Annotated in this window: 53 protein-coding genes and 1 riboswitch (1 of these 54 only partly in view); of the genes, 25 read left to right on the top strand and 28 right to left on the bottom strand. The window is 69.1% G+C overall.

Annotated features, from left to right (window positions below):
* Together LWF15_RS21110 and LWF15_RS21105 are read left to right on the top strand one after the other, a co-directional pair.
* Window positions 1-160 carry the 3' portion of a sensor histidine kinase gene (locus tag LWF15_RS21110; RefSeq protein WP_232812599.1) on the top strand. Its footprint begins 1,055 nt before the window's first position, so only the last 160 of its 1,215 coding nucleotides appear in the window; its start codon lies beyond the left edge, outside the window; the stop codon is at window positions 158-160.
* Window positions 145-795 (top strand): response regulator, encoded by a 651-nt coding sequence (locus LWF15_RS21105; RefSeq protein ID WP_232812598.1) that lies wholly within the window; start codon window positions 145-147, stop codon window positions 793-795. Before LWF15_RS21110 ends, LWF15_RS21105 begins: the two co-directional genes overlap by 16 nt.
* A gap of 20 nt (window positions 796-815) precedes the next feature.
* On the opposite strand, the gene LWF15_RS21100 is transcribed toward LWF15_RS21105, so the two are convergent.
* Complete coding sequence (locus tag LWF15_RS21100) at window positions 816-1,595, bottom strand: hypothetical protein (protein WP_232812597.1); 780 nt, start codon at window positions 1,593-1,595, stop codon at window positions 816-818.
* Between the two features lie 416 nt (window positions 1,596-2,011).
* On the opposite strand from LWF15_RS21100, the gene LWF15_RS21095 reads away from it, so the two are divergent.
* Window positions 2,012-2,269, top strand: coding sequence for a hypothetical protein (locus LWF15_RS21095; protein ID WP_232812596.1), 258 nt, complete (start codon window positions 2,012-2,014; stop codon window positions 2,267-2,269).
* Between the two features lie 29 nt (window positions 2,270-2,298).
* Here LWF15_RS21095 and LWF15_RS21090 read toward each other — a convergent pair whose 3' ends face one another.
* The 13 genes from LWF15_RS21090 to LWF15_RS21030 form a co-directional block, all read right to left on the bottom strand.
* On the bottom strand, window positions 2,299-4,158 hold the full coding sequence (locus tag LWF15_RS21090) for an ABC transporter ATP-binding protein (protein WP_269810561.1): 1,860 nt from the start codon (window positions 4,156-4,158) through the stop codon (window positions 2,299-2,301).
* A 78-nt stretch (window positions 4,159-4,236) separates the two neighbouring features.
* Entirely contained in the window at window positions 4,237-4,947 is a 711-nt protein-coding gene (locus LWF15_RS21085) for an SDR family oxidoreductase (RefSeq protein WP_232812595.1), read from the bottom strand.
* A 67-nt stretch (window positions 4,948-5,014) separates the two neighbouring features.
* Window positions 5,015-5,593, bottom strand: a complete 579-nt coding sequence (locus LWF15_RS21080) for a Uma2 family endonuclease (RefSeq protein ID WP_232812594.1) — start codon at window positions 5,591-5,593, stop codon at window positions 5,015-5,017.
* A gap of 251 nt (window positions 5,594-5,844) precedes the next feature.
* Window positions 5,845-7,077, bottom strand: coding sequence for a serine hydrolase domain-containing protein (locus tag LWF15_RS21075; protein ID WP_232812593.1), 1,233 nt, complete (start codon window positions 7,075-7,077; stop codon window positions 5,845-5,847).
* Window positions 7,078-7,184: 107 nt separating this feature from the next.
* Window positions 7,185-7,988 carry an ABC transporter ATP-binding protein gene (locus LWF15_RS21070; protein ID WP_232812592.1) on the bottom strand — a complete coding sequence of 268 codons (804 nt, stop codon included), beginning with the start codon at window positions 7,986-7,988 and terminating at the stop codon, window positions 7,185-7,187.
* A 27-nt stretch (window positions 7,989-8,015) separates the two neighbouring features.
* The gene (locus LWF15_RS21065; RefSeq protein WP_232812591.1) at window positions 8,016-8,792 is read right to left on the bottom strand and encodes an ABC transporter permease; all 777 of its coding nucleotides are present in this window, start codon (window positions 8,790-8,792) and stop codon (window positions 8,016-8,018) included.
* The gene (locus LWF15_RS21060) at window positions 8,789-9,604 is read right to left on the bottom strand and encodes an ABC transporter permease (RefSeq protein WP_232812590.1); all 816 of its coding nucleotides are present in this window, start codon (window positions 9,602-9,604) and stop codon (window positions 8,789-8,791) included. The genes LWF15_RS21065 and LWF15_RS21060 overlap by 4 nt, the downstream gene beginning before the upstream one ends.
* On the bottom strand, window positions 9,601-10,578 hold the full coding sequence (locus LWF15_RS21055; protein WP_232812589.1) for an ABC transporter substrate-binding protein: 978 nt from the start codon (window positions 10,576-10,578) through the stop codon (window positions 9,601-9,603). The genes LWF15_RS21060 and LWF15_RS21055 overlap by 4 nt, the downstream gene beginning before the upstream one ends.
* Before the next feature lie 153 nt (window positions 10,579-10,731).
* Window positions 10,732-11,640: an amidohydrolase family protein gene (locus tag LWF15_RS21050; protein WP_232812588.1), complete on the bottom strand. Its 909-nt coding sequence runs from the start codon at window positions 11,638-11,640 to the stop codon at window positions 10,732-10,734.
* Window positions 11,637-13,145, bottom strand: coding sequence for an acyl-CoA synthetase (locus LWF15_RS21045; RefSeq protein WP_232812587.1), 1,509 nt, complete (start codon window positions 13,143-13,145; stop codon window positions 11,637-11,639). The genes LWF15_RS21050 and LWF15_RS21045 overlap by 4 nt, the downstream gene beginning before the upstream one ends.
* 61 nt (window positions 13,146-13,206) lie before the next feature.
* On the bottom strand, window positions 13,207-14,100 hold the full coding sequence (locus LWF15_RS37715) for a 3-hydroxyacyl-CoA dehydrogenase NAD-binding domain-containing protein (protein ID WP_232812586.1): 894 nt from the start codon (window positions 14,098-14,100) through the stop codon (window positions 13,207-13,209).
* Window positions 14,101-14,132: 32 nt separating this feature from the next.
* Window positions 14,133-16,124 (bottom strand): acetoacetate--CoA ligase, encoded by a 1,992-nt coding sequence (locus LWF15_RS21035; protein WP_232812585.1) that lies wholly within the window; start codon window positions 16,122-16,124, stop codon window positions 14,133-14,135.
* Window positions 16,121-16,918 (bottom strand): crotonase/enoyl-CoA hydratase family protein, encoded by a 798-nt coding sequence (locus LWF15_RS21030; RefSeq protein WP_232812584.1) that lies wholly within the window; start codon window positions 16,916-16,918, stop codon window positions 16,121-16,123. The genes LWF15_RS21035 and LWF15_RS21030 overlap by 4 nt, the downstream gene beginning before the upstream one ends.
* Window positions 16,919-17,016: 98 nt before the next feature.
* On the opposite strand from LWF15_RS21030, the gene LWF15_RS21025 reads away from it, so the two are divergent.
* The gene (locus tag LWF15_RS21025) at window positions 17,017-17,484 is read left to right on the top strand and encodes a MarR family winged helix-turn-helix transcriptional regulator (protein ID WP_408623716.1); all 468 of its coding nucleotides are present in this window, start codon (window positions 17,017-17,019) and stop codon (window positions 17,482-17,484) included.
* A gap of 23 nt (window positions 17,485-17,507) precedes the next feature.
* On the opposite strand, the gene LWF15_RS21020 is transcribed toward LWF15_RS21025, so the two are convergent.
* Entirely contained in the window at window positions 17,508-19,049 is a 1,542-nt protein-coding gene (locus LWF15_RS21020) for a tannase/feruloyl esterase family alpha/beta hydrolase (RefSeq protein ID WP_232812582.1), read from the bottom strand.
* 390 nt (window positions 19,050-19,439) lie between these two features.
* On the opposite strand from LWF15_RS21020, the gene LWF15_RS21015 reads away from it, so the two are divergent.
* The 7 genes from LWF15_RS21015 to LWF15_RS20985 all read left to right on the top strand — a co-directional run bounded on the left by LWF15_RS21015 (window position 19,440) and on the right by LWF15_RS20985 (window position 26,095).
* Window positions 19,440-19,844: a hypothetical protein gene (locus LWF15_RS21015; RefSeq protein ID WP_232812581.1), complete on the top strand. Its 405-nt coding sequence runs from the start codon at window positions 19,440-19,442 to the stop codon at window positions 19,842-19,844.
* 93 nt (window positions 19,845-19,937) lie between these two features.
* Window positions 19,938-20,612 carry a DUF6766 family protein gene (locus tag LWF15_RS21010; RefSeq protein WP_232812580.1) on the top strand — a complete coding sequence of 225 codons (675 nt, stop codon included), beginning with the start codon at window positions 19,938-19,940 and terminating at the stop codon, window positions 20,610-20,612.
* A gap of 112 nt (window positions 20,613-20,724) precedes the next feature.
* A riboswitch (cobalamin riboswitch) is annotated at window positions 20,725-20,944 on the top strand.
* 133 nt (window positions 20,945-21,077) lie between these two features.
* A complete protein-coding gene (gene nrdH / locus LWF15_RS21005; protein ID WP_232812579.1) occupies window positions 21,078-21,311 on the top strand; it encodes a glutaredoxin-like protein NrdH in 234 nt (77 codons plus the stop codon).
* Between the two features lie 4 nt (window positions 21,312-21,315).
* On the top strand, window positions 21,316-21,723 hold the full coding sequence (gene nrdI, locus LWF15_RS21000) for a class Ib ribonucleoside-diphosphate reductase assembly flavoprotein NrdI (RefSeq protein WP_232812578.1): 408 nt from the start codon (window positions 21,316-21,318) through the stop codon (window positions 21,721-21,723).
* A gap of 62 nt (window positions 21,724-21,785) precedes the next feature.
* Window positions 21,786-23,867 carry a class 1b ribonucleoside-diphosphate reductase subunit alpha gene (gene nrdE, locus LWF15_RS20995; RefSeq protein WP_232812678.1) on the top strand — a complete coding sequence of 694 codons (2,082 nt, stop codon included), beginning with the start codon at window positions 21,786-21,788 and terminating at the stop codon, window positions 23,865-23,867.
* A gap of 34 nt (window positions 23,868-23,901) precedes the next feature.
* Window positions 23,902-24,867: a class 1b ribonucleoside-diphosphate reductase subunit beta gene (nrdF, locus tag LWF15_RS20990; RefSeq protein ID WP_408623714.1), complete on the top strand. Its 966-nt coding sequence runs from the start codon at window positions 23,902-23,904 to the stop codon at window positions 24,865-24,867.
* Between the two features lies 1 nt (window position 24,868).
* Window positions 24,869-26,095: an Nramp family divalent metal transporter gene (locus tag LWF15_RS20985; protein WP_232812577.1), complete on the top strand. Its 1,227-nt coding sequence runs from the start codon at window positions 24,869-24,871 to the stop codon at window positions 26,093-26,095.
* A gap of 15 nt (window positions 26,096-26,110) precedes the next feature.
* On the opposite strand, the gene LWF15_RS20980 is transcribed toward LWF15_RS20985, so the two are convergent.
* The gene (locus LWF15_RS20980) at window positions 26,111-26,971 is read right to left on the bottom strand and encodes an LLM class F420-dependent oxidoreductase (RefSeq protein ID WP_232812576.1); all 861 of its coding nucleotides are present in this window, start codon (window positions 26,969-26,971) and stop codon (window positions 26,111-26,113) included.
* Window positions 26,972-27,132: 161 nt separating this feature from the next.
* Here LWF15_RS20980 and LWF15_RS20975 point away from each other — a divergent pair, with 161 nt between their 5' ends.
* Window positions 27,133-27,693, top strand: a complete 561-nt coding sequence (locus LWF15_RS20975) for a hypothetical protein (protein ID WP_232812575.1) — start codon at window positions 27,133-27,135, stop codon at window positions 27,691-27,693.
* 12 nt (window positions 27,694-27,705) lie between these two features.
* On the opposite strand, the gene LWF15_RS20970 is transcribed toward LWF15_RS20975, so the two are convergent.
* Window positions 27,706-28,674, bottom strand: a complete 969-nt coding sequence (locus LWF15_RS20970; protein WP_232812574.1) for a helix-turn-helix domain-containing protein — start codon at window positions 28,672-28,674, stop codon at window positions 27,706-27,708.
* A 10-nt stretch (window positions 28,675-28,684) separates the two neighbouring features.
* Between LWF15_RS20970 and LWF15_RS20965 the strand changes: the two genes are divergently transcribed.
* The 4 genes from LWF15_RS20965 (at window position 28,685) to LWF15_RS20950 (ending at window position 32,144) form a co-directional block, all read left to right on the top strand.
* Entirely contained in the window at window positions 28,685-29,971 is a 1,287-nt protein-coding gene (locus LWF15_RS20965; RefSeq protein WP_232812573.1) for an APC family permease, read from the top strand.
* Window positions 29,972-30,062: 91 nt separating this feature from the next.
* Window positions 30,063-30,881, top strand: coding sequence for an alpha/beta hydrolase (locus LWF15_RS20960; RefSeq protein ID WP_232812572.1), 819 nt, complete (start codon window positions 30,063-30,065; stop codon window positions 30,879-30,881).
* 118 nt (window positions 30,882-30,999) lie between these two features.
* Window positions 31,000-31,905 carry an SDR family oxidoreductase gene (locus LWF15_RS20955; protein ID WP_232812571.1) on the top strand — a complete coding sequence of 302 codons (906 nt, stop codon included), beginning with the start codon at window positions 31,000-31,002 and terminating at the stop codon, window positions 31,903-31,905.
* 32 nt (window positions 31,906-31,937) lie between these two features.
* Window positions 31,938-32,144 carry a tautomerase family protein gene (locus LWF15_RS20950; RefSeq protein ID WP_232812570.1) on the top strand — a complete coding sequence of 69 codons (207 nt, stop codon included), beginning with the start codon at window positions 31,938-31,940 and terminating at the stop codon, window positions 32,142-32,144.
* A gap of 64 nt (window positions 32,145-32,208) precedes the next feature.
* On the opposite strand, the gene LWF15_RS20945 is transcribed toward LWF15_RS20950, so the two are convergent.
* Window positions 32,209-32,808, bottom strand: a complete 600-nt coding sequence (locus LWF15_RS20945; RefSeq protein ID WP_408623678.1) for a helix-turn-helix domain-containing protein — start codon at window positions 32,806-32,808, stop codon at window positions 32,209-32,211.
* 86 nt (window positions 32,809-32,894) lie between these two features.
* Here LWF15_RS20945 and LWF15_RS20940 point away from each other — a divergent pair, with 86 nt between their 5' ends.
* From LWF15_RS20940 to LWF15_RS20930, 3 genes are all read left to right on the top strand, one after another.
* Entirely contained in the window at window positions 32,895-34,310 is a 1,416-nt protein-coding gene (locus tag LWF15_RS20940) for an MFS transporter (RefSeq protein ID WP_232812568.1), read from the top strand.
* 109 nt (window positions 34,311-34,419) lie between these two features.
* Window positions 34,420-35,814 (top strand): FAD-binding oxidoreductase, encoded by a 1,395-nt coding sequence (locus tag LWF15_RS20935; RefSeq protein WP_232812567.1) that lies wholly within the window; start codon window positions 34,420-34,422, stop codon window positions 35,812-35,814.
* 13 nt (window positions 35,815-35,827) lie between these two features.
* Window positions 35,828-36,736 carry a pyridoxamine 5'-phosphate oxidase family protein gene (locus LWF15_RS20930; protein WP_232812566.1) on the top strand — a complete coding sequence of 303 codons (909 nt, stop codon included), beginning with the start codon at window positions 35,828-35,830 and terminating at the stop codon, window positions 36,734-36,736.
* 8 nt (window positions 36,737-36,744) lie between these two features.
* Here LWF15_RS20930 and LWF15_RS20925 read toward each other — a convergent pair whose 3' ends face one another.
* A complete protein-coding gene (locus tag LWF15_RS20925) occupies window positions 36,745-38,550 on the bottom strand; it encodes an AfsR/SARP family transcriptional regulator (protein ID WP_232812565.1) in 1,806 nt (601 codons plus the stop codon).
* Window positions 38,551-38,708: 158 nt separating this feature from the next.
* Window positions 38,709-39,506, bottom strand: coding sequence for a hypothetical protein (locus LWF15_RS20920; protein ID WP_232812564.1), 798 nt, complete (start codon window positions 39,504-39,506; stop codon window positions 38,709-38,711).
* A 235-nt stretch (window positions 39,507-39,741) separates the two neighbouring features.
* Between LWF15_RS20920 and LWF15_RS20915 the strand changes: the two genes are divergently transcribed.
* Window positions 39,742-40,599 (top strand): NAD-dependent epimerase/dehydratase family protein, encoded by an 858-nt coding sequence (locus LWF15_RS20915; RefSeq protein ID WP_232812563.1) that lies wholly within the window; start codon window positions 39,742-39,744, stop codon window positions 40,597-40,599.
* 4 nt (window positions 40,600-40,603) lie between these two features.
* On the opposite strand, the gene LWF15_RS20910 is transcribed toward LWF15_RS20915, so the two are convergent.
* The gene (locus LWF15_RS20910; protein WP_232812562.1) at window positions 40,604-41,551 is read right to left on the bottom strand and encodes an NAD-dependent epimerase/dehydratase family protein; all 948 of its coding nucleotides are present in this window, start codon (window positions 41,549-41,551) and stop codon (window positions 40,604-40,606) included.
* Window positions 41,552-41,621: 70 nt separating this feature from the next.
* Between LWF15_RS20910 and LWF15_RS20905 the strand changes: the two genes are divergently transcribed.
* Complete coding sequence (locus tag LWF15_RS20905) at window positions 41,622-42,059, top strand: MarR family winged helix-turn-helix transcriptional regulator (RefSeq protein WP_232812561.1); 438 nt, start codon at window positions 41,622-41,624, stop codon at window positions 42,057-42,059.
* A gap of 55 nt (window positions 42,060-42,114) precedes the next feature.
* Here LWF15_RS20905 and LWF15_RS36665 read toward each other — a convergent pair whose 3' ends face one another.
* The 4 genes from LWF15_RS36665 to LWF15_RS20885 form a co-directional block, all read right to left on the bottom strand.
* Window positions 42,115-43,314, bottom strand: coding sequence for a trypsin-like serine protease (locus LWF15_RS36665; RefSeq protein WP_269810579.1), 1,200 nt, complete (start codon window positions 43,312-43,314; stop codon window positions 42,115-42,117).
* A complete protein-coding gene (locus LWF15_RS36660) occupies window positions 43,281-43,673 on the bottom strand; it encodes a trypsin-like serine protease (protein WP_269810558.1) in 393 nt (130 codons plus the stop codon). Before LWF15_RS36660 ends, LWF15_RS36665 begins: the two co-directional genes overlap by 34 nt.
* A 186-nt stretch (window positions 43,674-43,859) precedes the next feature.
* Window positions 43,860-44,096 (bottom strand): zinc-binding dehydrogenase, encoded by a 237-nt coding sequence (locus tag LWF15_RS20890; RefSeq protein WP_232812560.1) that lies wholly within the window; start codon window positions 44,094-44,096, stop codon window positions 43,860-43,862.
* A 79-nt stretch (window positions 44,097-44,175) separates the two neighbouring features.
* Window positions 44,176-44,895, bottom strand: a complete 720-nt coding sequence (locus LWF15_RS20885) for an SDR family oxidoreductase (protein ID WP_232812559.1) — start codon at window positions 44,893-44,895, stop codon at window positions 44,176-44,178.
* 82 nt (window positions 44,896-44,977) lie between these two features.
* Between LWF15_RS20885 and LWF15_RS20880 the strand changes: the two genes are divergently transcribed.
* Both LWF15_RS20880 and LWF15_RS20875 read left to right on the top strand, forming a co-directional pair.
* Window positions 44,978-45,532 carry a TetR/AcrR family transcriptional regulator gene (locus tag LWF15_RS20880; protein WP_232812558.1) on the top strand — a complete coding sequence of 185 codons (555 nt, stop codon included), beginning with the start codon at window positions 44,978-44,980 and terminating at the stop codon, window positions 45,530-45,532.
* Between the two features lie 56 nt (window positions 45,533-45,588).
* Window positions 45,589-47,697 (top strand): hybrid sensor histidine kinase/response regulator, encoded by a 2,109-nt coding sequence (locus LWF15_RS20875; protein WP_232812557.1) that lies wholly within the window; start codon window positions 45,589-45,591, stop codon window positions 47,695-47,697.
* Between the two features lie 16 nt (window positions 47,698-47,713).
* On the opposite strand, the gene LWF15_RS20870 is transcribed toward LWF15_RS20875, so the two are convergent.
* The gene (locus LWF15_RS20870) at window positions 47,714-49,267 is read right to left on the bottom strand and encodes a sigma-70 family RNA polymerase sigma factor (RefSeq protein WP_232812556.1); all 1,554 of its coding nucleotides are present in this window, start codon (window positions 49,265-49,267) and stop codon (window positions 47,714-47,716) included.
* A gap of 652 nt (window positions 49,268-49,919) precedes the next feature.
* On the opposite strand from LWF15_RS20870, the gene LWF15_RS20865 reads away from it, so the two are divergent.
* Both LWF15_RS20865 and LWF15_RS20860 read left to right on the top strand, forming a co-directional pair.
* Entirely contained in the window at window positions 49,920-52,316 is a 2,397-nt protein-coding gene (locus LWF15_RS20865) for a non-reducing end alpha-L-arabinofuranosidase family hydrolase (protein ID WP_232812555.1), read from the top strand.
* 160 nt (window positions 52,317-52,476) lie between these two features.
* Window positions 52,477-54,174: an RICIN domain-containing protein gene (locus LWF15_RS20860; protein ID WP_269810556.1), complete on the top strand. Its 1,698-nt coding sequence runs from the start codon at window positions 52,477-52,479 to the stop codon at window positions 54,172-54,174.
* A 49-nt stretch (window positions 54,175-54,223) separates the two neighbouring features.
* Here the strand turns inward: LWF15_RS20860 and LWF15_RS20850 are convergent, their stop codons facing one another.
* Both LWF15_RS20850 and LWF15_RS20845 read right to left on the bottom strand, forming a co-directional pair.
* Window positions 54,224-55,741 (bottom strand): acetolactate synthase large subunit, encoded by a 1,518-nt coding sequence (locus LWF15_RS20850; RefSeq protein WP_232812554.1) that lies wholly within the window; start codon window positions 55,739-55,741, stop codon window positions 54,224-54,226.
* 47 nt (window positions 55,742-55,788) lie between these two features.
* Entirely contained in the window at window positions 55,789-56,988 is a 1,200-nt protein-coding gene (locus LWF15_RS20845) for an MFS transporter (RefSeq protein WP_232812553.1), read from the bottom strand.
* Window positions 56,989-56,999: the final 11 nt, after the last annotated feature.

Here is a 56,999-nt window from a genome sequence, read left to right as displayed (position 1 = left end):
CATCGTCGATGACGGCACGGGCGGCGCCGAACCCTCAGGGGGCACAGGCCTGCGGGGGCTGGCCGACCGGGTGGCCGTCGTGTCTGGCAGGCTGGAGATCATCAGCCCACCAGGAGGACCCACCACCGTGCGGATCGACCTGCCGTGTCTCTACGCATAGTGCTCGCCGAGGACGCCGCGCTCATGCGGGCCGGCCTCGTCAGCCTGCTCGAAGGACTCGGCCACGCCGTGGTCGCGGCGGTCGGCGACGGCGACTCGATGATCGCGGCCGCCCGGGAGCACCGGCCCGATCTGGTCATCACCGATGTGCGCATGCCGCCCAGTTTCACCGACGAAGGGCTGCGGGCCGCCGTGACCCTTCGCGCCGGCGACCCCAGCGCGGCGGTGCTCGTGCTCTCGCAGTACGCGGCCACCGCGTACGCCGCCGAACTGCTCGGCCCGTCCGGCCGGGCCGGGGTCGGCTACCTGCTCAAGGACCGCGTCGGCGAGATCGCCGACTTCTCCGACGCGGTCTCCCGGGTCGCGGCCGGCGAGACCGTCATCGACCCCGACGTGGTGCGACAGTTGCTGAACCGCCGGCACACCACGAGCCCGCTCGAGCGGCTGACCACCCGGGAACGCGAGGTGCTCGGGCAGATGGCCGAAGGCCACAACAACCCTTCCATCGCCCGCAGTCTCGGCGTCAGCGACGCCGCGGTGGCCAAGCACATCGGCAACATCTTCACCAAGCTCGACCTGCCCGAGGCCGACGGCCACCGCCGGGTGCTCGCCGTCCTGACCTATCTGCGCAGCTGACCGCTGAAAGAGGCGGGCAGTCAGGAGAAGTCGGCCGCCTTCAGCGGGTTCGCCGGGGCCTTGACCACGACCTTCTTGTTCCAGTCGGTGAAAGTCATCCGGCCCTGCGGGTCCTGGTAGCCGGCCAGCCGGTCCGTGCCGTCCGCGGCGATCAGGAGCGTGCCCTGGACGCCCCGCTCCTTCAGGCCGATCGTCTTCTTGTAGCCCTTGACCGTCCTGCCCTTGACCTTGACCAGGCCGCTCTCCGGACCGGACAGGGTGAAGACGTCCTGGGTGTACGTCTTCATCGAGGCCAGCCCGAAGAAGTCGTCCAGGCCCTCGCCCTGGTGGAACTCGATCCACCGCCCGGCCAGCAGCGCCTTCGCCTGCGCGTCGCCGCCGGTGATCTTCTCGAGCATGTCCGCGCCCGGCTTGAAGAAACCCTTCTTCTGGCTGACCAGGATCAGCTTCATCGAGCCGTCCGCGGGCGTGGAGAGGCTTCCGGTGGCCTTGCCGTCCTTCGTGACCCGCAGGTCCACCCGGATGTTGCCGTCGGTGTGCTTGATCGTGGCCTGGACCCGCACCGACTTGGCCTTGCCGGCCTTCTTGCGGGCGGCCTCGAGGATCTGCAGCGGCGTCCTCGCGGCGGCCGAGTAGGCAGCCGGGGCAACCTGAGTCAGGGGCGCGGACACGCTCTGCGCGGCAGCCGCCTGAGCACCCTCGCCACCAGGGCCGGTGAGCAGTACCGCGGCTCCCAGAGCGGCCGCCGTTATGGCGGTGAGGAAGCGGGCACGAGGACGTCGCGGGCTACGGGCGAACATGGCAGATCCGTTCACTGGTTCGGAGCGCACCTGCGGAATGCAAGCGGCGCGCAGGGCGACCGGGAAACCCCCTCCGGCGCCGCGTTTCCTTGAGATTACCTGTGAGTCCGGGCCGACCATTGGTGCGAAAGCAAACTTTTCTCCCCAGTACCCCCTCGGTTTCTCACGCTCTGTGGTCGCCGTCTCACCCAATCGTGTTCTGCTCGAGCCCGGTTCGTCCGACATCGTGCGACAGGTACCAGAAAGCCGATTGAGGACGACCGGGGTCGCCTCGAGAGCGCCAGGCCGACGCCATCACATAAGGAGATGACAGTGGGCTGGTGCCGCCTGGAAACTGGCCACTCAGGCGAAGGTGCGCGGCTGGGCCCGCGCTCTCGCCACGGGCAGAAGTACCAGCGAGACCAAGGATTCGACCAATGACTTCCGACCCGGACTTCGACGGGACACTCAAGGGCTTTCTGGCCTTCCTGGCCCGGCTCGAGCAGGCCAAGATCTTCTACACGCTGCAGAACATCCGCCCAGAGGCGGTCATGGTGGCCGTCGCCGTGCCGGGCGAGCGATGGGAGATCGAGTTCACCGAGTCAGGTGAGCTCGAGATCGAGGTCTTCCGCAGCCAAGGGCCCATTCATGGTGCGGAGAAGATCCAGGACCTGTTCGCGAGGTTCTCGGACTAGGGCCGCCTGCGGGCCCCGCGTGGGGGCATTCAGTTCGTGGTCGCGAACTGCGTCCGGTGCAGCTCGGCGTAACGCCCGTCCAGGGCCAGCAGTTCGGCGTGCGTACCGCGCTCCACCACCCGCCCGGCCTCCAGCACCAGGATCTGGTCGGCCGAGCGGACGGTGGACAGGCGGTGGGCGATGACGATGGCGGTGCGGCCTTCGAGAGCCTCGTCCAGGGCGGCCTGCACGGCGGCCTCCGAGGCCGAGTCCAGGTGCGCGGTGGCCTCGTCCAGGACCACCACCCGGGGCTGCGCCAGCAGTAGTCGGGCGATGGTCAGCCGCTGCCTCTCGCCACCGGAGAACCGGTAGCCGCGCTCCCCCACGACCGTGTCCAGGCCCTCCGGCAGCCCGGCGATCACATCGGCCAGCCGGCTGCGCCGCAGGGCGTCCAGCAGTTCCTCGTCACTCGCTCCGGGCCGGGCCAACTGCAGGTTGGAGCGCAGGGATTCGTGGAACAAGTGGCCGTCCTGGCTGACCACCCCCACGGTGCGGCGCAGCGAATCCGTCCGCAACTGCCGAACATCGCTGTCGCCCACGAGGATCTGCCCGGAACTGACGTCGTACAGCCGGGCCAGCAGGTTCGCCAGCGTCGACTTCCCGGCCCCGGACGAACCCACCAGCGCGACCACCTGACCGGGTTCGACCCGGAAGGACACGTCGTGGATGATCTCCGCCCCGCCGCGGGTCTCCAGCGTCGCGACATCTTCCAGCGAGGCCAGTGAGACCTCCGCCGCGCTCGGGTAGGCGAAGCGCACAGCGCGGAACTCGACGCTGACCGGTCCCTCGGGAACCGGGCGGGCGTCCGGGGCCTCCTGGATCAGCGGCACCAGGTCCAGCACCTCGAACACCCGGTCGAAACTGACCAGTGCGCCCATGATGTCGATGCGGGCACTGGCCAGGGCGGTCAGGGGTGCGTAGAGCCGGGTCAGCAGCAGGGCCAGGGACACGATGCTGCCGGTCCCCAGGCTCCCGGTCACCGCCGCCACTCCGCCGACTCCGTAGACCAGCGCCAGGGCCAGCGCGGAGACCAGGGTCAGGGAGGTGATGAGCACCGTCTGCAGCACCGCCGTGCGCACCCCGATGTCCCGCACCCGTCCGGCCGCCTCGGCGAAGAACCGCGACTCGTCCTGCGGCCGCCCGTAGAGCTTGACCAGGGCGGCCCCGCTGGCCGAGAAGCGTTCGGTGCTCTGGGTCGTCATGGCCGCGTTCAACTGGGCGGCGTCCTGGGACAGCAGGGCCAGGTGCCGGCCCATGATCCGGGCCGGCACCACGAACAGCGGCAGCAGGACCAGGGCCAGCAGCGTCACCTGCCAGGAGATCCCGATCATGACCGCACCGGTCAGGGCGACCGCGATCAGGTTGCTGACGATGCCCGACAAGGTGTTGCTGAAGGCCCGCTGCGCCCCCAGGACGTCGTTGTTCAGCCGGCTGACCAGGGCACCGGTGCGGGTGCGGTTGAAGAAGGCCAGCGGCATGCGCTGCACGTGGTCGAACACCCGGGTGCGCAGATCCAGGATCAGGTCCTCACCCAGGCGCGCCGACAACCAGCGCACCGCCACCCCCAGGACCGCCTCCGCCACCGCGATGAGGGCGATCAGCAGGGCTAGCCGTACCACCGCGCCCTTGTCCTGCTCGCCGATCGCGTCCACGACCCACCCGGCCAGGAGCGGGGTGACCACCGACAGCACCGCGGTCACCGCGCTGCCCACCACGAACAGGGCGAACGGACGCCAGCGCTCGCGAGCCATGGCGACCACGCGGCGCACGGTGCCGGGCCGGAACGGCTGCCGTTCCCGGGCCGACCGGGCGCCCGCGATCGTCGACCAGGCGGCCATTTCCATGCTCATGGAAATGCAACCTAGCGGTCGGCCGACCCCACGGTGACCGGTCTGGACGCCACGCCCGGACCGGCCCTGCCTCAGGGATCAGCCGAAGAGCGCCGTGGGAATGTCGGCATAGAACAGAGCCGGGTCGCCGGCGAGCGAGGCCTTGACGTTGGCGGTCGGCGCGTCGCCGATCACTTCCAGTTTGCCGGCCTCGAGGCCGTCCAGGGCCAGGGCGACCACCTCGCTGGGGGCGAGCTTGGGGATGTCGTAGGCGGCCATCATGTCGGTGTCCGCGATGGCCAGGGCCAGGGCGGTCACCTGGGTCTTCTGCTCGGCCAGCTCCAGCCGGACGCCGTTGGTGAGCGACCATTCCGCGGCCTTCGAGGCGGCGTAGCCGTTGTTCGCGGGCGCGAAGACGTACCAGCTCAGCGCCGAGATGACGTTCAGGATCGCACCGCCCGCCAGCCTGGGGGCGAAGGCCCGGGTGACGTTGAGGGTGCCCCAGAAGTTGGTGTCGAACTCGCGACGGACGTTCTCGAGGGAAGCACCGAGCAGCGGGGCGTCGGTGGAGATGCCGGCGTTGTTGATCAGGATGTCGAGGTCGCCCACCTCGGCGGCCGCGGCCGCGACCGAGGCCGGATCGGTGATGTCCAACTGGAGGGGGGTGACGCCGGGGACGTCGACGAGTTCGGGGCGACGGGCACTGGCGTAGACGGTGGTGGCGCCGCGGGCCACCAGGGCCTCGGCGAAGGCCTTGCCCAGGCCGCGGTTGGCGCCGGTGACGAGTACTTTCTTTCCGCTGATCTGCATGTCGGCCAAGCTAGAACCTGACACCGGCGTCAGGGGCAAGTCAGTGGCTCAGCTCTCGCTGCCCACCTCATTCCTGACGCATGAGAACGGGCGCAGCCCAGTCGGGCCATTCGCCGAAGATCAGGAACGAATACGGATCCTCAGAGCGATCCACCGCCAGGTACGGGACGCCCCACAACTCGTACCGCTGGCGCTTCAACCCCAGGTCGACCTCCCGGTTGGAAGAGGTGATCTCAATGACGAGTTCCAGCCCGTCCGGGAACACGCCCTCCCCCTGACCGGGCACCCGGACGATCCGGTCGGTCCGGACCACGACAACGTCCGGGATGACACACACGCGATCCGTTCCCGGCTCGAAGACATTCACGCCCTCGAGAGCCTCGCAGCCGACCGGAACCAGCGCATCCAGCTGATTGGCCAGGCGCCTCGCCCAGCGCGTGTGATCCACATCAGTATGCGGAGTCACCAGAAGCACCCCATCCAGCAGTTCCAGACGTCCCACAGATGGGTCCACGTCGGTGAGGTCCGCGATCGCCAGCAGTCGATGCCCTGACAAATAGCCCAGCCTGGCAAGCACCCAGTCCTGCGGGGTCCACTCCTCGACGGGAGCAATAGGCGGCTCAGGCGAGAGTGGTTCAGCTGCCATGTCAACCCTCCGTTCGCGGTCTCCCAGCATAGGAGCAGCAACAGCAGTGAGCACAGCGGCGACCTACACGCGGAAGGACCGCGCCACCATGTGGGTGAACGCCCAGAGCCGGATCGTCAGAGATCCGGACCGGGCCGAGCGGATTCTCTGGGAGAGACGTTCCCAGACATAGCCGCAGCCTGAAAGGGCCCGATTAAAAGGCCTCGGTCCGGCCCGGTCGCGGCGTTCGCGCGGCCGGGCCTGACCGCCGGCTACCGCAGTACGTTCAGCCCCGCAGCATCCGCATAGCTCGCGGAAGGCACCTTCTTGCCGAACATCGCACAGACAGCGGTAATCTGGGCTTCGCCGTAGGCCTGCGCCGAGGCCTCCAGCGCCGGGTCGTTCTTGTCGGTGACCATGATCAGGGAGATGTTGACGTCACTCGAGACCGTGCGTTTGCCGTCAGGGCTGACCAGGGTGATGGAGTTGTGCCCGAGCGTGCCGCCGTCGTGCCCCCAGGCCGTGCCACAGGACGTCTTCTGAGAGAAAAGCCCCAGCCCGTAACGGTAGAAGCCCTGTTCGTCCATCGGGACGGTCTTCTTCATCTCGGCCAGCTGGGCGGCCGGGAGGAGTTTCCCGGACAGCAGGGCGGCGTAGAAGGCACTCAGGTCGCGCGACGTCGAGATCACGGCACCCGCGGCGCCGCCCCAGCTGAGCGACCAGTCGGAGGTGTCGGTGTAGGTGAACTCACCGTCGGCGATCTCGAGGGCGTACCCGTGGGCGAAGCCCGGACCGGTGGCTTCGGCGAACGGGTCGGCCAGATAGGTGTCGCGCAGCTTCAGCGGCTTGGCGATGCGCTGCTGGATCAGGTCTTTCACCGAACGGCCGGTGAGCTCGTGCAGCATCTCACCGATTACGACGTAGTTGGTGTTGGAGTAGTGCCAGCCCTGGCCCGGCGCGAAGTAGGGCTCGTGGCCGAACGCGGTCTTCAGGATTTCCGGCGGTGCGATCACACGGCTGGGCTCGGTCACGATGCCCGGGAAGAAGTTCTCGTGCTCGGTGTAGTTGAACAGGCCGCTGGTGTGCTGCAGCAGCATCCGCACCGTGATGTTCCGGCCATCGGGCACCACGCCCGGCAAGTACTGTTCCACCGGCGCATCAAGTTTCACCTTGCCCTGGGCCACCAGCTGCAGGGTCAGGACGGAGACGAAGGTCTTGGTCTGGCTGCCCGCCTCGTACTGGTCCTTGTTCCTCATCCGCCGTTGGGTGTTCAGGTCGGCCAGGCCCGCGGTCGCAGTACGCACGTGCTGCCCGTCGTTCACCCGGACCAGGTAGCCCACCGCCCCGGCCTCGACCACCGCGTCGGCGGTGCGCTGCAGATCGTTCTTGGGCCGGTCGGCACCTGCGGCCTGCGCGGTTGCGCCGGCCAGGGTCGTGGTGACCAGCACTGCCGCAAGGCCGAACGCAGTTACCGCAGAGCGGCCGAAATACTTTGAGTTCGTCATGACTCCCCCTGTCGTCTACCCCTCGTCAGATCAAGACGAACCGCACCGGCGATGAGTGCCCGGCCTGGCGGCATCGAGTCACTGCGCGTGGGGGGGGACGACGCCCTTCAGTGCGATCTGGCCGAGTCGGCGGGGGTTCTGACGTAGCCCGCGGCCGGCCGGTGGATCTGGGCGTAGACCTGGGCCCGCAGTTCGGCGAAACGGGCCGTGGAGCGGGTGCTCAGCTGGTCGCGCTCGTCGGGCAGGTCGATGACCAGGTCCTGCTGGACCACGGTGGGTGAGCCGGACAGGACCAGCACGCGCTGGCCCAGGTAGACCGCCTCGTCGATGTCGTGGGTGACGAACAGGACGGTGACCTTCAGCCGGCGCCAGATCTCGCGGAGCAGGTCTTCCAGGTCGGCCCGGGTCTGGGCGTCGACGGCGGCGAAGGGCTCGTCCATGAGCAGCACCTGCGGCTCGTGGGCGATGGCCCGGGCGATCGCGACCCGCTGCTGCATGCCGCCGGACAGTTGCCAGGGGAAGGCGCCGTGCACGTCGGCCAGGCCGACCGCCTGCAGCGCTTCCTCGGCCAACTGCCGGCGCCGGGCGGCGGGCAGTTTCTTCTGTTTCAGGGGCAGTTCGACGTTCTGGCGCACCGACATCCAGGGGAAGAGACTGCGGCCGTACTCCTGGAACACCAGGGCCAGGCCCGGCGGTGGGCCTTCGACCCGGCGGCCACCGAGGACGACCTCTCCCGAAGTGGGTTGCAGCAGGCCCGACATGATCTTGAGCAGGGTGGTCTTCCCGGACCCGGAGGGCCCGACCAGGCACACCAGCTCACCCTGCCCCACCGAGAAGGTGAGGTCGCGGACGGCCTCGACCGATCGTCCTCTGCTCTCGTACGTCTTCTTGATGCCGCTGACCTCGAGCATGGACGAATTCCCTTCCCGGGTAGGGTCTCAGGAGGAACGCTGCGACCGGCGCAGGCCGTGGTACCAGGCCAGCTGGTGGTTCTCCACGATCCGGAAGAGCAGGGCCAGCAGCACGCCCAGCAGCCCCAGCATCAGCATCCCGGCCCAGGTCTCGGCGATCGCGAAGCTGCGCTGGGCCTGCACCACGGCGAAACCCAGGCCGTTGGAGGCGGCGAACAGCTCACTGATCACCATCAGGATGATCGCCACCGAAAGGCCCTGCCGCAGACCGGCGAAGATCTGCGGGCTGGCCGCGGGCAGCACCAGGTGGCGCAGCCGGGCCCGGCCGGTGATGCCGAAGCTGCGGGCGGTGTCGCTGAGCACCTCGTCGAGGGCCCGCACCCCCTCGACCGTGTTCAGCAGGATCGGCCACATGCAGCCGAAGGCGATGACGACGACCTTCATCCGGTCGCCGATCCCCAGCATGAGCATGAAGATCGGCACCAGCAGCGGGGGCGGGATCGCGCGGAAGAACTCCAGCACCGGTTCGAGGAAACCGCGCACGGTGCGGGAGGTCCCGATGAGCAGGCCCAGCGTGATGGCGAACGCGGCGGCCAGGCCGTATCCGGCCAGCAGGCGCAGGATGCTGGGCAGTGCGTCAGCCCTCAGTCGCGGGCCGAACCATTCCTGGACCAGGCTTTCCAGGATCTGCGACAGCGGTGGGAAGAAGAAGTTGGTGCTGTTGGCGCTCAGCACCCACCACAGGGCCAGCAGGACGGCCGGCAGGCCCAGAGTGAAGCCGATGCGGCGCAGTACGGCGATCACCGGTTGATCTCCCCTCGCTGTGCCGGGTGCCACCACAGCGCCCGTCGCTCGATCCAGCGGAACCCGATGTTGACCACGACTCCCAGCAGCCCGGTGACGACCACGATGGCGTAGCTGGTCTCGACGGCACCGCTGCTCTGGGCCACCGCCAGCAACTGCCCCAGGCCCGGGTTGCCGATGACCAGTTCCGAGGTGACGGCCAGGATCAGCGCGACCGCGGCGGCCAGCCGCAGCCCGGTCATCGCGTAGGGCAGGGCGGTGGGCCAGGTCAGGTGCCGCATCCGGGCCCAGGGCCCGAGGCCGTAGACGCGGGCGGTGTCCAGGGCCACCGGGTCGACGTCCTGCACGCCGTAGAGCACCTGCACCAGGACCTGCCAGAAGGCGGCGTAGACCACCAGCAGCAGCTTGCTCTCCAGGTCCGAGCCGTACAGCAGCACCGCGATCGGGATCAGGGCCACCGAGGGGATCGGGCGCAGGAACTCGATGGTGGAGGCGGTGAGGTCGCGGGCCAGGCGGGAACTGCCGATCAGCACGCCCAGGACGATGCCCGCCGTGGCCGCGATCGCCAGGCCCAGCGCCCACCCGGCGAGAGTGTCGGCCAATGCCTGCCAGAACACCTGGCGCCCGGTCTGTTCCGCGATCGCCGAGCCGATCTCGGAGGAGGGCGGGAAGTACTCACGGGGCAAAACGCCCACCCGCGGCAGCACCTCGAACAGGGCGACCAGGGTGAGTAGGCCGCCCAGTCCCAGCAGGGGTGCCGGAATGCGTTGGCGCCCAATGGTGGACGGGGTGCGGGTGGCGGTGAGCGTCATGGCAGGAGCCCGGCCACGTCGGCGGTCTTCTCCAGCAGACCGTACTGCTGCATCAGGGAGCCCAGCTGCTCGATCTTGGCCTGGCGCAGGTCAGTGTCGAACTCCTCGAGCTGCACCTTCTCAGCGGCCTCGGGCGGTAGCTGGGGCAGGACCTTGGTGATCTGCGCCTTGACCGCGTCGGGGTTGGCGTCGGCGAACTCCAGGGTCTCCTCCAGCGCCGCGGTCATCTCCTTGACCAGCTCCGGTTCGGACTGGAGCAGCTTCGGTGAGGTGAAGAACAGCTGGGTGGGGTGGCCCTGGACGGCGTCCTTGCTGGGGTAGGTCACCACCGTCATCCCGTCGGCGCGCAGACTGCCCAGGAAGGGCTCGGGCACCCAGACCGCGTCGACGTTGCCCTGGCCCAGGGCCGCGGGCATGTCGGGGAACGGCAGCTCGACGAACTTCACTGCCCCAGGGTCGCCGCCGTCCTTGCGGATCGCCTCGCGGATGGTCAGGTCGCCCATCCCGTTGAGCGTGTTGATGGCCACCCGCTTGCCCGCCAGGTCGGCCGCGGACTCGATCCCCGACCCGGCGGCGGCGACGACCCCGTTGATGTCGGTGTCTCCCTCGGACAGCGCCGAGGTCCAGGACGTGACCACCTTGACCTGCAGGCCCTTCTCCCGGGCCTGCAGGAGGGAGACCGGGTTGCTGGTGGCGAAGTCGAGCTGGCCGGCCATCACCGCCGGCAGCAGGGCCGCGCCGCCCTGACCGGTCTCGACCTTCAGCTGCAGGCCGTGGTCGGCGAAGAAGCCCTCCTCGATCCCGGCGTACAGCGCCGCGGTGGGCAGGATGGGCAGCATCCCGACCGAGACCTCGCGGGGCCCGTCCTCACTCGCGCCCCGGGCGCCGTCCGGCTCGTCGTCACCGCCGCAGGCGGACAGGGCCAGCAGCGCGACGGCGAGAACCGGGACGAGTCTGCGCACCTTACGCGCCATGGTCGGGCTCCGTTCGTGATCGGTGAGTGGGACAGCGTCGTCCGCCCCAGGACGGGGGCACCGATGGCGCCGATGCACTCGTCCGCGCACTGTGCCCGGACGAGGAAGAACATCAGGTTTCCTGATGATTCTGGTGATCTGCACCACTACTTGTCAAGGACTGTGCTCGCCCGCCCCGGCCAGCCCGAGCAGGGCCACGGCGTTGTCCTTGAGGATGCCCGGCAGCACCTCCTCGCGCAGCCCCAGCTCCCGGAACTCACGGATCCAGCGCTCGGGGGCGATCAGCGGGTAGTCGCTACCGAAAAGCACCTTGTGCCGCAGCATTCCACCGGCGGCGCGGACCAGCTCGGCCGGGAAGTACCGCGGCGCCCAGCCGGACAGGTCGATGTGGACGTTGGCCTTGTGCACCGCCATCGCGATGGCCTCGGCCTGCCAGGGCACGGACGGGTGGGCCAGGATCACCTCCAGGCCCGGGAAGTCGGCGGCGACCTCGTCGAGCAGGATCGGGTTGGAGTACTTCAGCTTGATTCCACGCCCGCCCGGCAGTCCGGCTCCGATGCCGTTCTGGCCGGTGTGGAACACCACCGGTACGGCCAGCTCCTGCAGCGCCGCCCACAGCGGCCGGAAACTCTCCTCGTCCGGCGAGAAGGCCTGCAGGCTCGGGTGGAACTTGAAACCCCGCACCCCGTGATCGCCCACCAGCCGCTGGGCCTGGGCGATCGCGGCCGCCCCGCGGTGCGGGTCGACCGAGCCGAAGGGGATCAGCACGTCCGCGTGTTCGGCCGCCTGCTCGGCGATGTCCTCGCTGGACAGCGTCGGATGCCCGGTGGCGGTGGCCGCGTCCACGGTGAAGACCACCGCGGCCATGTCGGCCGCCCGGTACCGCTCGGCCAGGTCGGCCACGGTCGGCGTGCGGTTGTCCGAGGAACGGAAGTACGCCGCCGAGGCGTCCATCAGCTCCTGGTCCAGCGACAGGCAGCCGTGATGGTCGCGTTCCACGTGCACGTGCATGTCGATCGCCTGCACCGACGAGATGTCGATACGGGGCTCGTAGCGGCTCATTCCGCGCTCTCCGTCCGGTCGGTGAGGCCGTGCAGTTCCAGCACCCGCGACTTCACCAGCTTGCCCGAGGCGTTGTGCGGCAAGTGGTCGGTGAACACCACGCTGCGGGGATGCTTGTAGCGGGCCAGCCGCCCCTGCAGGTGAGCCAGCAACTCGTCCGTACTCAGGGTCCGGCCGGTGTGCAGGACGATCACGGCCCGGCCCACCTCCCCCCACGTCTGGTCGGGCACACCGATCACGGCACATTCGGCGACCGCCGGATGCGTGTAGATCGCCTCCTCGACCTCCGCCGGGTACACGTTCTCGCCGCCGGAGATGTACATGTCCTTCAGCCGCCCGACGATGTGCAGGTAGCCCTCCTGGTCGACGACGGCCAGGTCGCCGGAGTGCAGCCACCCGTCCTCGGACAGCGTCTGCGCGGTGAGCTGCGGCTGGTTCCAGTAGCCGGAGGTCACGTTCGGGCCCTGCACCAGCACCTCCCCCGGTTCACCGGCCGGGACCGGACGCCGATCAGGCGTCACCACCCGCACATCGCTGAAGAAGCACGACGTCCCGGCCGACCCCAGCTTGCGCAGCCCGTCCGCGGCCCGCAGCATCGTCGCCCCCGGTGAGGCCTCGGTCAGCCCGTAGCCCTGCAGGATCGCCAGCCCTCGCTCCAGCCAGGTGCGCAGCAGGCTCTCGGGGATCGGCGCTCCCCCGCTGAGCGCACTGCGCAGGGTGCTCAGATCGGCGCTCGCCCAGCGTTCGTCCCGGGCCAGGGCCTGATACATCGACGTCACCCCGAACAGCAGCGTCACCCCGTGCTGCTCGATCAGGGCGAGCGTGCGGCCGGCGTCGAACTGCGCCTCCACCAGCGCCTTCCCACCCTTGAGCAGGGTCGGCAGCAGCACCTGGTTCAGCGCCGCGGTGTGGAACAGCGGGGCCGTCACCAGGGCCACCTCGTCACTGCCCACGTCCACGTCGACCAGCAGGTTGAACACGTTCCAGACGATGTTGCCGTGGCTCAGCCGCACCCCCTTGGGCCGGCCGCCGGTGCCGGAGGTGTACTGGATCATGAAGAGGTCGTCGAGGCCGACCGCCTCGTCCGGCGCAGCGCCGTCCCGCGTCAGCACCTGGTCCAGGCCCCGCCCCGCCGCGGCCTCGAAAACCAGCTCCTCCGGCCCGGGCGCCTCCAGCCCGAGGTCGCGGACCAGCAGACGGGGACTGCAGTCGGCCAGGATCGCGGCCGTCTCCGGCCCTGCCAGCCGGGTGTTCAGCGGCACGAACACGGCACCCAGCTGGGCCGCGGCGAACATGGTGATCACGAACTCGACCGAGTTGCGGCCCAGGAACGCGACCCGCTCGCCCCGGGCCACCCCGCGCTCGCGCAGCGTCTGCGCGAACCGGCCGGCCCGGTCGGCGAGCTCGGCGTAGGTGGTGGGCACCCCGTCCTGCACAAGGGCGACCCGGTCCGGCGTCATCCGCGCCCGCCGGGCCGGCCAGGAGCCGATGCCTTGGTCCCGCATGACCTTAGTCCTTCGCTGTCGACGCTGTCAGTGAAGTCGCTGGTGCTGCCGTCCGGTCAGTTCAGGTCAGTCCCAGGTCAGCCTTGAGGGCCAGGAGCTGTTGCAGGGCCCGGTCCCGGCGCGTCGCCAGATCACCCTCGGCCTGGGCAAGCTCGGCGCGAACTCCCTCGACGAGCGTGTTCACCAGCTCCGGGGTCAGCTCGGGCGAGCCGAGGTCGTCCCACCATTCGAGCATCGGTGGGCCCAGGTGGTCCAGCACGTGCGCAATCCCGCCGGGGCCGCCGGACAGGTGCTGGGTGGCGAACGGGCCCAGCAGCGCCCACCGCAGACCGGGACCGCTGGAGACGGCCAGATCCAGATCCGCGACCGACACCACACCCTGCCCGACCAAGTGGTAGGCCTCCCGCCAGAGCGCAGCCTGCAACCGGTTCACCACGTGGCCGGGCAGTTCCTGCCGCACCAGGATCGGCTGCTTGCCCCACAGGCGCAACGTCTCCAGGGTGGCCTGCAGCGCCTCTTCGGAGGTGGCCCGGCCGCCGACGACCTCGACCAGCGGAACCAGGTGCGGCGGGTTGAACGGATGGGCCACCAGCACCCGCTGCGGATGACGACGGCACACCTCTTGGAAGGAGCTCGCCGGCAGCCCGGACGAACTGCTGGCCAGCACCACCTCCGGGCCCGCAGCCTGATCCAGCACGGCGAACAGCGCGCGCTTCACCTCCAGCCGCTCCGGCCCGCCCTCCAGCACCAGATCAGACCCAGCCGCGGCCTGCGCGACGTCGGTGGTGAATTCCAGGAGCGACTGATCAGCCGGGCGGCCGAGTTCGGCCGAGCGCGCGGCGACCTCGGCGCGCAGCCTTTCCTGTGCTCCCGGATCCGGGTCAGCGGCCAGCACCCGCAGCCCGCGGCTCAAGGCCAGCGTGGCCCAGCCCGATCCGATGGAACCGGCCCCCACGACGCCCACCGTACGGACGTCTCCCCCCGCGATCACGAGCGTTCCCCGCGAGCCGCTCGCCGACGTCCTAAATCGACCAGCAGTTCCAGCGAGGCCGGGTCGGCCAGGGCGTCCCGGCTGAGGACATCCTCGACCGGCGTGCCCAGAAGGATGCGCTTGACCGGGACTTCCAGCTTCTTACCGGTGAGATTACGCGGTATCGAGGGCAACTGGACGACCTGATCGGGCACATGGCGCGGGGAGAGCGCGGAGCGCAGGGCCTGGGCGAGGCCTGCTCTCAGCGGCTCGTCCAGGCTCCTTCCCGCCTCCAGGCAGACGAAGAGCAGCAGGTCACCGTGGCCGGCCTCGGGGTCTTCGAGATGTACGACGAGAGAGTCCACCACGCCGTCCAGTTCCTCGACGACCTGGTAGAACTCCGCCGTTCCGAGACGCACGCCGCCCCGGTTCAGGGTCGCGTCCGAGCGCCCGGCCACCTGACAGCTTCCGTCCTCGGCGAACACCACCCAGTCGCCGTGGCGCCAGATGCCCGGATAGCGTTCGAAATACGTTGCCCGGAGACGACTACCATCGGGGTCGCCCCACAGCCCCACCGGCATCGAGGGCATCGGCGCGGTGACCACGAGTTCTCCCAGCCGGCCGACCACCTCGGCACCGGACTCGTCGAAGGCATGCGCATCCACCCCCAGGCAGCGCCCGGAGATCTGCCCGGCCCGCACCGGCAGCAGCGGGTTGTTCTGCACCAGGCCCGAGCACACATCGGTGCCGCCGCTGCCGAGGTTGAGCTGCACGCCCGCGCCCAGGTGGTCGGTGATCCACGCCGCGCCCTGCACGGGCAGCGGGGAACCGGCCGAGCCGAGCACCCGCACCGCCAGGTCGAACTCGCCCCGCAGGTCCAGACCCGCCGAGCGGCAGGCCATCAGGAAGGCGGGGCTGGCCCCCATCACCGTGGCGCGGGTCTGCTCGGCCAGACGCCACTGCCACGACGGGCCGGGATACATCGGGTTGCCGTCGATCATCACGATCGAGGCGCGGAGCAGCAGCGAGGAGACCAGGGCGTTCCACATCATCCAGGCGGTGGTGGTGAACCACAGCATCCGGTCGCCGGGCCCCAGGTCCCACGACAGCGCATGATTCTTCAGGTGCTCCAGCAAGATGCCGCCGTGGCCGTGGACGATCGCCTTGGGCGGGCCGGTGGTTCCGGAGGAGAACAGCACGAACAAGGGATAATCGAACGGCACCGGTTCGAACACCAGGCGGCCGTCGGCACCCGCCCCGGCGAGCAGATCCGGCCAGGACAGCGCGTTCTCGACCCGCCAAGGGCCGTACTCGATGTCGAGCACGTGGCGTACCGACGGCAGGCCGGCCCGGATCTGCGCCACCTGTGGGCGCCGGTCCACGTCCTTGGCTCCGTAGCGGTAGCCGCCCGCCACCAGCAGCACCACCGGCTCCAACTGCGCAAAGCGGTTGACCACGCTGCGCGCGCCGAACTCGGTGGCGCAACTGGCCCAGACCGCACCGATGCTGGCCGTGGCCAGGAAGGCGACCAGTGCCTCGGGCGCGTTGGGCAGGTAGCCGGCCACCCGATCGCCCCGGCGCACCCCGAGGTTCAGCAGGACACTGCGGGCGCGGGTGACCTGCTCGCGCAACTGCCCGAAGGTCAGGTCCAGGTCCGGACGGGTCTGGGAACGCCCCAGCACGGCCAGTTCTCGATCATCGGCAACCGACCCCAGCGCGTGCTCGGCATAGTTCAGGGTCGCCCCGGGGAACCACTGCGCGCCCGGCATCCGCCGGTCGGCCAGGACCCGGTCGTAGGGGGCGTGCGAGAGCACCCCGAAGTACTCCCAGACCGCCGACCAGAAACCCTCCAGGTCGCCGACCGACCAGCGCCACAGCTCCTCGTGCGTGCTCATCTGCAGGTGGCGGTGGTGCGCGACCCAGTCCAGGAAGTGACCCACCCGGCTGGTGCGCAGAACGTCTGCGGGCGGGCACCAGAGCACGTCGCCGGGCCGGACGGCGTTGCTCACTGCCGCTCCACCTTGGGCGCCCGGCCGTCCAGGAAGGCCTGCATCCGGCTCTTGGCGTCATCGGTGCCCTGAGCCACCGCCGCCATCAGCGCCTCCAGCAGGAAGCCGTCCTGCGGATGGGCCTGGGCGATCCGCGGAAGCGCCTGCAACACAGCGAACCTCGTCTGCGGGGCGACTTCGGCGACCTTCTCGGCCAGCCGCAGGGCCGTGGACAGACCGGCTCCGGAGGGCACGACGTACTGGGACAGCCCGATCGCCGCTCCCTCCTGTGCGCTGTAACGGCGGCCGGTGAGCATCATGTCGACCATCCGGGCCAGGCCGATCAGCCGGGGCAGACGCACCGAGCCGCCTCCGCCGACGAAGATGCCGCGCTGCCCCTCGGGCAGTGCGTAGAACGCCGACTCCTCAGCGACCCGGATGTGCGCGGCGCAGGCCAGTTCCAGCCCGCCGCCGATCACCGCCCCCTTCAGCACGGCGATCACCGGCACCGGCCCCTTCTCGATCGCCTCGAAGACCCGGTGCCACATCCGCGAGTGCTCGACCCCGGCGAAGGTGTCCCGGCCGGTCATCTCGCTCAGGTCCAGGCCGGCGCAGAAGTGCTCACCCTCGGCGTCGAGGACGACCACCCGCACCGCCGGGTCGAGCGTGCCGAAGAAGTGCTCGATGGCCAGTACGGTCCGGTCGCCGAGGGCGTTGCGCTTGTGCGCCCGGGCCAGGGTGAGCACCGCGACCGGACCCGAGCTGCGGGATCGCAGAAAGTCGTCCTCCCGGGCGTTCTGGCTGTCACCGACCACGCCGAACTCCTTGACCGAAGGATCTGAATTGTCAGGATTCCTGATAGTTCCACAGGGCCGGCCGGGTCCGCAAGAAGCCCGGCGGCTGCTTTCATGGCCTGGTGACATCGAGCCCCAGCGATTCCTCCGCCCCGCCGCTGCTGCTGTACGTGGTCAAGCAGCTCGAGCTGGCCACCCGCGCCCAGCTCGACGCCCTGCTGCGCCCCTCCGGCGTGACCGCCCTGCAGTACACCGCGATGACCGTGCTGGCCCGGCGCCCGGCCATGTCCTCCGCCGACCTGGCCCGGGCCTCGTTCGTCAGCGCCCAGTCGACCGCGGACCTCGTCGGCGCCCTGGAGCGGCGGGCGCTGATCCAACGGCAGGTCGACCCGGGGAGCCGGCGGCGGATGCTGATCAGCCTGACCGAGCAGGGACACGCCTTCCTGGCCGAGTACGACCCCCTGGTGGCACAACTGGAGGAGCGGATGCTCAGGAGCCTCGACCAACGCCAGCGCGGGGACCTGCGCGAGTACCTGAACTCCTGCCGACGAGCTCTCAACGCCCCGGCCGACGCGACCCCCGCTTGAGAAACGCGCCATCGACCAGCATCTCAGCCGCGCTTGCAGGCGAAACTGGCGGCCTTCTCGACATCGCCGCCCCGGTACCGGGCCACCGAGGGGTACGGGCACAGAGGACGGGTGCGGTCGGGTGCCCAGGTCGCCGGGACTTCCGGATTGGTCCCACCGGGATTGCCCGCCCCGCGGGCGGTGGCGACGATCTTCTCGGGAGCCTGGCCGCCCTCGACCCACCGGATCAGGGCCCCCAGCCCATCGAACTGGTCGGTGGCGGGGCCACCACGCACATGGCCCATGCCCGGGACCTCGAAGTACCGGACGAACGCATCAGCCCGGCCGCGACTGGCCCGGTCGAGCTCGCGGTACCAGCGCCCGGTGTCCATCGCCGAGAACACCGGGTCGGAAACCCCGTGCGCGACGATCATCTTGGCGCCCCGCTGGCGCAGGGTGTTCAGCTGAGCCGCGTCCGGCGGCGTCATGAACGACATGGCACTCTCGGTGTAGACGCCCTGGGTGGCGAACAGCCGGGGGAACTCGGCATCGACGTCCAGGCCGAGGGCGTAGCCCCGAGTGTCCTGCAGGACACTCGGGTTCGCGGGCGGAGTCCGGAAGACGAAGGCGTGGGCGACCGGGTCCAGGCTCACGGAGTTGCGGAACTTCCAGTCGGCCCAGCCGGTGGTGGCAACTCCGGGATCGTAGTGGAACGGGCTGTAGATGCGACGGCCGTCGCTGGTCCGCGCGCCGTCAAAAACCTTTTGTACAACCTTTTTCTGAGCAGGAGTAAGACAGTCGGGGCAGGTCGGCACGTCACGCTTCACGTCGAACACCGAACGGCAGAGGCCCGGGGCCTGCACCATTCCGTCGCGAACCCCGTCCAGGCGGTCGCAGGTGCGCAGGACGGAATCGGCAAGCAGCCGACGTTGCGCCATCGGCAGCGCGCTCTCCAGGTTGCCGCGGTCGGGGGCGATCGTGGCCCACTGCTGAGCCCCCCAGATCTGAGCCAGGGCAGCCAGCGGCAGGTTGAAACCGGGCGCCACGGCGAAGAACCCGTCGTACTGATCGGCGTAGCGGGCACTGGCGACCAGGGTGTGACGCCCCCCGTTGGACCCGCCCGCGATGTACGAGCGGTCCGGCCCTCGGCCGTAGGCGGCCCGCACCAACTGCTTGGCCATCGGGGTCAGCGAGCCCACGGCCTGGTAGCCGTAGTCCAGCCGGGCCTGCGGATCCAGGCCGAACAAGGGGTTCTGGGCCCCGGTGTGGCCGGCGTCCGAACTCAGTACCGCGAAACCCATCTGCAGCCCACTGCGCAACTGCCCGCCAGTGAAGTTACCGACCGCCGGGGCCACCTGCCCGTCGATACCGCCATTGGCCTGGTACAGGAAGCGCCCGGCCCACTCCAGCGGAAGGCGCATCTCGAAGCCGATGGCGTACGTCTGACCGTCCACCGGACTGACTCGCTCATTCATCCGCCCGGTGACCCGGCAGTGCTCGCCCACCGGCCCACCCGCGTTGGTCAGGGTGCCGGCCGACACAACCTCCGCGGCAGTGATCCGCGTACCGTGATGTCGAAAGTCCATGAGGGACAGGCATTCTCGGAGCGTTCCCGGGCGGGCGGGCGACAACTGCACCCTGTCCGAAGCTGCTGCAGGAGCACCTGACGCCAGAGCGGCTACGACCAGGAGCCCGGCTGCGAGCAGAGCCGATGTGCGACGGAAACCTGATCCCGCCTGGATGAGACCGAGCACGAGGACTCCTTCGACGAGCGACCATGACCGTCAGGATTCCTGATGGTCACACAGGTACGAACGCCACCGCAACCGGCCACTGCCCGCCCGGACTGCCTCCGAGAGGATCTACAGCAGCTGGACGACACGGGCGCACACCGCGCCCTCGTCGCTTGCCGCCCGGGCGAGCGCGAGTAGCGTCTCTGCGACCAGCATCAGAACCAGGCCGCGAGGTGGCGTCGATTGAGAAGCACCGCCGGCGCGCTCCTGGCCGGACTCGCCACCGCGCTCCTGGTGAGCGCCTGCGGCAGCGACGGCGCCGCCTCCGACGCCGGGGATGTGGCCGCCGGTTTCAGCCAGGCCGTCGGCTCCCAGGACGGCGCTCGGGCCTGCGCCCTGCTGTCCCCGAAGATCGCCACAAGCCTTGCCGAGGAAACCTCGCAAACGTGCGCAGACGCCGTCCTCAATCAGGATCTGCCCGCGCCCTCCGGACTGGAGCGCGTGGAACGCCAGGGGCGCAGCGCGTTCGTGGTCACCGGTACCGACACGATGTTCCTGTCCGAGTTCCCGGACGGGTGGAAGGTGATCGGCGCCGGCTGCACCGAACAGGGCTCGGCTCCCTACGACTGTGCCGTCTCGGGAGGATGAGAGCTCATGCGCCTGCTCTTCACGGCCTACGCCCTCTTCATCGCCGGCGGGCTGGTCTACTTCTTCGTGCTCGCCCTGCTGGCCCGCTGACCCATGCGTAAATTCCTCCACGACAACGCGCTCGGCCTGTTCTTCGGATTCATCCTGCTGCTCGCCCTGGCCGGGCAGGCGGTGGCCGGACTGGCCGACTACAACGCCGAGCAGGTCAGCAACGGGCTGGCCACCGTGACGATGGGGCGCTACCTGACCTCGTCCTCGTTCGGCACCGACGTGGCCGAGAACTGGCAGAGCGAGTTCCTGCAGTTCCTGCTGTTCATCGTGGCCACCACCTGGCTGCTGCAGCGCGGTTCGCCGGAGTCCAAGCCGCTGGACAAGGCCGGGCGCGAGAGCGACCAGGACCAGAAACTGGGCGCCTACCTCACCCCGCAGTCGCCGCGCCTGGCCCGGGTCGGGGGTCGGGTGAGCGCGCTCTACTCCAACAGCCTGGGGCTGGTGATGGGCCTGATCTTCCTGGCCTGCTGGTTCGTGCAGTCCCTGACCGGTCAGGTGGCCTACAACGAGCAGCAGATCGCCCAGCTCCAGGCGCCGGTGAGCTGGGCCGGCTATCTCGGCTCCCCGGACTTCTGGAGCCGGACCATGCAGAACTGGCAGTCGGAGTTCCTCGCCGTGGGCTCGATGGCCGTGTTCTCCATCTACCTGCGGCAGCGAGGGTCACCGGAGTCCAAGCCGGTCGGCTCCGGTCACGACAGCACGGGTGTCGAAGGCTGACGGTTCGCGCACCGGCGGACCTGCGCACGGCCGGGTCCGTCCGTCTGCTATGGGGGCTCGATCCCGACGCGCGCACTAGATGTGGTGTTGGCGTACCCGGCCACCTACGGCATATGGTGCGTGCTGTTGCTGGTTCGCCCTGCCATCCAGGTGGGGTGTCGCAAGAGGGAACCCGGTGTGATTCCGGGGCTGCCCCGCAGCGGTAAGTGGGAACGACCGCCGTCAACAGCACTGGGTGCGCCTGCGCGCCCGGGAAGCGACGGTTACTAGGTGCTGGGCCCCGGCCCGGCCTGCCCGCGAGTCCGAAGACCTGCCAGCGATGCACTCGCCCCCAACGCGGGTGGGTGCGTCCGTGGTGCCGCGCGGGACGGAACCGGATGGCTCAGCAGACTGCCTCCTTGGGCACCGCTGTGCCGTCTTCCGGCTCTTGCGCACCTGGTTCCAGAGGATCGGGAAAAGAGAGCTATGACGATTACGGTGTACAGCAAGCCGGCCTGCGTGCAGTGCGACGCCACGAAGCGCGCCCTGGACAAGGCGGGCCTCGCCCACGAGGTCATCGACATCACCCAGGACGACACGGCCCGTGAGTACGTGCTGTCGCTGGGCTACCTCCAGGCGCCGGTCGTGGTGGCCGGCGACGAGCACTGGTCGGGCTACCGCCCCGACCGTCTCCGGGCGCTGGTCGCGCAGCCCGCCTGATTCGGTGGCCTCCCTGGTCTATTTCTCCAGCGCCTCCGAGAACACCCACCGCTTCGTGCAGAAGCTGGGCGTGGCCGCCGAGCGGATCCCGCTGCGGCCCAGCGACCCGTTCCTGCACGTCGAGGAGCCCTACGTGCTCCTGGTACCGACCTACGGCGGGGGCAACGAGGGCGGGGCGGTACCCCGGCAGGTGGTCCGGTTCCTCAACGACGAGGGCAACCGGTCGCTGCTGCGTGGGGTGATCGCGGCGGGCAACACCAACTTCGGCAGCGCGTACTGCGTGGCCGGCGACATCATCTCGGCGAAGTGCCAGGTTCCGTACCTGTTCGCCTTCGAGCTCATGGGAACGACTGAGGACGTGCAGCGCGTCCGCGAAGGATTGGAACGATTTTGGCAACGACAGCCGGTGTGAAGGACGACCTGCAGGTCATCGAGACCGCTCCGGTGAGCCTCGACTACCACTCGCTGAACGCGATGCTGAACCTCTACGGTCCGGACGGCGAGATCCAGTTCGACAAGGACCGTGAGGCGGCGCGGCAGTACTTCCTGCAGCACGTGAACCAGAACACGGTGTTCTTCCACGACCTGGACGAGAAGCTCGACTACCTGGTGGAGAACAAGTACTACGAGCCGGAGGTGCTGGGCCGTTACGACCGGGCCTTCATCAAGCGGCTCTACCAGCACGCCTACGCCCGGAAGTTCCGGTTCCCGACCTTTCTGGGCGCGTTCAAGTACTACACCTCGTACACGCTGAAGACGTTCGACGGCAAGCGGTACCTGGAGCGGTTCGAGGACCGGGTCTCGATGGTGGCCCTGGCCCTGGCCGACGGCGACGAGACGTTCGCGCTGCAGCTGGTGGACGAGATCCTCTCGGGCCGCTTCCAGCCGGCCACGCCCACCTTCCTGAACCTGGGCAAGGCCCAGCGCGGCGAGCCGGTCTCGTGCTTCCTGCTGCGCATCGAGGACAACATGGAGTCGATCGCCCGCGGCATCAACTCGGCGCTGCAGCTTTCCAAGCGCGGCGGCGGAGTCGCCCTGCTGCTGAGCAACATCCGTGAGCACGGCGCCCCGATCAAGCACATCGAGAACCAGTCCTCCGGGGTGATCCCGGTGATGAAGCTGCTGGAAGACTCCTTCTCGTACGCCAACCAGCTCGGTGCCCGCCAGGGCGCGGGCGCGGTGTACCTGCACGCCCACCACCCCGACATCATGAGCTTCCTCGACACCAAGCGGGAGAACGCGGACGAGAAGATCCGGATCAAGACGCTCTCGCTGGGCGTGGTGATCCCGGACATCACGTTCGAGCTGGCCAAGAAGAACGAGGACATGTACCTGTTCTCGCCGTACGACGTGGAACGCGTGTACGGCAAGCCGTTCGCCGACGTCAGCATCAGCAAGAACTACCGGGACATGGTCGACAACGGCCAGATCCGCAAGAAGAAGATCAACGCCCGCGACTTCTTCCAGACCCTGGCCGAGCTGCAGTTCGAGTCCGGTTACCCGTACATCCTGTTCGAGGACACGGCGAACCGCGCGAACCCGATCGAGGGCCGGATCACGCACTCGAACCTGTGCTCGGAGATCCTCCAGGTCTCCACCCCCTCGACGTTCAACACCGACCTGTCGTACGACCACGTCGGCCGTGACATCTCGTGCAACCTGGGCTCGCTGAACATCGCGCACACGATGGACTCGCCCGACTTCGGCCTCACCATCGAGACCGCGATCCGCGCGCTGACCGCCGTGTCCGACCAGACGTCCATCGAGTCGGTTCCTTCGGTGAAGCGGGCCAACGCCGGCGGGCACGCGATCGGCCTCGGACAGATGAACCTGCACGGATTCCTGGCCCGGGAGCGCATCTTCTACGGCTCCGACGAGGGCCTCGACTTCACCAACATCTACTTCTACACGGTGGCCTACCACGCCATCCGCGCCTCGAACCGGCTGGCCCAGGAACGGGGTTCGAGCTTCGCCGGGTTCGAGAAGTCGAAGTACGCCGACGGTTCGTACTTCGAGAAGTACGTGTCCAAGGAATGGGTTCCGCGCACGGCCCGGGTGAAGCAGCTGTTCGCGGACGCCTCGGTCGCCATCCCGACCCAGGAGGACTGGGCGGCCCTCGCCCAGGCGGTGCGCGAGCACGGCCTGTACAACCAGAACCTGCAGGCGGTTCCGCCGACCGGCTCGATCTCGTACATCAACAACTCCACCTCCTCGATCCACCCGATCGTCTCCAAGATCGAGATCCGCAAGGAGGGCAAGCTCGGCCGCGTGTACTACCCGGCGCCGTTCATGACGAACGAGAACCTGGAGTACTACCAGGACGCGTACGAGATCGGCTACGAGAAGATCGTCGACACCTACGCCGAGGCCACGCAGCACGTCGACCAGGGCCTGTCGCTGACGCTGTTCTTCAAGGACACCGCCACCACCCGGGACATCAACCGCGCGCAGATCTACGCGTGGCGCAAGGGGATCAAGACGCTGTACTACATCCGCCTGCGCCAGCTGGCCCTGGAGGGGACCGAGGTCGAGGGCTGCGTCTCCTGCATGCTCTGATTTTTCCTGGCACGAAACAGAATTGAGGACGATTGTGGTCAAGCTGATCGATCGGGTCCAGGCGATCAACTGGAACAAGCTGCAGGACGAGAAGGACCTCGAGGTCTGGGACCGGCTCACCGGGAACTTCTGGCTGCCGGAGAAGGTGCCGCTGTCCAACGACATCCAGTCGTGGGCCACGCTCACCGATGTCGAGAAGCAGATGACGACGCGGGTGTTCACCGGTCTGACCCTGCTCGACACGATCCAGGGCACGGTGGGGGCGGTCAGCCTGATCCCCGACTCCCTCACCCAGCACGAGGAGGCGGTGTACACCAACATCGCGTTCATGGAGTCGGTGCACGCCCGCTCGTACTCGAGCATCTTCTCCACGCTGATCTCCTCGCGGGAGATCGACGACGCCTTCCGCTGGTCGGAGGAGAACCCCAGCCTGCAGCGCAAGGCCGAGATCGTGCTGGAGTTCTACCGGGGCGACGAGCCGCTCAAGCGCAAGGTCGCCTCGACCATGCTGGAGTCGTTCCTGTTCTACTCCGGCTTCTACGCGCCGATGTACTGGTCGAGCCGGGCCAAGCTGACGAACACGGCCGACCTGATCCGCCTGATCATCCGCGACGAGGCGGTGCACGGCTACTACATCGGCTACAAGTACCAGAAGGGCCTGGAGCTGGTCACCGCGGCCGAGCGTCAGGAACTGAAGGACTACACGTTCTCGCTGCTGTTCGAGCTGTACGAGAACGAGGTCGAGTACACCCAGGACCTGTACGACCCGCTCGGCCTGACCGAGGACGTCAAGAAGTTCCTGCGCTACAACGCCAACAAGGCCCTGATGAACCTGGGCTACGAGGCGCTGTTCCCCAAGGACGAGACCGACGTGAACCCGGCCATCCTGAGCGCGCTCTCGCCGAACGCCGACGAGAACCACGACTTCTTCTCCGGTTCGGGTTCCTCGTACGTGATCGGCAAGGCCGTGAACACCGAGGACGAGGACTGGGACTTCTGAGATGAGCGCCGGCGTCGAGGTGGGCTCGCGGGTCACCCGCTGGCGGGGGATCGCTCTGCTGATGGGCCCGGCCCTGGTCGCCTCGGCGGCCTACGTCGATCCCGGCAACGTGGCCACCAACACCTCGGCCGGCGCCCAGTTCGGGTACCTGCTGGTCTGGGTGATCGTCGGGGCGAACCTGATCGCCGCCCTGCTGCAGTTCCTCTCGGCCAAGCTCGGCATCGTCACCGGGCAGTCGCTCCCGCAGCTCCTGCGTGAGCGGCTGCCCGCCCCGGCGCGGCTGGCCTACTGGGGGCAGGCCGAACTGGTGGCGATGGCCACCGACCTGGCCGAGATCGTCGGCGGGGCGCTGGCCCTGAACCTGCTGTTCGGGATCCCGCTGCTGCCCGGAGCCCTGATCACCACGACCGTCTCGATGATCGTCCTGGCCTTCGGGCGGGCGGGTTTCGGGCGCGTCGTGGTGGTCATGCTCGGTGTGGTGTTCGCCGGGTTCATCGCCGGGCTGCTGTTCGACCTGCCGGCCGCGGGTGACCTGGCCAGCGGGCTGGTACCCCGGCTGCAGGGGCAGGAAAGCCTGCTGCTGGCGGTCGGGATGCTGGGGGCGACGGTCATGCCGCACGCCATCTACGCCCACTCCGCCCTGGCCAGCGAACGACACGGTCGCGTCGAGACCGACCGGTTGCCCAGGCTTCTGGCGGCAACTCGCACCGACGTCGGGGTGGCCCTGCTGGCCGCCGGGGCGGTGAACCTGTCCCTGTTGCTGATCGGGGCGGGCGCACTGAACGGCATGGACGGGGTGAGCTCGATCGAGGGCGTGCACGAGGCCATCGGCGACACCCTGGGTCCGGTGGCGGCCCTGTGCTTCGCCGTGGCTCTGCTGTTCTCCGGACTGGCCTCCACCGCAGTCGGTTCCTACGCCGGCTCGGTGATCATGGGTGGGTTGCTGCACCGGCAGATCCCGGTGCTGGTCCGGCGTCTGGTCACGGCGATTCCCGCCCTGACGATCCTGGCCGTGGGAGCCGACCCCACCACCGCCCTGATCTACTCCCAGGTGGTCCTGTCGTTCGGCATCCCCTTCGCCCTGATCCCCTTGCTCGTCCTGACTTCTCGGCGCTCGGTGATGGGCGAGGCCCGCAACAAACCCGCCACCATCGTCGCCGCGGGGGCAGCGTGCGTCCTCATCGTCGTCCTCAATCTGGTTCTGCTGGTGCTCACCTTCACCGGCTGAGCCTGCCCCGAGCGCCTACACCAGGGCCGGGGCCAGACGACGCCACTGCTCGCGCGGATCGGCCACGCCCTCGGCGGTCAGCACCTGCACGGTCACGTGATCGGCACCGGCGGCGCGGTGTTCGGCGATCCGGGTCCGGATCGCGCTCTCGTCGCCCCAGGCGATCAGCGCATCGAACACCCGGTCGCTGACCGTGTCGATGTCGTCCTGCGAGAAGCCCAGGCGCAGCAGGTTGTTGGTGTAGTTGGGCAGCTGGAAGTAGCCCTTGATCCAGCCGGTGCCGATCTCCCGGGCCTCCGGCCGCGAACCCGCGAGAACGACCGTCTGCTCGGGCAGCACCAGCGGCCCCTCGCCCAGCGCCTCGCGGGCGATCCGGGTGTGCTCGGGCGTCACCAGGTAGGGGTGCACCCCGGCGGTGCGGCGCCGGGCCAGCTCCAGCATCTTCGGACCCAGCGCGGCCAGGACCCGGGACTCCTGCGGAACCGGCGGCTGCGCCTGGTCGATGCCGTCGAGGAACGCCGCCGTGGCGGCCAGCGGCTTCTGATATCGGCCGGCTTCGGCCTTGTCCACGATCGGGGCATGACTCACGCCGATCCCCATCAGGAACCGCTGCCCGTAGGTGCTCGTCAGTTCCGCGTGGGCGGCGGCCGCGGCCGCGGGCTCGTGCATCCAGAGGTTGAGAATGCCGGTGGCGACCACGATCTCGTTCGTCGCCGCCAGGAGGTTACGCACGGCGTCGAAGACCGGCCCGCCGGTGTCCGGGATCCACAGCGCGCTGTAGCCCAGGCTCTCCAGCTCGGCCGCAGCCTGCGCCACCTCCTGCGGGTCGCCGTAGCGCAGCCACCCGTCCCACACACCGACACCTGAGAGCTTCAAACCGGAAACCTCTTCTCAGCTTCGAGCACTGCGGCAACGCCTCGAGCCGGGGCGCCCCTGTAGCCAACCCCAGTCTCGGACACGCAGTCAACGACGACGCGAGTCCCCCGCGCACTCTGCCCGAAATGCGGCCATCCGCGCACTGGGTGAAGATCATTCGCATGGCTGAGACCGATGAGGCGCTTCGGGCCTGGCGCAGGCAGAACCGACGGCTGCGCATCCTGGCGCTCGCCTTCATCGTCCTGACCCCGCTCATGTACGGCGTTCTTTTCGTCCTTTCCGACGGCGACTCCTCACCCCTGTTCTGGGTCGTGCTGTCCCTTGCCGTGACCGTGCCTGCGTTGATCCCGCTGGGGCTCGTCGTGTGGCAGCGCCGACGGGGTAGCGCCTGGGCTCAACCCTCCCTGCTGCTGGGAGTGGACAAGGACCGGCGCAAGGCCATCGTGAAGGCGGTCAAGGCTGGGCATCCGGTCGAGGCGCAGGACCACGAGGTCGCCGTCAACACGGCTCAGGGGTTGGTGCGCCAGCGCCGACTGCTGTGGATCGTGCCGTTCTTCCTTCTGCTGTGGACCTGGAATCTGCTGACCGGCGAGTTGGAGGCCTGGGACGTCCTGATCGTGATCGGGATCGTCGGAATGTGCGCGTCCATGCCGTTCCAGATCCGCGATGCCCGGCGCGGCGTCGAGTGGCTGAAGAAGTACCAGAACATCCCTCCCCAGTGATTCAGCCCGCCGTCAGTCGTGTTCGAGCCGGAACACCTCCCGGTAGGCGTGCGGCGACGTGTGCAGGTGCCGGGCGAAGGCCTGGCGCAGACTCGTCGCGGTACCGAAGCCGCTGCGCCCGGCCACCTGGTCGATCGACAGGGTGGTGCTCTCGAGCAGGTGCTGGGCCCGGCGCAGGCGCTCGATCTGCAGCCAGCGGTGGGGGGTGAGTGCGTACTCCCGCTCGAACCGGCGGATCAGGGTGCGGGGGCTGACGCTGGCCTGGGCGGCGAGGTCGGCCAGGGTGATCTGCTGGTCCAGGTGGGCCCGGGCCCATTCGACGACGGGTCCCAGGCCGGTTCCCGGGTTCTCGGGCACCGGTACGGGCACGAACTGGGCCTGGTCGGCGCTGCGGTGCGGTGGAACGACGAGGCGACGGGCCAGTTCGTTCACCACCGCGGCGCCCCGGTCACGGCGCACCAGTTCCAGGCAGAGGTCGATGGCCGCGGCCGTCCCCGCGGAGGTGAACACCGTGCCCTCGGCGGTGTAGAGCACGGCCGGATCGACGTCGACCTTCGGGTAGCGGCGGGCCAGTTCCCCCGCGTACATCCAGTGCGTGGTGGACTTTCCGTCGTCGAGCAGGCCGGCCTCGGCCAGAGCGAACGCCCCCGAGCAGAGCCCCACGATGCGGGCGCCGCGTTCGTGCGCCAGCCGTAGGGCGGCGACCAGATCGGCCGGCGGTGTCTGCGTCACGTCGGCGCAGGCGGGCACGATGACGGTGTCGGCCTGGATCAGATCCTCCAGGCCGGACGTCCGGGGCACGTGGAAACCGAAGCCCACGGCCACGTCGGGTCCGGAGGCGCAGAGCAGGAACTCGTAGGGCGGATCGATCAGGTCCGGCCGCGGCAGCCCGAAGACTTCGCACGGCACCGCCAGCTCGAACAGGGGCGCGCCCGCCATCACCGCCACCGCCACCCGATGGTTGTCACGTTTCTTTCGCATCATGGCGATCATGCCACTGTTGGTCGTGGCGGCGGTAGGACGTAATAGCGGTATGACCCTCACCGCGACCCCGGCGAGAACGATCGGCCTCTGGCAGGGAACGGCGCTGTACGTGTGCGCGATTTTGGGCGCCGGCGTCCTGGTACTGCCCGGGCAGGTCGCCTCGCTCGCCGGCCCGGCCTCCCTCCTGGCCTGGGTCTTCAGCATCGTCCTGTCGGTGCCGCTGGCTTTCACCTTCGCCCGCCTGGCCTCGGTCTATCCGGACGCCGGCGGTATCGCCGTCTACGCCGCAGCCGCTTTCGGCCGGGCGGCCGGTGCGGTGTCGGGCTGGTGGTACTTCATCGCCGGTTCTGTCGGCCAGACCATCGTCCCGCTGACGGCGGGGTACTACATCACCGACGCGACCGGCCTGCCCACCTCGGCCGCACCTGCCTTCGGCGCCCTGATCCTGGGCGCCGCAGTGGTGATCACTCTGGCCGGAACCCAGATCGGCAGCCGGATCCAGGTGCTGCTCTCCGCGGGAGTCTGCGTTCTGCTGACGATGGCCATCGTCGCAGCCGTACCGCAACTGCGGTGGGACGCCTACACCCCCTTCGCACCCCACGGAGTCGGCGGGATCGGCGTCGCGGTGGTCATCCTCTTCTTCGCATTCTCCGGCTGGGAGGCCATTTCGCACCTGTCCGCCGAGTTCCGGGACCCGCAGCGCACTTTGCACCTGGCCACGCTGATCACGCTGTTCGTCGTCGCGGTGCTGTATCTCGGGGTCGCCGTGGCCGTGGTGGGCACGAGCAGTTACGGCTCCCCCGAGCTCGACAACGTCTCCCTGGCCAGGGTGGTCAGCGGCCGCTTCGGTCTCTCCCCGGCGGTCGCTCTGGCCCTCGCCGCCACCGTCATCTGCTGGGGAACCACCACCGCATTCGTGGCTTCCATCTCGCGCCTGGGCTTCGCTCTGGGCCGCGACGGACTTGCGCCTCGGGCCCTGGCCCGGGTCAACCGCCGGGGTGCCCCCGACGTCGGCGTGCTCGCTGTGGCCGGGATCGGCGCCGCGGGGCTGGCCGGATCGGCAGCTTTCGGCTGGGGCACCAGCACTTTCGTGTACATCCCCTCGACGCTCGCGCTCACCACTTACCTGGTGGCGACGGCCGCTGCGATCCGGCTGCTCCCCGGCCGTCAGAAGATCCTTCCTGCGATCGGATTCGTACTCATCCTGGCCGTGACTCCCTCGGCCGGCTGGCATCTCGTCATTCCGGTCATCGTCGCGGCAGCGGCCCTGGTCTATCAGCGGCAGAAAATTTAGGACGCTTGTGAGCCCCGACGCGCGGCTCTCACCTGTGTGAGTACGGGCTTCCGCTCAAGAACCCGGGTCTACCCTGGCGTAGGGTCCGAGCATGGCCTCCTGGCAGAGCTATTCGCAGACGGAACTCGACGAGCAGTACTCGCCCAGCAGTCGCATCGAATCCCTGACCACCTATCTCGACGAATACGCCGAACGCAGCCGCCGGGCCCGGATCTCCCTCGATCACCGAGCCGACCTGCCCTACGGCCCGGACCCGGCCGAGCGGCTCGACCTCTTTCCCGGGCCGGGCACTGACTGTGCCCTGATGGTCTACGTGCACGGCGGCAACTGGCAGGCCCTCAGCCGCAAGGACTCGGCCTTCATCGCCCCGGACGCACACCGGGCCGGCGTCGCGTTCGCCGCGCTCGGCTACGGCCTGGCCCCCGGCACTCCCCTGCCGAACATGGTGACCTCCATCGAACGCGGCCTGACCTGGCTGCACGAGAACGCCGCGGCCCTGGGCTTCGACCCCGGACGGATCCACGTGGCCGGATCCTCAGCCGGTGCCCACCTCGTCGCGGCCGCCGTCCTCACCCGCGCCACGCCCGCCGCCGGGTGCGTGCTGCTGAGCGGCATGTACGACCTGGAACCGGTGCGCCACAGCTACGTCAACGACGCCCTGCGCCTCGACGCCGCGACCGCCCACGCCCTGAGCCCGATCCGGCACCTCCACGCCGACCGGCCTTGGGTGATCATGGCGCGAGGCCTGAACGAGACCGACGAATACGCCCGCCAGCATCAGGACATGGCCCGCGCAGTGAATCCGGCGACCCACCTGGTGGTGCCCGGCCGCAACCACTTCGACCTGCCCTACGACCTGCTGGCGCGGAGCACCGCGCTGGGCGACGCCGTGCTGGCCTCGATCCGCTGAGCAGTCCTCGTATCGACGATACGGCTCGCGACTACCGTCGATCCAGAATCGTGCTACGGTCTTCGTATCAAAGGAACGAACCAGTCGTACCGTCGATACAGCCAGATCGGAGTGCATCATGACCGACTCCCCCCAGGTCGTCCTCATCACGGGCGCTTCCAGCGGCTTCGGCCTCCTGACCGCACAGTCCCTGGCCCGTGCCGGGCACACCGTCGTCGCGGGGATGCGCGCCACCACCGAGCGCAACGCTTCGGTCGTCGCCGACCTGGCCCGACTGGCCACCGTCGAGGGCCTGCGCCTGAGCGCGGTCGAACTGGACGTACAGTCCCAGGCGTCCGCCGACGCCGCCCTCGCCGAGGTGAGCCGGCAGCACGGCCGTCTTGACGTCATCGTGCACAACGCCGGTCACATGGTCAGCGGACCGGCTGAAGCCTTCACCCCCGAGCAGCTGACCGCCCTCTACGACGTCAACGTCGTGGGCACCCAACGGGTCAACCGGGCCGCCCTACCGCTGCTGCGCGAACAGGGATCGGGGCTGCTGGTCTGGGTGGGCAGCTCCTCCACCCGCGGCGGGCACCCCCCGTTCCTGGCGCCCTACTTCGCCGCCAAGGCCGCCATGGACGCGCTGGCCGAAAGCTACGCCGGCGAACTCGTCCGCTTCGGCATCGACACCACGATCGTGGTTCCCGGAGCCTTCACCTCCGGGACGAACCACTTCGCCCACGCCGGGCGCCCCGAGGACCAGGCCACCGAGGCAGCGTACGGGCCGCTGTACGGGGAACTGCTGGGCGACCTGCCCCAGCGCCTGGCCGCCCTGGTCCCAGCCGACGCCGACGTACAGTCCGTCGCCGACGAGATCGTGCGCGTGGTCGATCTCCCCGCAGGCCAAAGGCCTTTCCGCACCCACGTGGACCCCAGCCGGGACGGCAGCGAAGTGGTCTCGGCCGTCGCCGACCGTATCCGCGCCGAGTTCTACCGCCGCGTCGGCCTCGAGAGCCTGCTTCCCTCGAACGCCGCACTCTGAAAACCCGTCCCCAGAAAGAGAAGAGAACAGCCATGCCCTTCGCCAACCTCAAGGTTCCCGCCGACACCCTCACCCCGGAGTCGAAGAAGAGACTCTCCGACGCGGTGGTCGAGGCCTACGTCTCGGTCTACGGCGAGCGCGCCCGGGCCACCACCCTCGTGCTCGTCGACGAGGTCGTCGAGGGCGGCTGGAACCTCGGCGGAACGATCCTGACCGCGGAGATGCTCGGCCGCAGCTGATCGGCGCCCGTCCCGCCTCCTGTCGTAGCGGGTCAGGCGCAGGTCGCCACCTCCGCCCAACCCGCTACGAGCCGGTCTCCTCCGGGCCGATCACTGGGCCGACCGCCCGGACGACCGGCTGGTCGCCGAACGGCCCGAAGAGATGGAGGATCTCGACGGCCGTGCCGTCCGCAGGACCGAACCAGTGCGGCTCGGCCGTGTCGAACTCCGTCATCTCGCCCGGCACCAGGTGAAATTCACGTTCGCCGACGATGAGGCGCAGCTGTCCGGCGAGCACGTAGAGCCATTCGTATCCGGCATGCGAGACCAGCTGCGGTTCACGCGGCGCCAGAACCTGTTTGAACACGCGTACCCGTCCGGGATAGCGGGTCAGCGGCACCAGGACGCTGCCGTGGTCGCGGCGCTGCGGGGTCAGGTGCGTGCGCGGGTCGCCGGTGGCGGGTGCGGCGACGAGCTGGTCCAGGGCCACGCGCAGCGTCTGGGCCAGAGGGATGAGCAGGTCGAGGGTGGGCCGGCGGCGGCCGGTCTCCAGGCGCGAGAGGGTACTCACCGACAGGCCCGTCTGCTCGGCCACCGACTCCAGCGTCAGTCCCCGGTTCTGCCGTACTGAACGCACCCGTGCGCCGATGCCGTCCAGGATCTCCTCCACACTCACGTCCACCATTTTGCAGTTCTCGCAAATTCCGTCGCCACGGCCTCACCCTCGCTCGCACGATGAGCCACCTCATCCGCTCCGACAGACGGTGACTCGTGACCATTTCCCAGCAGGTCTCCCCGGTATCCCCGCCGCTCAGCACGAGGCGGCGCTGGACGGTGCTGGCCGTGTGCGCAACGGCCATGTTCCTCATCGGCCTCGACACCACCATCGTCAACGTGGCCCTGCCGGACATCGGCCGTGACCTGCGCACGGACACCCGAGGGCTGCAGTGGACGGTCGATGCCTACACGATCGTCTTCGCCGGCCTGCTCATCACCTCCGGTTCGCTCGCCGACCGGTACGGGCGCCGCCGGGTGTTCCGGACCGGCCTGGTGATCTTCGGTGCCGCCTCTCTCGCCTGCGCGCTCGCCCCGTCCCTGGAGGTCCTGATCGCGGCGCGCGCACTGCAGGGTGTGGGCGCCTCGATGCTCAGCCCGGTGGCGCTGGCCATCGTGGTCAACGCCATGCCCGAGCCGCGGGAACGGGCCCGCGCGATCGGGATCTGGGCGTCCGTCTTCGGGCTCAGCATGGCTACCGGGCCGGTCCTGGGTGGGGCGCTGACCACTGCGCTCGGCTGGCGGGCGGTGTTCTGGGCCGGGGTCCCGATCGTGCTCGCGGCTCTTCTTCTGGTGGCGCTCGTCGTGCCGGAGTCCCGAGGTCACCGGCACCGCCGCCTCGACCTGCCCGGCCAGGTCCTGCTGATGACGTCGATCGGCCTGGGCGTCGGACTCCTGATCGAGATGCCGCGACTGCACCACGCAACCGCTGGGCTGATCGCGGGCCCCCTTCTCCTGGCGGTCCTGGTCCTCGCCTTCGTCCAGGTCGAGACCCGCCGACCGCAGCCACTGATGGATCCGGCCCTGTTCCGCAGGCCGGCGTTCGCCGGCGCCGTGGTAGGCGCGGCGGCGGTGTTCGTCGCACTGAACATGACCCTGTTCCTGAACACCTTGTATCTACAGGAGACCCTGGGCTGGTCGGCGGCACGGGCCGGGGCGGCGACGCTGCCTCTGGCAGTGGGGGCCACGATCTGCGCGCCCATCGCCGGGACGCTGATGGGCCGGCGCGGGCCCCGAATGCCCTTGCTGCTGGCAGGCGGGTTCCTCGCCGTGGGCGGGCTGGGTCTGCTCCTGGCCGGCGACCGGGAAGGAACCGGATGGGCCCTGCTCGCCCTGGCCCTGGTCGGGATCGGGATCGGCTTCGCGAACGCTCCGCTCACGACGACCGCGGTGACCGGTCTGCCGAAGGAACGGGCGGGTGTGGCAGGTGGAACCACATCGGCGGCCCGGCAGGTGGGCGCGGCCATCGGGATAGCTGTCGGTGGGAGTCTGGTGGCCGATGTCGACGCGGCGGGCCTGGCGGCGGCCTCCCGCCCCGGGTGGATCATCGTGTCCGGTTGTGGGCTGGTACTTGTCGCTGTGGCTGCGCTCAGCGCACAGTCCCCTGGGCGATCAGGGCGCGGGGACGAATAGCCGCCTTGCTGAGGCATCAACGGCGGCCCGCACCAGACCGACGTTTTCAGGTGCCCGCGTCCAACCTTCGTCCATGTTTTGTTGATCGTACCCTGTTGTGCTGATCGGCATGAACGACGCAGTGATCATTCCCCCGGCCGCCCTGGACCTTCTGACCAGCCAGGTGACCGGTCCCGTAGCTACTCCTGCTGACCAGTCGTACGGCGATGAGACCTTTGCCTGGAACCTGGGTTTCCCGCAGACGCCGGCGGTGGCGGTCGGCGCCACCAATGCTGCCGACGTGCAGGCGGCCGTGCGCTTCGCCGCCGTCCAGAACCTGCCGGTGGCCGTTCTGGCCACGGGGCACGGTGTGATGAGCACAGCCGACCAGGCTGTACTCATCAACGTGCGCCGGCTGAGGAGCCTGCAGATCGATCCGGAGGCGCGAACGGCGACCGTGGGGGCGGGCGTCGAGTGGCAGGAGGTGGTCTCCGCGGCCGGTGCTCTCGGCCTGGCGCCGGTCAGCGGTTCGGCCCTGAACGTGGGGGTGGTGGGTTACACCCTCGGTGGTGGCCTCAGCCCGGTGCTCGGGCGTCGCTTCGGCTGGGCGGCCGACCACGTGCGTGCGTTCGACATCGTCACTGCGGACGGCGAACTGCGCACGGTGACCGCGCAGAGCGAGCCCGACCTGTTCTGGGCCGTGCGCGGGGGCAAGTCCAACTTCGGAGTGGTCGTCTCGCTCACGTTCTCGCTGATGCCGGTGCCTCGGTTCTACGGCGGTGGCCTCTATTTCGACGCCGAGCGGGCAGATCCCGTCCTGAGCGAGTTCCGCCGTCTGGCCGGTCTGGAGGACGACCGCGTCAGTGTCTCCTTCGCTTTCCTGAGGCTGCCTCCGGCGCCGTTCGTACCCGAGCCCTTGCGCGGAAAGGTTATTGCGCACCTGCGCTTTTCCCATCTGGGTACCGCCGAGGAGGGCGAGGCGCTGCTGGCGCCGGTACGGGCTGCGGCGCCGGCGCTCATTGATCTGGCGCAAGAGCGTCCGTACACCGAATATGCCGTGGTACACAATGATCCGGTCGATCCGCTGCCGGCCTACGAGCGCACCACCATGCTGACCGGATTCCCGCCAGAGGCAGCCCAGGCCTTCGTCGAGACCGCGGGCGCAGGGGTGGACACCCCCGTCCTGGTCGCCGAGATCCGCCGCCTGGGCGGGGCTCTCGGCCGAGAGCCCGAGGTGGCCAATGCGATCGGCCATCGAGACGCGCCGTTCACCCTGTGGTTGGGAGCAACCGGTGCTCCGGGGGATCCAGCGGCGATGGCGGGCCCTCTTGACGCGCTTCTGGATGCCCTGGCGCCGTGGAAGCATCCTGGGGCGGTACTGAACTTCCTCAGCCCGGCCGATGCAGACCCGGCGCAGATCGCGCAGGCCTATTCCCCGGCCGTTCACGAGCGGTTGCTCGAGTGCAAGCTCAAGTACGACCCGCTGAACCGGTTCCGGGTGAACCACGTCCTGATCGCCGGTTGAGGGCGAGGCCGCCGTGATTTCCCTCGACCCCGATGTCTCCTCCCTCGTCGACGCCTACCGCACGTGCGAGTTCGCCACTCTCGGGCCGGACGGCACGCCACTGGCCTGGCCGACCCTCACCCTGCGGCAACCGGACGGCTCGTTCGTGATTACCACCACCCTCGCCTTCGCCCAGAAGGCGGTGAACGTGCGCCGGGACGGCCGGGTGGCTCTGTTGTTCTCCGACCCGACCGGCAGTGGCCGGGACCTGCCGCCGCAGGTCCTGGTGTCCGGCTCGGCCCTCAGCCCGGAATCGGTCCTGGTCTCTCCGGAGGGTCTGGAGGCCTACTGGGCGATGGTCTTCGCCCGTCAGCCGGGCAACCGCGCATACCTGCGCGGGCCCATGCGCCGGCTGATGGACTGGTACTTCGTCCGGCTTCGGATCGACGTCGAGCCGACAGCGGTCACCACGCTGCCGGCCTTCCGACCGCAGAAACGGGCCAGCATGTCAGCGACAGGCCTGGTCGGGGCCGAGGCCCTGGCCCAGGCTCCCTCGGCCGTACTGGGGGCCCGCGACCGGTCCGGGGCGCCGGTGCTGTTCCGCGTGGAGGCCGTTGCGGACGCTCCGGCCGGTGGATACCGCGTCGACGTCCCGGCCGGTATCGAAGCCCTGGACGGGCCGGGCAGTCTGCTGATGCATCACCACGACGAACTCGTGGCCGGACAGGCCAACGCCCTGGTGCGTGGGCGCCTGCAGACAGACGGGACGGGACGACGGCTGTTCGTGCCCGAACGGGTTGTGGAACCCATGCGGTTGCGCACCCCGCTCGACCTCCTGCGCCTGGTCAGGAGGAACAAGCAGGCGACCCGCCGCTATCGGGACCGGCGCGGGATCAGCCCGGCCCCGGTGCAGTGGGACCGGTTCCGCCACCTGGCTGGGTAGGCCGTTGCTCAGGCCGGGGCGCACAGCCGATCGCTCGCGTGGTCGGCCTGCACCCGGGCCACCTCCCGCGCCCCGTCGGTCGCATGGGCCAGGCGCATCATCACGGTGCGCACGACGGGGTCGCTCAGGCGGTAGTGGTGCTCGGTGGCGCACTCTCTGAGCAGCGAGACGTCGATGCAGGCGGCCGCCGCGAAGAACACCTGGTGCACCGGAATCCGCAGGAGGTCGGCGATCCGGGCAGCGGAGTACTCCTGGTCGGGCAGCAGCCCCAGCATCCGGATGATCCGCGCCGCTTCCGGGTCCAGCACGCTGTAGGTGCGCTCGACCGGCGCCGCGAGCAGGTCGCAGTCCGCGTGGCCGGAGGAGAAGGGGTGGGCCATCTCTTCACGCATGTTCTGGGTGATGGCCGAGACGTTCCACCGGGGCAGGTCCCGTACCCGCTGGGCGAAGACCCGCACCGCGAGCGCGTACCCACCGCTGAGGGCCGCCAGCTCCCGGCAGGCCTGCGTCTCCTGGGCCACGCGCTCGGGCCCGGCGACCGCGGCGAAGAGCTCGAGGCTCTCCGAGGGGCTCAGGGGCTGCAGCCGGACCCAGGTGACGTCGGCCATGCCGTGCACCTGCCGCAGCGAGGTGAACAACAGGGCGGCTGAGGGAAGGGCCTGGCGAAGGAGCTGGAGCTGCTCGAGCGAGCTGACATTCTCGACGAGCAGCAGCAACCGCTCGCCCGACGCGAGTGTGTTCAGCTCAGCCGCCCGGGCCTCCCGGCCGGGCAAGGCTGAGAGATCGGCCCCCAGGAGCCGCAGGAGCTGTTCCAGCACCCCGTCCAGTCCTCCGGGGCCGGCCAGATCCACGTAGACCTGACCGCCGGAGAACCCCGGAGCCAGACGGTGGGCGGCAAGGACGGCCAGCGACGAGCGGCCCGAACCGCCCATCCCCACGATCCCCGCCACCGCGCCCGGGCCGGTCAGCGCCGACTCCAGCTCGGCCAGTTCTTGTCGGCGCCCGACGAAGTCGGCCAGGACCACGGGCAGGTAGGTCACTTGCCGTGCGGGGGGTCGCGCGGGGACGTTCTCGTCGTCCCGCAAGATCTGCTCCTGCGCCGTGTGCAGGGCCGGGCCCGGCGAGAGTCCCAGTTCTTCGCGCAGGAGATGCCGCCCGGTGTGGAACACCTCCAGTGCCTGCGCGCGCCGCCCCTGGCGGTGCAAGGCCAGCATCAGCAGCGCCCGGAGGTCTTCGTTCAGGGGGTTCTCCTGGACCAGGCCGGTGAGGTCGTCGACCTCCCGGGCGCTGGGTCCTGCTTCTCGTAAGCGGGACCGGATCAGCGCTTCGGTCGCGGCCACGCGCAGGTCGTTGAGACGCACCCGCTGGGCCTGCGCCCAGGTTCCCGGTACCCCTTCGAGGGCTGGGCCGGACCAGGCGGCCAGGGCATCGGCCAGGACGGGGATCGGGTCGGCAGCGCTGCCCGTGACCTGGTTCAGCGCGGACTGGACGTCCCAGGCATCCACCCGCAGGCCTTCGTCGCGCAGCGCGTAGCCACCGGCGACCGCATCGATCCGGGCGCTGGTGCCTTCCAGGAGGCGCCGCATCCGGGAGATGTAGGTCCGCACCGTTCCCAGGGCGGTGGCCGGCGGCTCCTCGCCCCAGACCACGCGGATCAGTTCGGTGATCGAGACTGCACGGCCCCGGGCCAGCAGCAGGGCGCCCACCACAGCCTGCTGCTGCGGCGAACCGGTTGCGATCTCCTGCCCACCACGCCACAGACGCACCGGGCCCAGAACGGCAAAGCGCAGTTCAATGGCCTCTTCAGTCGTCACCGGAGTCCTTTCCGAACCGATCGCCCTACCGGACCCGATACTCTAGCTGACGATTCGAGAGGTCGAAGCACCCTACGGGAGAGGGACTTTCGTTCTCCTTCCGGACAGGCGAAGACGCCCCCGGCCGCAGGGCCGGGAGCGTCTTCGAGGGGGATGGATCAGGAGATGCTGGAGGCGCTCAGCGGGTTCGCCGGGGCCTTGATCTTGACCTTCGCGTTCCAGGCGGTGTAGGTGAAGCGGCCTTCCGGGTGCGTGTAGGCAGCCAGCCGGTTCGTGCCGTCAGCGGCGATCACGAGCGTGCCCTGGATGCCCCGCTCCTTCAGGCCGATCGTCTTCTTGTAGCCCTTGACCTTCTTGCCCTTGACCTTGACCAGACCGCTCTGCGGCCCGGCCAGGGTGAACACGTCCTGGGTGTAGGTCTTCCACGAGGCCAGCTCGAAGGCGTCGTCCAGGCCCTCGCCCCGGCCGAACTCGATCCAGCGCCCGGCCAGCTGCTCCTTCACCGACTCGTCGCCCTCGGCGATCTGCTCGAGCATGTCCTTGCCCGGCTTGAAGTAGCCCTTCTTCTTGCTGACCAGGATCAGCTTCATCGAGCCGTCACCGGGGGTGGAGAGGCTCCCGGTGGCCTTGCCCGCCTTCGTGATCCGCAGGTCCAGCTTGATGGTGCCGCCCGGGTCCTTGATCGTGGCCTGGACGCGCACCGTCTTGGCCTTCTTGGCCTTGGCGCGGGCGGCCTTGAGGATCTGGATCGGCGTCCGCGCGGCGGCCGAGTAGGCCGCGGCCTGCGCTCCGGTCGGGGCGGCAGCCTGGGTCAGGGGCGCCGAGACGTTCTGGGCGGTGATCGCTTGGGCGCTCTCGCCACCGGTTCCGGCGAGCAGCACGGCAGCGCCGAGCACAGCGGCCGCGGTGGCGGTGAAGAAGCGGGTGTGGAGAGGTCGCGAGTTGTTCGCGGACATGCGATTCCGTTCGCTGAGTTCGAAGCGTGCCGGCAGGACGCAGGAGGCACGCTGACGCGGCCCGGCATCCTCCCCGGGCGCCGCGTCAGCTTAGAATCACCTGTGAATCGGTGCAGGGTATTTCCTGAAGTCGGGGAACCGTTCTCAGGTACCGCTCAGGTTGGTGGGCCTCGAACGCGGATGATCTTCCCGGCCGGCGGGCACAGCAGGCTCCCTGGCACTACCGTCTAGCAACATGTCCCAACGCGTCGTCGTCACCGGAGCCGCCGGCAAGCTCGGCCGGGCTGTCATCACCGACCTGGCCGCCCATGGGTGGGACGTCCTGGCCGTGGACCGGGTGAGTGTTCCGGGCTGGAGCGGGGATTCGCTGCGCGCCGACCTGACCGACTACGGGCAGGTGCTGGAGATCGTCTCCGGTGCCGTCGACGAGCGCGGCCCCCGTCCCGAGGCCGTTGTCCACCTGGCCGCGGTCCCCGCCCCCGGCCTGATCCCGAACTCGGCCACGTTCGCCAACAATGCCCCCGCGACCTGGAACGTCTTCAACGCGTGCCGGGCCGCGGGCGTCCGCAAGGTGGTGTGGGCCTCCAGCGAGACCGTGCTCGGCCTGCCCTTCGACACCCCTCCCCCGTACGCGCCCGTCGACGAGGAGTACCACCCCCGCCCGGAGTCGACCTATTCACTGGTCAAGACGCTGGAGGAGGAGATGGCCACGCAGTTCTGCCGCTGGGACCCCGAACTGTCGATGACCGGCCTGCGGTTCTCCAACGTCATGTACCCCGAGGACTACGCCGCCTTCCCGGCTTTCGACGCCGACCCGCAGCTGCGCAGGTGGAACCTGTGGGGCTACATCGACGCCCGCGACGGGGCCCAGGCCGTCCGGCGCTCGCTGGAGTACCGCACCCCGGGACGCGAGGTGTTCGTGATCGCCAATGCCGACACGGTGATGTCCCGCTCCAGCGCCTCGCTGATGGCCGAGGTCTTCCCGGACGTGGAGATCCGCAAGGAGCTGGGCGAGCACGAGACCCTGCTGAGCATCGACAAGGCACGTCGCGTGCTGGGTTACGAGCCGGAGCACTCCTGGCGCGACGAGTAGTGCGTCACCTCGCGTTGCCCGCCCGCAGCCAGGAGATGTAGTCGGCTGCAGCGGCTTCGGTGTCGTACTCCGGCTCGAAGCCGGTGTCCTGGCGCAGGCGTGTGATGTCCAGCCAGGCGGTCGGCTGCGGGCCGGCTGAGGGAAGTTCGGCGTCGAATGCGGGCTCGGCCGCGCGGATCGCGGCGATGACCTCGGTGTTGCTCGTGGCGCGACCGGAGGCGACATTGTAGGTGGAATGGTGCAGTTCTTCGGCCAACTGAAGCAGGGCCAGGGCGCGGCCGGTGTCCTTGACGTACATCAGGTCGAGGGAGTCCTCGGCACGGGCGGGACGGGCGAGGCCGCTCAGGTCGGGCTCACGGCGCAGGGCGGCGCCCTGGACCAGGGACGGGGCGGCGAAGAAGGGGTCGGGCAGATGGCCGCCGGGGCCCCAGGTCCCGGAGATCCGGGCGTTGACGATCTGCACGTCGGTCGTGTTCGAGAGGTGCCCGGCGACCAGCTCGGTGATCTTCTTGAAGGTCGGGATGGCGTGGGTGAACTCCAGCGACAGCGGCTTGTCCTCGGTGAGAGCCCCCTCGCCCGGGGTGCCCATGTAGACGCCGATGGTGCTGGCGGTGACCACCCGGCGCACCCCCCAGGCCTGCGCGGCCCGCACGATGTTGAGGAACGACTCCAGAGACTGACCGAAGGAGTCGATCGGGTCGGCCCCGCCGTTCACCCACGGCAGCGAGACGGCCAGGTGCACGATCCCGGTGATCGGGTACTTCTGGCCCACCGCGAGCAGGGCCTCGAGGTCGGAGACGTCGGCCTGGACGGTGTGCACGGGCAGGCCGGCCAGGTGCTCGGGCAGGGCGGGACTGCGGCGCTGCAGCAGGACGCACTCCTCACCGGCGTCGGTGAGGGCGCGGACGGTGTGGGAGCCGATGAAGCCGAGGCCGCCGGTCACGAGGATCATGATGATGCCTTTCGCTTGATTCCTGATCGTCAGTGTTACTGACGATCAGGTTAGGCGTAGAATCCGGGTCATGTCCAGCGAAGCCCACCCGACCGCCGATCCGCACGACGTCCTGGCGTATCTGCTCAAGCACGTCACTGCGAAGCTCACCACCGCCACGGATGCCGCGCTGGAGCCCTTCGGGATCGACAGCAAAGACCTCGGAGCCCTGCGCGTCCTGGCCCACCAGGAGCCGAAGTCACAGCTGCAGGTGGCGCAGACGCTCAGCATCGACCGGACGACGATGGTGTCGCTGCTGGACGCCCTGGAACGCAAGGGCGTGGTGACGCGCAGGCCCGACCCGACCGACCGCCGGCGCAACGTCGTCGAGCTGACGCCAGAAGGCCTGAAAACCTTCGACGCCGCGTGGACGGCGTACACACAGGCCGAGAACTCCTTCCTGACCGGCCTTGATCCGAATGCGGCCGGCCAGCTGCGCCGCACGTTGCGCACTCTGCTGCAGGACTGACCCCAGGGCGGGTGGCCACCCGAAAGGTTCGGCGCAGCCACCGCCCCGGGACATCTCAACGGCGCGCAGTCAGCGCGCACCCCGCCCGCTTCAGGTCCAGCGCCGAGAACTTGTTCAGACACTCCGCGATCTGGTGCGCCTGCTGACCGTAGCTGCGGCCCTCACGAACCGTGATGGCCCCACCGGGACCCACCTCGCACGGGTTGCTTTCGGTGCAGCGCTCACCACTGTCGTTGTGCGTGTTGTTGATCCCCAGCACAGTGCTTCCGTCCAGGGACACCAGCGGCGAGCCGGAGTCACCGGGCCTGCTGGTGCAGGCCTCGCCGAGGGTGTAGCGCACCGCCTTGTCCTGCTGCCAGCCGGCTTCCCGCAGGTGCGGCACCACGGCCTCGACCGAGCAGGTGGGACGGGCCTTCTGGTTCAGGAACGCGAAGGAGTCGCCGGCCCGCAGCGGGCGGGTGGTCAGGTCGAAAACCTTCGCCCCCTCGGTGCTGAGCCGGGCGTAGGTCTTGTCCAGCCGGTACAGGGCCACGTCGGTGCCGGTCATGGTCGCATACACCAAGCGCTCGGCCCGGGCGCCGGCCTGGGGGTATCCGGCGGGGTCGGCGATGACGACCGGCGTGTCCAGTCCGGCGGGCCGATCGACCAGGGCCTTGCCCCGCGCCGGCCGTGAGCCCGCCACGCAGTGGCCGTTGGTCAGCACCAGGGCCTTGTCCTGCGGCCGCGCGGTGCGGGTGCGCACCACAGCCCCGCGGCAGTCGCCGACCTGGGCCGCGCCCTCCATGTTCGGGATGACGCTGTCGGCAGGCACATTCGTGCCGTTGGCGATGCCACTGACCCAGTCGTGGTTCTTGGAGACGTCGGTGTACATGACCGGCAGGTCAGCGCCCCGGATGCCGGGGCCGATCACTGTGCCGGCCAGGACCCAGTCGCCGTCGACGTGCATCAGGGCGGGGCCGCCGGAGTCCATGTTGCCTACCCCGACGGCCGGTTCGCTGCTGCCGATGTACAGCGGCAGGGTGCTGCCGTCGTCGTCCCAGCACTGGGCCAGGGGCTGGACCAGGGTGTCGGCCTGGTGCAGCTTGCTGGGAAAGCATGTCCGGTCGTTGAACTCGCCGAAGCAGTCCGGCGAAGTGGCACCCCAGCCCAGGATCCGCACAGCAGTTCCGTCCGCCGGGGTAGCGGTGGACAGCGTCACCGGTTTCTCCTTCACTGCGCGCTTCAGGTGCAGCAGCGCCAGGTCCTCCCCGGCCAGGTCGTACCGGTTGTGGCGTCGTAGAACTTGTCCACCTCGACGAGCTCGCTGCCGGTGTCGGTGTTCAGCGATCCGACGCGCACCTTCCAGCCGCGCGGCGCTGCCACCGTGGCTCCGGTCGGGGTGTTGGCACAGTGCCCGGCCGTGAGCACCCACTGCGGGGCGATCAACACACCACCGCACCGGTGCCCGTCGCTGCGGGGCGAGTCGTACTGAACCGACGCCATGAACGAATAGGGCTGCCGAGCTTCGGTACTGCCGATGACCGCGGCTGCGGGACCGGTACTGACCAGCGCCCACCCCACAGCCATGACCATGGCCAGGCCGCCCAGCACGATGATCTGTATCCGTCTGCTCATGGCCAGGGAAGCTAACGACGGCGGGGTTTCGCCAGCGTAAGCAAGATCGCAGATGCTGACGAAACCCTCCCCGGATTCGCGAGAGCCTCGATGACCGTGGTGAGGGCGGGCCAGGGCCGCGGGAGTGTGCGTGTTCGGAGTCGGGTTGTTCCGTCAGAGGACGCAGGTGTGAGCACCCTCGCCCGCTCAGGCCTTACTCAGGTCCAGGATCAGGCGCCCACGTATGCCACCCCGTTCGACGAGTTCGTGCGCCCGCACCACCTCGTGCATGGCCAGCACCTCGCTCAGGACCGGACGGATCTGCTGCTGCTCGACGTAACGGGTGAGCGCATCCAGGTCGGCCGCTGAGGGATTGTCGGTGAACGCCCGGGTCCGGGGCACGAGTACCCCGAGGAAGGAACGCAGCAGATGATCCGGATCCAACGCCAGGGTGAACTGCTTTCACGACGACCTCCGCATGGCCTTCACCCCCTTGCACGGGTGAGGCGGTGGAGAGGTTCACTCAGCTCCCGCTGAGAGCGGCGAAGATCTTCTCGTACCGCTCCTTCGGGTCGAGCGGCAGCCCCGACTTCACGAACTTGGCCCAGTCGTCGGCCAGCACCTCCTGGGTACCCGACTCGATCGCATCCAGGCCCGCGCCCGCCAGGTCGGCCACCGGGACCTTCGGCGCCTCCAGGCCCTTGCTCATGTCCGTGTCGACCAGGCCCATGTACACGCCGACCACGTGCGTGCCCTGGGGTGCGAGTTCGAGGCGCGCGTTGTCGGTCAGGCTCCACGCTGCGGCTTTCGACGCCGCGTAGGCGCCGGCTCCGGGAAGGGTGAACCAGGACAGGGCGGAGACGACGTTGAGGATGGCGCCGCCGCCGTTGGTCTTGAGGATCGGTGCGAAGGCACGGGTCAGCAGCAGCGCACCGTAGAAGTTGGTGTCCATCTCCCGCCGCACGGCCTCTTCTTCTCCCCCGATCAGCGACGTACCCGTGGAGATGCCGGCGTTGTTGATCAGGACCTGCACGTCACCGGCGCGGCGAGCCGCAGCCTCGATCTGGCCGCGGTCGGTGATGTCGAGCCTGATCGGCTCGACGCCGTCGGCCTGGATGGAGCTCTCGTCCCGGGCGGCGGCGTAGATCTTGCCGGCTCCGCGCTCCTTCAGGAGCCTCACGAACTCGGCACCGATGCCCCGGTTCGCTCCGGTGACGAGCACGACTGCGTCCTTCAGCTCCACGGCAGTTCCATTCTGTAGCGATCACTATTGATGTCAGGGACGCTACCACATTCCATAGCGATCACTACGTTATGATGGGTGCATGGCCGGCCGACCCCGAAGCTTCGATCGAGACGCAGCCCTGGCGGCTGCCGTCGAACAGTTCTGGCGCGAGGGGTACGACGCGACGTCGATCGCCACGCTGACCGCGGCCATGGGCGTGTCGCCGCCGAGCCTCTACGCGGCGTTCGGGGACAAGCAGCGTCTGTTCGAGGAAGCCTCGGCCGAGTACTTCCGGCGCACGTGCGAGGGACTCGACCAGGCGGCCGAACTGCCCACTGCGCGCGAAAGCATCCGGCGCATACTCGACGACACCGCCCACGCCCACACCGACGTCCAAACGCCTCCCGGTTGCCTGATGCTGACCGAGCCACGGCTCGCCGCCCAGCGCGAGGAGCTGTATAAGCGGCTCGTGAGCCGGCTGGAGCGCGGTGTGAAGGACGGCGACCTTCCGCCCGACACCCCGACCGGCCGCCTGGCCTCGTTCCTCGTGGCGATCCTGCGCGGCATGTCAGGCTGTGCGCGGGACGGCGGCACCCTTGAGGACCTGCAGGCGATCGCCGAGACCGCAATGGCGGCGCTTCCGCCCCAGGGCTGACAATTCGATCCCGGTCCGCACTTCAGAGAGCACGATGAACGCCCGATACTCGCGAGGTGGCGGATGCGGAGGTCGGGGCACAGAAGGCCGAGATTTCTGGCGAGGACGCGCTCCTGGCCGAGTACGAACTGCCCGAGGAGGCTCCGCAGGAGCAACTGCGGGCCATCACCCGGGTGGCGGCTGCCGTGTGTGGTACGCCCTCGGCGGTGGTGAACCTGCTGGGCGGATGCTTCCAGCACCAGGTCGGCTCAATCGGTTTCGACGGCGGCCGCTCCGATCTGGGCGACTCCATGTGCGCTCGGGCCATTTACGACCCGAATCTGCGCTACACGCCGAATGCCCAGCTCGAACCGGCTTTCCAGAACAACCCCTGGGTGAACGGGGTGCTGGCACAAGTACGTCTGTACGCCTCAGCGCCATTGCTGCTGCCGGACGGACGGGTCCTCGGAACATTGTGCGTCTTCTCCTCCGAACCGGGGCAACTCAGCGAGACCCAGCGCGCCGCCCTGGTCGATCTGGCCGACCAGGTCGTGACCCTGTTCGAGTTCGCCCGCGTCTCCCGGGAGTCCCAGCAGCTCGCCGAGGACGCCGAGCAGCGTGAGGCGCTGGTCAGTGCCGTCCTGGACACCATCGACGTGGGGGTCGTCGCCTGCGACCGGCAGGGCAGGCTGACGCTGTTCAACGGGGCCGCCCGCCAGATGCACGGCCTGGACGCCGATTCCAGCCTGGACCCGGAGCAGTGGGCCGACAAGTACAGCCTGTTCGCCGAGGACGGCGTGACCCCGCTGCCGGCCGAGGACATTCCGCTGAACCGGGCGCTGCACGAAGGCTACGTCAGCGATGCCCTGATGGTCATCGCACCCGCCGGCCGGCCCGCCATCACGGTGCGCTCGGCGGGGCGCACCCTGCACGGCGAGACGCTGGGCGTCGTGGGTGCGGTGGTGGCCATGACGGACGTGAGCGTTCTGCGTCAGCAGGCCCGGGAGCTGGCCAAGGCCAGGGACGCGGCCGAACATGCGACCCGCGCCAAATCCGCGTTCCTGGCCACCGTCAGCCACGAGATCCGCACACCCCTGAACGGCGTTCACGGGATGCTCGAGCTGCTCCTGAACGACGAACTCAGTGCCGAACAGCACGAACGGGCCCGCATCGCGCTGGCCAGTGCCCGCACCCTGATCGCCCTGCTCAACGACATCCTCGACCTCAGTAAGGGCGAGGCCAAGGAAACGACCCTCCGGCCGCGGCCCATCGATCCGGCGCACCTGGCCCATGAAGTGGCCGACAGTGTGCGGGGATCCGCGTACGTGAAGAACCTGAGCGTGGACCTGGTGATCGGCGGAGGCGTTCCCGCCCAGGTCGAGGCCGACCCTGACCGCCTGCGTCAGATCCTGCTGAACCTGCTGGCCAACGCGGTGAAGTTCACCTCCACCGGAGGGGTGAGCTTCACCCTGGACGTCCCCCGGCCCGAGCACCTGCGCTTCGTCGTCGCCGACACCGGACCGGGCATCAGCGCGCAGGAACTCCCGAACCTGTTCCGTCCTTTCCAGCAGGGTGCGGCCGGGGCCACCCACGGCGGCACCGGCCTGGGTCTGGCCCTGTGCCGCCAGCTCTGCGAGCTCATGGGCGCCACCATCGAGGTGGCCAGCAGCCAGCCCGGCGGCACCACCTTCACCATCGACCTGCCGGTGACGGCGATCTCCCCGACGACGAGCGAGCCGGCCCAGAGCGCCGCCCCTCAGCTCCCGCTGGTCCCACCACAGACGCAGAGCTCGGGGATCTCGTCCGCGAACCCACACACGCCGCGAGTCCTGCTGGTCGATGACGACGACATCGGCCGCCGGGTCGCGAGCGCCTATCTCGGCCAGCTCGGCACCGAGGTGACCACCGCCGGCGACGGGGCCGAAGCACTCGCCATCGCCCAGGACGGCCACTTCGACCTCATCTTCCTGGACCGGCACATGCCGCGCATGGACGGGCTGCAGACCAGCCGGGCCCTGCGCGAGAACCCCCGCACCCGCGACGTGTTCATCGTTGCGCTCACCGCCGCCGGGGAGGACCAGAAGGACGAATGTCTGGAGGCCGGCATGGACGACTACCTGACCAAACCGATCAGTCGCGCCAGCCTCGTGCGTCTTCTGGAGAAGGTGCGCGTCCCGGCACCCTGAGATCGCCCGGTCTGGATCAGCTCAGCGGGTCCCGCACCCGGAACGAACGGTCGGCGTGGAACTGCTCGGACCCGTCGTCCTGGTCCACCCACAGCTGCAGGTCACGGTGCCGCAGGAACCAGCCCGGATAGTTGGCGGCCTCGAAGGAGACCGAGTCCGCCGTCGACCCGGCGATGGCACAGAAGGTGGCGTCACCCCTGAACAGAGCGGTCCCCGGGTCCGGGGCACTGCGCAACCGCCACGACGAATGACGTAAGTAGTCACCGTCGGCCAGGCGGAAGGAGAAGCAGGTCGGGTCGGACAGACCCGCGACCACCTCGAAGGTGGCCCGCGCGCGAGCACTTTTCGCGCTCGTGGGCCCGACTTCGTCGATGATGGCGCCGGTCTCGCTGGTCGAGGCGTAGAAGCCACCCATGTTGACCGGTTCCAGCGAGACCGGCCCCAGGCTCAGCCGGCCCGCAGACACGGTTGCGCTGGTGGTTGCGCTGGTGGGCGCGCTCGTGGCGACCGGTGCCGCCAGCCGGGCGCGGGGGGTCGTGCTCGCTGGGGACGGCGTCGGCACCGGGTCGGTGACCACGACAGGGGGCGTGGGGGGCATCGGGGAGAAGTCCGGCCAGTTCGTGGTCGCGACAGCGGCGCCGGTGACGACCGAGCCGGTCAGGAGCACAACCGAGACCGGATGCGCGGCAGCCATCTGGAGAACGTGTGCGGTGAGGCCGGCCTTGCCCCCCGCAGCGGTGGCGGTGGTGGCCGTGCCCGCGGAGAACTTCCCGAGCATGCTCGTGGCCAGAGCGGCCGGAACCGGGAGCAGGGCCAGGCCCACCAGCAGACCTTCCGGAGCGATCAGGCCGTTCGCCGCGCCCAGGCAGGTGGGGCAGGTGCGGGTGTGCCGCAGGATGCGTTTGCGCCAGACCGGCTGGGGCCTGCCGTCCCACTTGTGCAGGACACGTTCGAGGTCGGAGCAGCGGGGCCGGTTCTCGACGGCCGCGGTGAGGCTGCGGGTCAGTTCGAGCTGGGCATGCATGCGCTGAACGCGCACGGTGGCGTGCGCGATGCTCACGCCCAAGGCGGTGGCCAGGTCGGCCCGGGTGAGCTGGCCGGTGGCTTCGAGCCACCACAGCGACAGCAGGGTCTGGTCGTCAGGGTTGAGCCACTGCCGGGCCCGCACCAGCTGACCACGCTGATCGGCCACCTGGAGATTGAGCACCGTGGCATCCTCGAACTGCACGGCCAGCGCCGCTTCATCCTGGGGCACTTCGTCCAGGGCCGCGGTGCGGGCCGTCTGCCTGCTCCAGCGATGCTGATGCGTGCTGATCTGGCGGATGGTGATCGCGGCCAGCCAGGCCCGGAAGCTTTCCGGATGGTTCAGCCTGGGCAGTTCCCGCAGGGCCCGCAGCATCGTTTCCTGAACGACGTCGTCGACCTCGGGGCTGCCGCTCAGGGCCCGTCGAACGATGGTGTAGACGAACGGCAGTCGCGCGTCGAGCAGCGCTTCCAGGGCTCGTCGGTCGCCGGCCTGGGCCGCGACGACCCGGGCGGTCTCATCAGGGTGGCTGGTCTGCATTTCCATGTCGCTGTCGGTCGGAGCGGCCGGGCCGCGCGCCGGTGGGGAACTGACTCTGAACGAGGGCGTTGGTGGAGTCAAGCCGCGGTGGTCACCGGACGCCTTGCGACCACTGCGGGAGCGGCCGTATAACAAGAACTCAGCACATTCTTTCCACCGCCGTGTCCGTACCGGCACCGACATTCTCTTAGTCAAGAATTGCTGAACTCAAGAGCAAGAAAAATGGACGACCGGACGGGCACCCAGCCCAAAAATTCTTTCGAGAAGTTGTTATCTCGAATACCTGCGACTGGTCGCCGCCGCGAACTCGATACGCCGGACCACCTGCCGGAAACCTTTTCTCAGGCATGTGTATAAACACTTCGCACCCACTCTGATCAGGCATGATGTCACGAGGAGCGATCTTCTGATCATGAGCGCGCTTGTCTGGGCGAAAGGGCTCTGCCAGCATTGAATTACGCCGATCCGGACCCGGACCGCAAAGGGGACCATTGCATCCGGATCCCTTTGGCCCAGGTTAATTCTTGTCCTTCGAGTGACCCGCGCCGCCCCGTAGGTCGTCGACCGCCGACCCTTTTCAGCTCCGAGAGGCACCCAACTCATGACCGTCACCGTCCCAACCGACCGGACCCCACGCGTCCATTGGTGGAAGGCCTGTGTGGCCACCGCAGCCGCCGCTCTTCTGGGCGGGGTGACCCTCGCCGTCGCCGCGCCGGCCGAGGCGGCCACCACGCTCGGCGCCTCGGCAACCGCCAAGGGCCGCTATTTCGGCGTCGCCGTCGCCGGTGGCCGGCTGAGTGACTCCACGTACAACCGGATCGTGACCACGGAGTTCACCTCCCTCACGGCCGAGAACGAGATGAAGTGGGACGCCACCGAGCCCTCGCGCGGCTCGTTCAACTACACCCGGGGCGACCAGATCCTGAACAAGGGCGTCGCCATGGGGGCCAAGGTCCGGGGCCACGCCCTGCTCTGGCACTCCCAGGAGCCCGGCTGGGCGCAGTCGATGTCCGGCAGTGCCCTGCGCAGCGCCGCGATCAACCACGTCACCCAGGTCGCCACCCACTACAAGGGCAAGATCTACGCCTGGGACGTGGTCAACGAGGCCTTCGCCGACGGTGGCAGCGGCGCCCGCCGCGACTCCAACCTGCAGCGCACCGGCAACGACTGGATCGAGGCCGCGTTCCGCGCCGCCCGGGCCGCCGACCCCGCCGCCAAGCTCTGCTACAACGACTACAACACCGACAGCATCAACCCGAAGTCCACGGCCGTCCTGAACATGGTCAAGGACTTCAAGGCCCGCGGGGTGCCGATCGACTGCGTCGGCTTCCAGTCGCACCTGGGCACCAGCATGCCCGGCGACTACCAGGCCAACCTGCAGCGCTTCGCCGACGCCGGTGTGGACGTGCAGATCACCGAACTCGACGTGGCCCAGGGCTCCAACCAGGCCGGCACCTACGGCGCCGTGACCAAGGCGTGCCTGGCGATCTCCCGGTGCACGGGCATCACCGTGTGGGGTGTGCGTGACAGCGACTCCTGGCGCACCGGGGAGAACCCGCTGCTGTTCGACAACTCCGGCAACAAGAAGGCCGCCTACACCTCGGTGCTGAACGCCCTCAACACCGGTACCAGCACCGGCGGGAACACTGGCGGCAACACGGGTGGCGAGTCGTCGGCGATCGACACCAACGCGTCCTACGTCCTGCTCAACCGCAACAGCGGCAAGGCCCTGGACGTGTACAACCTCGCCACCGACGACGGGGCCCGGATCGCCCAGTGGGCCCGTAACGACGGTACCCAGCAGCAGTGGCAGTTCGTCGCCTCCGGCGACGGGTACTACCGGCTGAAGTCCCGCCTGTCGGGCAAGGTTCTGGACGTCTACAACTGGTCCAAGAACGACGGCGCCCAGATCGTGCAGTGGGGCGACCGCAACGGCGCCAACCAGCAGTTCCGCATCGAGAACATCGACGGCCACATCCAGCTGATCAACCGCGACAGCGCCAAGGCCCTGGAGGTCAAGGGTTCGGCCAAGACCGACGGCGCCGACGTCGTGCAGGCCGCCGACACCAACGCCGCCAACCAGCAGTGGCAGCTCGCCCGCGTCGGCGCCACCACGACCCCCGTCACCACGAGCCCTACGGCCGGGTGCACGCTCCCGTCGACGTACCGCTGGACCTCGACGGGATCACTGGCCAACCCGAAGTCCGGCTGGGCCTCGCTGAAGGACTTCACCACCGCCCCCTACAACGGCAAGCAGCTGGTCTACGCCACCACCCACGACAACGGGGACAAGTGGGGTTCGATGGCCTTCAGCCCCGTCTCGAAGTTCTCCGACCTGGCCACCGCCACCCAGACCCCGATGAACTCGGCCACGGTCGCTCCCTCGCTGTTCTACTTCGCGCCGAAGAAGATCTGGGTGCTCACCTACCAGTGGGGCCCGACCAAGTTCTCGTACCGAACCTCCTCCGACCCCACCAACGCCAACGGCTGGTCGGCCGCCCAGACCCTCTTCACCGGCAACATCACCGACTCCGGCACCGGCCCGATCGACCAGACCATCATCGGTGACGGCTCGAACATGTACCTGTTCTTCGCCGGCGACAACGGCAAGATCTACCGGGCCGCCATGCCGATCGGGAACTTCCCCGGCAGCTTCGGCTCCAGCTCCACCGTGGTCATGAGCGACACCAAGAACAACCTGTTCGAGGCCCCCCAGGTGTACAAGGTCCAGGGGCAGAACCAGTACCTGATGATCGTCGAGGCGGTCGGCACCAACAACCGGCGCTACTTCCGCTCCTTCACCGCCACCAGCCTGAACGGCAGCTGGGCCCCGCAGGCCGCCACCGAGAGCAACCCCTTCGCGGGCAAGGCCAACAGCGGCGCCACCTGGACCGACGACATCAGCCACGGTGAGCTGATCCGCACCAGCGCCGACCAGACCATGACGGTCGACCCGTGCAACCTGCAGCTGCTGTACCAGGGCCGCTCCCCCAACTCCGGCGGCGACTACGGCCGCCTGCCCTACCGCCCTGGGCTGCTCACCCTGCAGCGCTGAAACCCCCTCTCCAATCCGAGTTCATGACCTTGCCGGTCCGTGCCCGCGGGCGCGGGCCGGCAAGGTCAGCCAGAGTCAGCCAGGAAGGCATGAAATGACGCACGACCAGAACCGGACGAGCGGACGCAGACTTCTGGGTCGCCGAACCATCCTGACCACGATGGGGGCGGTACCGGCCCTCGGCGTGGCAGCCCTCGTGGTGGGCGCCAACCAGGCCTCGGCCGCCCCCGCAGCCATCAACCCCGCAGCCCGCCGGCAGACCATCCGGGGCTTCGGCGCGATGACGCACGCGGCCTGGATCGGTGACCTCACCACGGCGCAGCGCGATACCGCGTTCGGCTCCGGCGAGGGCAAACTCGGTTTCTCCATCCTGAGAATCCCGGTGGGCGAGAAGGAAGCGGACTGGAGCCGTGACCTGGCCACCGCCAAGCGGGCAGTCGCACTCGGCGCCATCGTCTTCGCCTCGCCGTGGAACCCCCCGGCCTCGATGACCGAGACCTTCACCCGCGGCAGCCAGACCAACGCCCGTCGTCTCAAGGCCGGCTCGTACGCCGCCTACGCCAAGCACCTGAACGACTTCACCGTCTACATGCGCAACAACGGGGTTGAGCTGTACGCCATCTCGATGCAGAACGAGCCCGACTACGCGCAGGAATGGACGTGGTGGACCACCGCCGAGATTACCCGCTTCCTCCGTGACCACGCCGGTTCGATCAGCACCCGGGTCATCGCCCCGGAGTCGTTCCAGTACACCAAGTCCCTGTCCGACCCGATCCTCAACGACGCTGCGGCGCTGGCCAACGTCGACATCCTCGGGGCGCACCTGTACGGCACGCAGTACTCGAACTTCGCCTACCCCCTGTTCAAGCAGAAGGGAGCAGGCAAGGAACTGTGGATGACCGAGGTCTACTACCCCAACAGCAACACCAACTCGGGCAACGCCTGGCCCGAGGCCCTGGACGTGGGCGAGCACATCCACCGCGCCATGGTCGACGCCGAGTTCCAGGCCTACGTGTGGTGGTACCTGCGGCGCAGCTACGGCCCCATGCTCGAGAACGGGCAGATCAGCAAGCGCGGCGCTCTGATGATGCACTTCGCGCGGTTCGTCCGCCCGGGGTATGTGCGCATCGACGCCACCGCGAACCCGGCCTCAGGCGTCCTGGTTTCGGCCTACCGCAACGACAACACGGTCGTCATCGTGGCCATCAACAAGAACACCTCCGCCGTGAGCCAGCAGTTCGCCCTGGCCAACAGCTCCACGTCGGGCAGCGTCGCGAACTGGCTCACCGACGCAACCCGGAACGTGGCCCCCCAGGCGGCCCTGGCCATGTCCGGCGGTTCGCTCACCGTCTCGCTCCCCGCCCGCAGCGCCATGACTTTCGTGGTGCCCCTGGGCACGACCCCGGTCGCCACCCCGAGCACCGGTGCCGGCGCCAGTGAGACGTACAAGCTGGTCAACGTCGCCACCGGCCTGGTCCTCGGCGTACAGAACATGTCCAAGGCCGACGGTGGCCTGGCCGTGGTGTGGAACGACGCCGGCACGGCCGACCACAAGTGGGTCAGGGTCACGGACGGCACGGCGTTCCGGTTCCGTAACGCCCACAGCAACAAGGTTCTGGGCGTACAGAACATGTCGAAGGCCGACAGCGCCCGCGTTCTGCAGTGGGACGACAACGGCACCGCCGACCACCGCTGGACCCTGGTGAGCAACAGCGACGGCTCGTACCGCATCCGCAACGTCAACAGCGGCAAGGTGCTCGCCGTGCCCACCGGCTCCAGCGCCCGGGGCACTCAGGTGGTGCAGTACTCCGACAACGGCAGCGCCAGCCACAACTGGCGCCTGGTCAAGGTCAGCTGACCCACGTCTGCTCCGGACTGCTCTCAGCTGGGCGGTCCGGAGCAGACGGCTACTGACTGCCGGTGAGGACGGCCTCGATGAGATGCGGCCCGGGGGTGGAGGTCGCGGCCTTGAACTGGGCGGCCAGCTCCTCCACGGTGCCGGCTCGGGTGGCGGGTACGCCCATCCCCTCGCTGAGGGAGACGAAGTCGAGGTGAGGACCGACCAGGTCGATCATCGACGCCGCCCCCGGCCCCTCAGCCCGGGCACCGACACGTTTCAGTTCGGCGCGCAGGATCGCGTAGGAGCGGTTGTTCAGGATGACGGTGGTGATGTCGAGGCGCTCACGGGCATGGGTCCAGAGCGCCGAGAGCGTGTACATGGCGCTGCCGTCCGCCTCCAGGCAGACGACCGGGCGCTGCTGGCAGGCGATGGCTGCTCCCGCGGCCAGAGGCAGGCCCTGACCGATGGCCAGGCCGGTCAGGCCGAGCACGTCGTGCGCGGGGGCTCCGGCGAACGCATCCGGCAGAACCTTCAGACCGGACGTGATCGCCTCATCGACCACGATGGAGTTCTCGGGCAGGAGGGCCGCCAGGACGTAGGCCCAGTTGTCCGCGTCCAGAAGCCCGGTGGGCAGATCGATGTGCTTGGGGGCCGCACCCCTTGCCCGGACGTCAGGGGCAAGGTCAGCGGCCAGGGCCTTGAGCGCGGCCGCTCCACCGCCCAACTGGTGCACCTGCGCTCCCGCCGGGGTCAGGCGCCCGTCCTGACCTGGATAGGCGAAAGACGTTACCGGCGCGCCGGTCTCGACCAGGATCAGGTGCTTGACCCCGTCGAGCTGATCGGCAACCGTCTCGGCGCGATAGCTGAGGGGCGTCACCACCGGCACTCCGGCGCCGCGGCGTAACCTGGCCGGCCACGTGGGGCAGAACAGCTTCGACTTCGTGGCCTGGGCGATGCGGTCGGCAGCGGCCAGGCCCTCTTCGCTCAAGGCCGAACCGTTCAGCAGGAACGCCACCGGTTCACCACTGCTCAGCACGTGCGACAGATCGGGCACCGCGGCCGGCCTGGTCCGGGCCGTTGCCCGGCCGCCCGCCTGGGCACCGTCGGACCAGGACACGTCGGCCGGGACGATGAGGGTGGACACCCCACCGGCCTCGATCGCTTCCACCACCGCGGGTCCCAGCGCATCGACCTCGGTCGGGCGCCCCACCCACGACGACACCGTGCTCGCGGCCGACTCGATGTCGGACTGCAGGGGCGAGTCCAGCGATTGGTGGCTGGCCGCGTGGTCTCCGACGATGTTCAGCACCGGGGTGGCCGCCCGCCGCGCGTTGTGCAGGTTGGCCAGACCGTTCGCCAGCCCGGGCCCCAGATGCAGCAGGGTCGCTGCCGGGGCACCAGCCATTCGCCCGTACCCGTCGGCCGCGCCAGTGGCGACACCTTCGAAAAGGCACAGGACCGCACGCATGGACGGGTACGACTCCAGGGCCGCGACCAGGTGCATCTCCGAGGTTCCGGGATTGGCGAAGCAGACCCGGACGCCGTTGTCGATCAGTGTCTGCAGCAGTGCCTCAGCGCCGTTCACGATCTCCTCACGAGCAGTTCGAGTTCCTGGTTCACCTCACGGGCCTCCTACGAAGCCTTCCGGCTGCGCAGGACAGGCAGAACGAGTACGGCCCCCAGCACCAACAGCGCGGCCAGTCCCTGCAACACAGGTCCGAAACCGTGGCTGACGCCCGCGCGCACCAACTGCGGGCCGAGGCTGGCACCGATGAACATCCCGCAAGCGTAGAGCGCCACCGCCGCACCGGTGCTCTTCGGGGCGAGCGCGGTGATGGTCTGGACCATGGCGGGGGCGGTTGCGGCAACGGCGGCGACGAACACGAACAGGGCCGCTCCCAGCCACACCACGTGCGAGCCGAGCAGAGAGGCAGCCAGCAGGGCAAGGGCCCCCACAGCCAGAGCAGCCACACTTCGCACCGGTCCGCGCAGGCGCTGCAAGAACGGCGCCGACGCAGCGACCATGACGAGGGCGGGCAACGAACTGGCCCGCAGGAGGAGAACAGCGCCGGTGTCCCCGGCCAGGGCAGGCGGACCGGCGATGGCAATGGCGGCGTACAGGCCGACGAAGGCACTCATCAGACACACCGTTGCCCCGTACACGGCCAGCAGGTGCGCTGGTCGCAGAAGAGCCGGCATGACGGCGAAGGCCTGGACCAGGCTTGTGTCGTGCTGATGCGGCCCGGGGCGCAGCACCCGCCGGGCGACGATCGCGCTCAGGGCCATGAGCAGGCCGTTGATGACGAACACGGCTCGCCATCCGGCCGCGTCGGCCACCGGCGCGACGGCGATCTGCATCACGATGGCCGAGGCCAGCATCGCGCTGGTGACACAGGTGAGGGCGAACGGCCGGCGCACGGGCGCGACGTGGTGCGCCACGTAGGCGAAGGCGGCCGGCGCGAAGGTGGCTGCGGTGACGCCCTGGACCGCGCGCAGAGCGACGGCCCAGCCGAGGGACGATGCGCTCGAGACCGCGATCGTGGTCAGCGTGCAGGCCAGCAGACCGGTCACGATGACGGCGCGCGGGCCGTGGCGGTCGGTCATCGGCCCGGCGACCAGGAACCCGGCGGCATAGGCGATCCCGAAAGCGGTCGTGGCCCAGGTGATGTCGGGTCCGGGTACGTCGAAGGTCTCGGACATCGGGGTGGTCAGCGCCAGTACCGCGTACATCTGCCCCACGACCAGCAGGCCGAGGAGGATCAGCAGCACGACCGGACCAGAGGTGGGCGGCTGGGCCTGGGAGTCTCCGACTTCCTTCTTGGTGACAGTCACGGCTTTCTCCT

The organism is Kineosporia rhizophila, from assembly GCF_021277265.1.
Classification (GTDB): domain Bacteria; phylum Actinomycetota; class Actinomycetes; order Actinomycetales; family Kineosporiaceae; genus Kineosporia; species Kineosporia rhizophila.
The sequence above is the reverse complement of the archived record's forward strand: the minus strand, read 5'-3'. Positions and strand labels throughout refer to the sequence as shown.

Bases quoted from the DNA above. Each gene is read 5' to 3' on its own strand.
- LWF15_RS20950 (WP_232812570.1), top strand. From the start codon at position 31,938: ATGCCCTTCGCCAACCTCAAGGTTCCCGCCGACACCCTCACCCCGGAG.
- LWF15_RS20915 (WP_232812563.1), top strand. From the start codon at position 39,742: ATGTCCCAACGCGTCGTCGTCACCGGAGCCGCCGGCAAGCTCGGCCGG.
- LWF15_RS21060 (WP_232812590.1), bottom strand. From the start codon at position 9,604: ATGACGCTCACCGCCACCCGCACCCCGTCCACCATTGGGCGCCAACGC.
- LWF15_RS20955 (WP_232812571.1), top strand. From the start codon at position 31,000: ATGACCGACTCCCCCCAGGTCGTCCTCATCACGGGCGCTTCCAGCGGC.
- LWF15_RS20910 (WP_232812562.1), bottom strand. From the start codon at position 41,551: ATGATCCTCGTGACCGGCGGCCTCGGCTTCATCGGCTCCCACACCGTC.
- LWF15_RS20965 (WP_232812573.1), top strand. From the start codon at position 28,685: ATGCCACTGTTGGTCGTGGCGGCGGTAGGACGTAATAGCGGTATGACC.
- LWF15_RS36660 (WP_269810558.1), bottom strand. From the start codon at position 43,673: ATGAGCAGACGGATACAGATCATCGTGCTGGGCGGCCTGGCCATGGTC.
- LWF15_RS21090 (WP_269810561.1), bottom strand. From the start codon at position 4,158: ATGAGCATGGAAATGGCCGCCTGGTCGACGATCGCGGGCGCCCGGTCG.
- LWF15_RS21050 (WP_232812588.1), bottom strand. From the start codon at position 11,640: ATGAGCCGCTACGAGCCCCGTATCGACATCTCGTCGGTGCAGGCGATC.
- LWF15_RS20970 (WP_232812574.1), bottom strand. From the start codon at position 28,674: ATGCGAAAGAAACGTGACAACCATCGGGTGGCGGTGGCGGTGATGGCG.
- LWF15_RS21020 (WP_232812582.1), bottom strand. From the start codon at position 19,049: ATGGACTTTCGACATCACGGTACGCGGATCACTGCCGCGGAGGTTGTG.
- LWF15_RS20945 (WP_408623678.1), bottom strand. From the start codon at position 32,808: ATGGTGGACGTGAGTGTGGAGGAGATCCTGGACGGCATCGGCGCACGG.
- LWF15_RS20905 (WP_232812561.1), top strand. From the start codon at position 41,622: ATGTCCAGCGAAGCCCACCCGACCGCCGATCCGCACGACGTCCTGGCG.
- nrdE (WP_232812678.1), top strand. From the start codon at position 21,786: ATGCTGAACCTCTACGGTCCGGACGGCGAGATCCAGTTCGACAAGGAC.
- LWF15_RS21075 (WP_232812593.1), bottom strand. From the start codon at position 7,077: ATGACGAACTCAAAGTATTTCGGCCGCTCTGCGGTAACTGCGTTCGGC.
- LWF15_RS21010 (WP_232812580.1), top strand. From the start codon at position 19,938: ATGCGTAAATTCCTCCACGACAACGCGCTCGGCCTGTTCTTCGGATTC.
- LWF15_RS20920 (WP_232812564.1), bottom strand. From the start codon at position 39,506: ATGTCCGCGAACAACTCGCGACCTCTCCACACCCGCTTCTTCACCGCC.
- LWF15_RS20870 (WP_232812556.1), bottom strand. From the start codon at position 49,267: ATGGAAATGCAGACCAGCCACCCTGATGAGACCGCCCGGGTCGTCGCG.
- LWF15_RS20960 (WP_232812572.1), top strand. From the start codon at position 30,063: ATGGCCTCCTGGCAGAGCTATTCGCAGACGGAACTCGACGAGCAGTAC.
- LWF15_RS20935 (WP_232812567.1), top strand. From the start codon at position 34,420: ATGAACGACGCAGTGATCATTCCCCCGGCCGCCCTGGACCTTCTGACC.
- LWF15_RS21095 (WP_232812596.1), top strand. From the start codon at position 2,012: ATGACTTCCGACCCGGACTTCGACGGGACACTCAAGGGCTTTCTGGCC.
- LWF15_RS21100 (WP_232812597.1), bottom strand. From the start codon at position 1,595: ATGTTCGCCCGTAGCCCGCGACGTCCTCGTGCCCGCTTCCTCACCGCC.
- LWF15_RS21070 (WP_232812592.1), bottom strand. From the start codon at position 7,988: ATGCTCGAGGTCAGCGGCATCAAGAAGACGTACGAGAGCAGAGGACGA.
- LWF15_RS20985 (WP_232812577.1), top strand. From the start codon at position 24,869: ATGAGCGCCGGCGTCGAGGTGGGCTCGCGGGTCACCCGCTGGCGGGGG.
- LWF15_RS20880 (WP_232812558.1), top strand. From the start codon at position 44,978: ATGGCCGGCCGACCCCGAAGCTTCGATCGAGACGCAGCCCTGGCGGCT.
- LWF15_RS21085 (WP_232812595.1), bottom strand. From the start codon at position 4,947: ATGCAGATCAGCGGAAAGAAAGTACTCGTCACCGGCGCCAACCGCGGC.
- LWF15_RS20975 (WP_232812575.1), top strand. From the start codon at position 27,133: ATGGCTGAGACCGATGAGGCGCTTCGGGCCTGGCGCAGGCAGAACCGA.
- LWF15_RS20860 (WP_269810556.1), top strand. From the start codon at position 52,477: ATGGGGGCGGTACCGGCCCTCGGCGTGGCAGCCCTCGTGGTGGGCGCC.
- LWF15_RS21045 (WP_232812587.1), bottom strand. From the start codon at position 13,145: ATGCGGGACCAAGGCATCGGCTCCTGGCCGGCCCGGCGGGCGCGGATG.
- nrdH (WP_232812579.1), top strand. From the start codon at position 21,078: ATGACGATTACGGTGTACAGCAAGCCGGCCTGCGTGCAGTGCGACGCC.
- LWF15_RS21080 (WP_232812594.1), bottom strand. From the start codon at position 5,593: ATGGCAGCTGAACCACTCTCGCCTGAGCCGCCTATTGCTCCCGTCGAG.
- LWF15_RS21055 (WP_232812589.1), bottom strand. From the start codon at position 10,578: ATGGCGCGTAAGGTGCGCAGACTCGTCCCGGTTCTCGCCGTCGCGCTG.